General features: G+C 39.0%; 54 protein-coding genes, 3 pseudogenes and 2 riboswitches (1 of these 59 cut by a window edge). Of the genes and pseudogenes, 41 read left to right on the forward strand and 16 right to left on the reverse strand.

What is annotated here, in order from left to right; all coding sequences use genetic code 11:
- Window positions 1–280: 280 nt before the first annotated feature.
- Window positions 281–1,469: pseudogene (locus tag JN080_RS09290) on the forward strand (amino acid permease); the annotation flags it as partial.
- Window positions 1,470–1,638: 169 nt separating this feature from the next.
- On the opposite strand, the gene JN080_RS09295 reads toward JN080_RS09290, so the two are convergent.
- On the reverse strand, window positions 1,639–1,794 hold the full coding sequence (locus tag JN080_RS09295; RefSeq protein ID WP_256235681.1) for a hypothetical protein: 156 nt from the start codon (window positions 1,792–1,794) through the stop codon (window positions 1,639–1,641).
- A gap of 625 nt (window positions 1,795–2,419) precedes the next feature.
- On the opposite strand from JN080_RS09295, the gene JN080_RS09300 reads away from it, so the two are divergent.
- The 5 genes from JN080_RS09300 to JN080_RS09320 all read left to right on the forward strand — a co-directional run bounded on the left by JN080_RS09300 (window position 2,420) and on the right by JN080_RS09320 (window position 9,550).
- The gene (locus JN080_RS09300) at window positions 2,420–3,826 is read left to right on the forward strand and encodes a cytochrome ubiquinol oxidase subunit I (RefSeq protein ID WP_256235682.1); all 1,407 of its coding nucleotides are present in this window, start codon (window positions 2,420–2,422) and stop codon (window positions 3,824–3,826) included.
- A gap of 1 nt (window position 3,827) precedes the next feature.
- Window positions 3,828–4,841, forward strand: coding sequence for a cytochrome d ubiquinol oxidase subunit II (gene cydB, locus JN080_RS09305; RefSeq protein WP_256235683.1), 1,014 nt, complete (start codon window positions 3,828–3,830; stop codon window positions 4,839–4,841).
- Window positions 4,841–6,553 (forward strand): thiol reductant ABC exporter subunit CydD, encoded by a 1,713-nt coding sequence (cydD, locus tag JN080_RS09310; protein ID WP_256235684.1) that lies wholly within the window; start codon window positions 4,841–4,843, stop codon window positions 6,551–6,553. The genes cydB and cydD overlap by 1 nt, the downstream gene beginning before the upstream one ends.
- A complete protein-coding gene (cydC, locus tag JN080_RS09315; RefSeq protein ID WP_256235685.1) occupies window positions 6,553–8,295 on the forward strand; it encodes a thiol reductant ABC exporter subunit CydC in 1,743 nt (580 codons plus the stop codon). Before cydD ends, cydC begins: the two co-directional genes overlap by 1 nt.
- 397 nt (window positions 8,296–8,692) lie before the next feature.
- The gene (locus tag JN080_RS09320) at window positions 8,693–9,550 is read left to right on the forward strand and encodes an SDR family oxidoreductase (RefSeq protein WP_256235746.1); all 858 of its coding nucleotides are present in this window, start codon (window positions 8,693–8,695) and stop codon (window positions 9,548–9,550) included.
- A gap of 348 nt (window positions 9,551–9,898) precedes the next feature.
- Here JN080_RS09320 and JN080_RS09325 read toward each other — a convergent pair whose 3' ends face one another.
- The gene (locus JN080_RS09325; RefSeq protein WP_256235686.1) at window positions 9,899–10,192 is read right to left on the reverse strand and encodes a hypothetical protein; all 294 of its coding nucleotides are present in this window, start codon (window positions 10,190–10,192) and stop codon (window positions 9,899–9,901) included.
- Between the two features lie 467 nt (window positions 10,193–10,659).
- Here JN080_RS09325 and JN080_RS09330 point away from each other — a divergent pair, with 467 nt between their 5' ends.
- From JN080_RS09330 to JN080_RS09340, 3 genes are all read left to right on the forward strand, one after another.
- On the forward strand, window positions 10,660–12,054 hold the full coding sequence (locus JN080_RS09330) for an MATE family efflux transporter (protein WP_256235687.1): 1,395 nt from the start codon (window positions 10,660–10,662) through the stop codon (window positions 12,052–12,054).
- Between the two features lie 169 nt (window positions 12,055–12,223).
- On the forward strand, window positions 12,224–13,618 hold the full coding sequence (locus tag JN080_RS09335; RefSeq protein ID WP_256235688.1) for an MATE family efflux transporter: 1,395 nt from the start codon (window positions 12,224–12,226) through the stop codon (window positions 13,616–13,618).
- A gap of 113 nt (window positions 13,619–13,731) precedes the next feature.
- Window positions 13,732–14,265: a YehS family protein gene (locus tag JN080_RS09340; protein WP_256235748.1), complete on the forward strand. Its 534-nt coding sequence runs from the start codon at window positions 13,732–13,734 to the stop codon at window positions 14,263–14,265.
- An 87-nt stretch (window positions 14,266–14,352) separates the two neighbouring features.
- Here the strand turns inward: JN080_RS09340 and purF are convergent, their stop codons facing one another.
- Window positions 14,353–15,732, reverse strand: a complete 1,380-nt coding sequence (purF, locus tag JN080_RS09345; RefSeq protein ID WP_256235689.1) for an amidophosphoribosyltransferase — start codon at window positions 15,730–15,732, stop codon at window positions 14,353–14,355.
- Window positions 15,733–15,855: 123 nt separating this feature from the next.
- Window positions 15,856–16,749, reverse strand: coding sequence for a LysR family transcriptional regulator (locus JN080_RS09350; protein ID WP_256235690.1), 894 nt, complete (start codon window positions 16,747–16,749; stop codon window positions 15,856–15,858).
- Window positions 16,750–16,980: 231 nt separating this feature from the next.
- On the opposite strand from JN080_RS09350, the gene JN080_RS09355 reads away from it, so the two are divergent.
- The 20 genes from JN080_RS09355 to JN080_RS09450 all read left to right on the forward strand — a co-directional run bounded on the left by JN080_RS09355 (window position 16,981) and on the right by JN080_RS09450 (window position 37,022).
- Window positions 16,981–18,210: an MFS transporter gene (locus tag JN080_RS09355; protein WP_256235691.1), complete on the forward strand. Its 1,230-nt coding sequence runs from the start codon at window positions 16,981–16,983 to the stop codon at window positions 18,208–18,210.
- 203 nt (window positions 18,211–18,413) lie between these two features.
- A riboswitch (cobalamin riboswitch) is annotated at window positions 18,414–18,612 on the forward strand.
- 201 nt (window positions 18,613–18,813) lie between these two features.
- Window positions 18,814–19,002: riboswitch (cobalamin riboswitch) on the forward strand.
- A 135-nt stretch (window positions 19,003–19,137) separates the two neighbouring features.
- The gene (locus JN080_RS09360) at window positions 19,138–19,527 is read left to right on the forward strand and encodes a (2Fe-2S) ferredoxin domain-containing protein (protein ID WP_256235692.1); all 390 of its coding nucleotides are present in this window, start codon (window positions 19,138–19,140) and stop codon (window positions 19,525–19,527) included.
- Between the two features lie 59 nt (window positions 19,528–19,586).
- Window positions 19,587–21,230: a precorrin-3B C(17)-methyltransferase gene (cobJ, locus tag JN080_RS09365; protein ID WP_256235693.1), complete on the forward strand. Its 1,644-nt coding sequence runs from the start codon at window positions 19,587–19,589 to the stop codon at window positions 21,228–21,230.
- A gap of 77 nt (window positions 21,231–21,307) precedes the next feature.
- Entirely contained in the window at window positions 21,308–22,213 is a 906-nt protein-coding gene (locus JN080_RS09370) for a sirohydrochlorin chelatase (protein WP_256235694.1), read from the forward strand.
- A complete protein-coding gene (cobK, locus tag JN080_RS09375) occupies window positions 22,210–23,001 on the forward strand; it encodes a precorrin-6A reductase (RefSeq protein WP_256235695.1) in 792 nt (263 codons plus the stop codon). Before JN080_RS09370 ends, cobK begins: the two co-directional genes overlap by 4 nt.
- 12 nt (window positions 23,002–23,013) lie before the next feature.
- A complete protein-coding gene (locus tag JN080_RS09380) occupies window positions 23,014–23,661 on the forward strand; it encodes a precorrin-8X methylmutase (protein WP_256235696.1) in 648 nt (215 codons plus the stop codon).
- A gap of 3 nt (window positions 23,662–23,664) precedes the next feature.
- A complete protein-coding gene (locus JN080_RS09385) occupies window positions 23,665–24,768 on the forward strand; it encodes a cobalt-precorrin-5B (C(1))-methyltransferase (RefSeq protein ID WP_256235697.1) in 1,104 nt (367 codons plus the stop codon).
- Window position 24,769: 1 nt separating this feature from the next.
- Window positions 24,770–25,960 (forward strand): precorrin-6y C5,15-methyltransferase (decarboxylating) subunit CbiE, encoded by a 1,191-nt coding sequence (cbiE, locus tag JN080_RS09390; protein ID WP_305473898.1) that lies wholly within the window; start codon window positions 24,770–24,772, stop codon window positions 25,958–25,960.
- A gap of 2 nt (window positions 25,961–25,962) precedes the next feature.
- Entirely contained in the window at window positions 25,963–26,664 is a 702-nt protein-coding gene (cobI, locus tag JN080_RS09395; RefSeq protein ID WP_256235700.1) for a precorrin-2 C(20)-methyltransferase, read from the forward strand.
- Window positions 26,661–27,437: a precorrin-4 C(11)-methyltransferase gene (gene cobM, locus JN080_RS09400; protein WP_256235701.1), complete on the forward strand. Its 777-nt coding sequence runs from the start codon at window positions 26,661–26,663 to the stop codon at window positions 27,435–27,437. Before cobI ends, cobM begins: the two co-directional genes overlap by 4 nt.
- Window positions 27,434–28,555, forward strand: a complete 1,122-nt coding sequence (locus JN080_RS09405; protein WP_256235702.1) for a cobalt-precorrin 5A hydrolase — start codon at window positions 27,434–27,436, stop codon at window positions 28,553–28,555. Before cobM ends, JN080_RS09405 begins: the two co-directional genes overlap by 4 nt.
- Window positions 28,556–28,567: 12 nt before the next feature.
- Window positions 28,568–29,938, forward strand: a complete 1,371-nt coding sequence (locus JN080_RS09410; protein ID WP_256235703.1) for a cobyrinic acid a,c-diamide synthase CobB — start codon at window positions 28,568–28,570, stop codon at window positions 29,936–29,938.
- A complete protein-coding gene (locus JN080_RS09415) occupies window positions 29,931–31,448 on the forward strand; it encodes a cobyric acid synthase (protein WP_256235704.1) in 1,518 nt (505 codons plus the stop codon). The genes JN080_RS09410 and JN080_RS09415 overlap by 8 nt, the downstream gene beginning before the upstream one ends.
- Window positions 31,445–32,488: a nicotinate-nucleotide--dimethylbenzimidazole phosphoribosyltransferase gene (gene cobT, locus JN080_RS09420; protein WP_256235705.1), complete on the forward strand. Its 1,044-nt coding sequence runs from the start codon at window positions 31,445–31,447 to the stop codon at window positions 32,486–32,488. Before JN080_RS09415 ends, cobT begins: the two co-directional genes overlap by 4 nt.
- 14 nt (window positions 32,489–32,502) lie before the next feature.
- A complete protein-coding gene (gene cobA / locus JN080_RS09425) occupies window positions 32,503–33,279 on the forward strand; it encodes a uroporphyrinogen-III C-methyltransferase (RefSeq protein ID WP_256235706.1) in 777 nt (258 codons plus the stop codon).
- Between the two features lies 1 nt (window position 33,280).
- A complete protein-coding gene (locus tag JN080_RS09430; protein WP_256235708.1) occupies window positions 33,281–33,850 on the forward strand; it encodes a nitroreductase family protein in 570 nt (189 codons plus the stop codon).
- A 15-nt stretch (window positions 33,851–33,865) separates the two neighbouring features.
- Complete coding sequence (gene cobO, locus JN080_RS09435; protein ID WP_256235709.1) at window positions 33,866–34,423, forward strand: cob(I)yrinic acid a,c-diamide adenosyltransferase; 558 nt, start codon at window positions 33,866–33,868, stop codon at window positions 34,421–34,423.
- Window positions 34,424–34,486: 63 nt separating this feature from the next.
- Window positions 34,487–35,383 carry a GHMP family kinase ATP-binding protein gene (locus JN080_RS09440; protein WP_256235710.1) on the forward strand — a complete coding sequence of 299 codons (897 nt, stop codon included), beginning with the start codon at window positions 34,487–34,489 and terminating at the stop codon, window positions 35,381–35,383.
- A gap of 68 nt (window positions 35,384–35,451) precedes the next feature.
- On the forward strand, window positions 35,452–36,093 hold the full coding sequence (gene bluB, locus JN080_RS09445) for a 5,6-dimethylbenzimidazole synthase (protein WP_256235711.1): 642 nt from the start codon (window positions 35,452–35,454) through the stop codon (window positions 36,091–36,093).
- Between the two features lie 110 nt (window positions 36,094–36,203).
- Window positions 36,204–37,022, forward strand: coding sequence for a HoxN/HupN/NixA family nickel/cobalt transporter (locus JN080_RS09450; RefSeq protein ID WP_256235712.1), 819 nt, complete (start codon window positions 36,204–36,206; stop codon window positions 37,020–37,022).
- A gap of 154 nt (window positions 37,023–37,176) precedes the next feature.
- Here JN080_RS09450 and JN080_RS29630 read toward each other — a convergent pair.
- A pseudogene (locus JN080_RS29630) lies at window positions 37,177–37,443 on the reverse strand (DoxX family membrane protein); the annotation flags it as partial.
- A 140-nt stretch (window positions 37,444–37,583) separates the two neighbouring features.
- Here JN080_RS29630 and JN080_RS09460 point away from each other — a divergent pair.
- A complete protein-coding gene (locus JN080_RS09460) occupies window positions 37,584–38,153 on the forward strand; it encodes a YkoP family protein (protein ID WP_256235713.1) in 570 nt (189 codons plus the stop codon).
- A 63-nt stretch (window positions 38,154–38,216) separates the two neighbouring features.
- Here the strand turns inward: JN080_RS09460 and JN080_RS09465 are convergent, their stop codons facing one another.
- Window positions 38,217–39,068, reverse strand: a complete 852-nt coding sequence (locus JN080_RS09465; RefSeq protein WP_256235714.1) for a metallophosphoesterase — start codon at window positions 39,066–39,068, stop codon at window positions 38,217–38,219.
- Window positions 39,069–39,296: 228 nt separating this feature from the next.
- Here JN080_RS09465 and cls point away from each other — a divergent pair, with 228 nt between their 5' ends.
- From cls to JN080_RS09480, 3 genes are all read left to right on the forward strand, one after another.
- Window positions 39,297–40,481 carry a cardiolipin synthase gene (cls, locus tag JN080_RS09470; protein ID WP_256235715.1) on the forward strand — a complete coding sequence of 395 codons (1,185 nt, stop codon included), beginning with the start codon at window positions 39,297–39,299 and terminating at the stop codon, window positions 40,479–40,481.
- Between the two features lie 217 nt (window positions 40,482–40,698).
- Complete coding sequence (locus JN080_RS09475; RefSeq protein WP_256235750.1) at window positions 40,699–41,736, forward strand: LLM class flavin-dependent oxidoreductase; 1,038 nt, start codon at window positions 40,699–40,701, stop codon at window positions 41,734–41,736.
- A gap of 117 nt (window positions 41,737–41,853) precedes the next feature.
- Window positions 41,854–42,009, forward strand: coding sequence for a hypothetical protein (locus JN080_RS09480; protein WP_256235716.1), 156 nt, complete (start codon window positions 41,854–41,856; stop codon window positions 42,007–42,009).
- A gap of 702 nt (window positions 42,010–42,711) precedes the next feature.
- On the opposite strand, the gene JN080_RS09485 is transcribed toward JN080_RS09480, so the two are convergent.
- On the reverse strand, window positions 42,712–42,882 hold the full coding sequence (locus JN080_RS09485) for an efflux RND transporter permease subunit (protein WP_256235717.1): 171 nt from the start codon (window positions 42,880–42,882) through the stop codon (window positions 42,712–42,714).
- A 38-nt stretch (window positions 42,883–42,920) separates the two neighbouring features.
- On the opposite strand from JN080_RS09485, the gene JN080_RS09490 reads away from it, so the two are divergent.
- The gene (locus JN080_RS09490) at window positions 42,921–43,097 is read left to right on the forward strand and encodes a hypothetical protein (protein ID WP_256235718.1); all 177 of its coding nucleotides are present in this window, start codon (window positions 42,921–42,923) and stop codon (window positions 43,095–43,097) included.
- A gap of 145 nt (window positions 43,098–43,242) precedes the next feature.
- On the opposite strand, the gene JN080_RS09495 is transcribed toward JN080_RS09490, so the two are convergent.
- The 5 genes from JN080_RS09495 to JN080_RS09515 all read right to left on the reverse strand — a co-directional run bounded on the left by JN080_RS09495 (window position 43,243) and on the right by JN080_RS09515 (window position 48,373).
- Complete coding sequence (locus JN080_RS09495) at window positions 43,243–43,890, reverse strand: TVP38/TMEM64 family protein (RefSeq protein WP_375141621.1); 648 nt, start codon at window positions 43,888–43,890, stop codon at window positions 43,243–43,245.
- A 141-nt stretch (window positions 43,891–44,031) separates the two neighbouring features.
- Window positions 44,032–45,099, reverse strand: coding sequence for a Ger(x)C family spore germination protein (locus JN080_RS09500; RefSeq protein WP_256235720.1), 1,068 nt, complete (start codon window positions 45,097–45,099; stop codon window positions 44,032–44,034).
- Window positions 45,096–46,184: a GerAB/ArcD/ProY family transporter gene (locus JN080_RS09505; protein ID WP_256235721.1), complete on the reverse strand. Its 1,089-nt coding sequence runs from the start codon at window positions 46,182–46,184 to the stop codon at window positions 45,096–45,098. Before JN080_RS09505 ends, JN080_RS09500 begins: the two co-directional genes overlap by 4 nt.
- Window positions 46,185–46,207: 23 nt before the next feature.
- Window positions 46,208–47,767 carry a spore germination protein gene (locus JN080_RS09510; protein WP_256235722.1) on the reverse strand — a complete coding sequence of 520 codons (1,560 nt, stop codon included), beginning with the start codon at window positions 47,765–47,767 and terminating at the stop codon, window positions 46,208–46,210.
- A 270-nt stretch (window positions 47,768–48,037) separates the two neighbouring features.
- Window positions 48,038–48,373: a hypothetical protein gene (locus JN080_RS09515; RefSeq protein ID WP_256235723.1), complete on the reverse strand. Its 336-nt coding sequence runs from the start codon at window positions 48,371–48,373 to the stop codon at window positions 48,038–48,040.
- Window positions 48,374–48,619: 246 nt separating this feature from the next.
- Between JN080_RS09515 and JN080_RS09520 the strand changes: the two genes are divergently transcribed.
- The 7 genes and pseudogenes from JN080_RS09520 (at window position 48,620) to JN080_RS09550 (ending at window position 54,424) form a co-directional block, all read left to right on the forward strand.
- The gene (locus JN080_RS09520) at window positions 48,620–48,913 is read left to right on the forward strand and encodes a HesB/YadR/YfhF family protein (protein ID WP_256235724.1); all 294 of its coding nucleotides are present in this window, start codon (window positions 48,620–48,622) and stop codon (window positions 48,911–48,913) included.
- A gap of 279 nt (window positions 48,914–49,192) precedes the next feature.
- Window positions 49,193–49,840 carry a DUF7379 domain-containing protein gene (locus tag JN080_RS09525; protein ID WP_256235751.1) on the forward strand — a complete coding sequence of 216 codons (648 nt, stop codon included), beginning with the start codon at window positions 49,193–49,195 and terminating at the stop codon, window positions 49,838–49,840.
- A gap of 54 nt (window positions 49,841–49,894) precedes the next feature.
- The gene (pabB, locus tag JN080_RS09530) at window positions 49,895–51,655 is read left to right on the forward strand and encodes an aminodeoxychorismate synthase component I (protein ID WP_256235725.1); all 1,761 of its coding nucleotides are present in this window, start codon (window positions 49,895–49,897) and stop codon (window positions 51,653–51,655) included.
- Between the two features lie 237 nt (window positions 51,656–51,892).
- Window positions 51,893–52,363 (forward strand): annotated as a pseudogene (locus JN080_RS09535) (HAD-IC family P-type ATPase); the annotation flags it as partial.
- Between the two features lie 145 nt (window positions 52,364–52,508).
- On the forward strand, window positions 52,509–53,213 hold the full coding sequence (locus tag JN080_RS09540; RefSeq protein WP_256235726.1) for a Crp/Fnr family transcriptional regulator: 705 nt from the start codon (window positions 52,509–52,511) through the stop codon (window positions 53,211–53,213).
- A 184-nt stretch (window positions 53,214–53,397) separates the two neighbouring features.
- Window positions 53,398–53,790, forward strand: coding sequence for a globin domain-containing protein (locus JN080_RS09545; RefSeq protein WP_256235727.1), 393 nt, complete (start codon window positions 53,398–53,400; stop codon window positions 53,788–53,790).
- A 202-nt stretch (window positions 53,791–53,992) separates the two neighbouring features.
- Entirely contained in the window at window positions 53,993–54,424 is a 432-nt protein-coding gene (locus JN080_RS09550; RefSeq protein ID WP_256235728.1) for a CBS domain-containing protein, read from the forward strand.
- 139 nt (window positions 54,425–54,563) lie between these two features.
- Here the strand turns inward: JN080_RS09550 and JN080_RS09555 are convergent, their stop codons facing one another.
- The 4 genes from JN080_RS09555 to JN080_RS09570 all read right to left on the reverse strand — a co-directional run.
- The gene (locus JN080_RS09555; protein ID WP_256235729.1) at window positions 54,564–56,009 is read right to left on the reverse strand and encodes a DEAD/DEAH box helicase; all 1,446 of its coding nucleotides are present in this window, start codon (window positions 56,007–56,009) and stop codon (window positions 54,564–54,566) included.
- Window positions 56,010–56,293: 284 nt separating this feature from the next.
- Window positions 56,294–56,641 (reverse strand): spore coat protein, encoded by a 348-nt coding sequence (locus tag JN080_RS09560; protein WP_256235730.1) that lies wholly within the window; start codon window positions 56,639–56,641, stop codon window positions 56,294–56,296.
- Between the two features lie 19 nt (window positions 56,642–56,660).
- Window positions 56,661–56,954, reverse strand: coding sequence for a ferritin family protein (locus JN080_RS09565; RefSeq protein WP_256235732.1), 294 nt, complete (start codon window positions 56,952–56,954; stop codon window positions 56,661–56,663).
- 250 nt (window positions 56,955–57,204) lie between these two features.
- On the reverse strand, window positions 57,205–57,671 hold the 3' portion of the coding sequence (locus JN080_RS09570; protein ID WP_256235733.1) for an EAL domain-containing protein. The gene runs 397 nt beyond the window's last position; only the last 467 of its 864 coding nucleotides appear in the window; the start codon falls outside the window, past its right edge; the stop codon is at window positions 57,205–57,207.

The raw sequence follows: 57,671 nt of genomic DNA on the forward strand, positions 1-57,671 counted from the left end.
TATTCGGTAACGTAGACGCTCTCTAGGTTCCCCTGTCCCTTCTTTTCAACCATGTTCGGTAACATAGAAGCTTTCTAGAAACCCCTGTTCCTCCTTTACAAGCATGTTCAGTAACGTAGACGCTTAGTAAAGTAATGTTAAAGATATTATTACTCAAATTTAGTAAACGATTCTGCTTTGAAAAAATGCATTCTAGAGGAAAGTACTAAATGATCCCACAGTCGGATAAGCCACCGTCATCTTAGACAAAGCATAAAGAGCCCAACAATTAGGTGTAGGGGCTGGCTTCGTTACCGGGTGGATGTATTGGACAGGAATTGTTCTCTCCATGTCAAGTGAAGCGACAGCAATCTCCACTTTGCTCCGCGTATGGTTTCCCAATATATCAATAGCAATACTGGAAAGCTTGATCATTATTGGGGTTACGCTCCTGAATCTATTTGGTGCTGATAAGCTCGGGAAGCTAGAAAGCGGTCTATCGGGAATAAAATTTTTCACGATTGTTTTTTTATCATTACAGCATTGGTATTAATTTTTGGAGTATTTCCAGGAACCTCAGCTGTCGGTACAGGTGAGTTGGGCAATGAGCCTTTAATGCCAGGTGGGATAAAGGATATTGCAGGGATTATGCTGCTCGTTATTTTTGCCTATGCAGGTTTTGAAGTCATTAGTTTGGCCGCTTCGGAGGGAGAAAATCCTAGAAAAACCATTCCTAAAGCGATCCGTTATACAGTATATCGCTTGTCGGATTGTATATACTCTATGCTGCTGTCCTCCTTCCACTGATTCCGACAGCGAGTCTTAATGAAAATATAAGTCCGATGGTCGCCTCGTTGGATCGGTGGGGGATTGGCTGGGCTGGTACGGTGATAAATCTTGTATTGATTACGGCGATTCTTTCGGCAATGCGTGCAGCCATATTTGGACTAGGGAGAATGATAAGGTCGCTTACAAATGAAGGACATGCTCCGAGGTGGCTGAAAGATGAACGAGAGGTCCCTTATCGTGGTATATTATTTTCTGGCCTTGCCATGCTTGTCGGATTAGGACTTGGCCTGTTGTTTCCAAGAGTTTTTTTGGTTTTGATCACTTCTGGTGGATTTGCTTTGCTGTTTACTTATGCAATTATTATTGCAAGTCATATACGCTTTCGCAAAAGGAACGGCTGTCCTTCAGAAGGAAAGTGTCAAATGCCTGGGTATCCGTTTACTTCTTGGATTGCTTTAATAAGCATGATTATTATATTAATGAGTATGCCGTTTATTCCGGGACAGGGTACAGGTCTTATAACAGGAATCGTAATGGTTATTTTTTATACATTTATTTATGTAGCAATGAGGTTTCGCACCAACTCTAAAGCAACTATTACAACTAAAAAAAGATTACATACCCGGAATGTTAAACCAAGTTTAGTAACTGAATTTTCAGAAGAGCCTTTCGAAAAAGTTACTGAGAAGGAGAAAAATAATTAAACAAATAAATAGGTCAGTCCCCCGTTGTGTAAGAGCACAACACAGAGGACTGACATTCTTTCGTTTTCTCCGCTGCTGATAGAGGACGATTATGGAAAATGCAAAATTCTTCATTACCCTTGTTAATGGTATGTGAACATGATTTCCTGCCATCTAAGCCGTAATTTTACTCTTGTTGTGGTGAATAAACCCCTACTGTTCTTTGGGATGAGATTTGTTTTTGTGCTTTTACAACAGGATTACCTTGTTTTTCCTTAGCTTCGTGATTTTCCTTCGCTTTTTGTTCAATTTGGACAAGCTCCTCAGGCGTGTTTTCATTCATATCCCATTCACTTCCTTCTTAAAATAATAGCTATCTCGTCTTATTTTGCCCAATGGGACACAAAAGATTAGGAACTTTAATGCAAGGGGAATCTTATTGAAAACAGTGTTCAATAAGATTTTATTTTCTAATTGCAATATTTTTTTATAAAAATTGTTCTGCGTTTTCGAAAACGTTTAAATGTGACATTTACCCTTGATTTTTTTATTGAATCTAATAAGTTCTTTAAAAAAGTAAAGTAAAATGATAAGTAGTCTCAATAAAATCTTGTCTAGAACTGATTTTTTCAGAAAATGAAAACAATGGAGTTTGTACATTTAGATTTGCTGTTTATATCGATCATAAAAGTGTCATAAGTTCGACAAAAAGCAGCCGAATTAATTTATGAATATTTGATACTATAATTAGTGTATTTGTAATTAGTATCAAATTTAAATTAAAAATTGTTTTTGTTTAGTACTTGTTAAAAAGTCTGCGTTGCATGCGATTATTTATTATTGGATTTAACATTTACTCAACTTTTATTTGTGAATTGATGAACATATCCAAACGATTATACTTTGTGAATTAGTGAACATAACTTAATCACATAAAGCATTTAAAAATGTCTAGGGAGGAAATGATTTTGGATCAAGTATTGTTGGCAAGAACACAGTTTGCTGTAACTACGATTTACCACTTTTTCTTTGTGCCACTTTCAATCGGCCTTGTTTTTATGGTTGCTTTAATGGAAACGCTGTATGTTGCGAAGAAAAAAGAAATCTACAAAAAAATGGCTAAATTTTGGGGCCACTTGTTTTTAATCAACTTTGCGGTTGGAGTTGTAACTGGTATTATTCAAGAATTCCAATTTGGTATGAACTGGTCTGATTATTCAAGATTTGTTGGCGACGTTTTTGGCGCTCCACTTGCGATAGAGGCACTGCTTGCTTTCTTTATGGAGTCAACCTTTATCGGATTGTGGATTTTTGGCTGGGAGCGCTTATCTAAAAAAGTGCATTTAGCTTGCATTTGGCTTGTTTCCATCGGAACCATTCTTTCAGGGTTCTGGATCTTAACAGCCAATTCATTTATGCAGGTTCCAGTCGGATTTGCTATCAATAACGGCCGGGCAGAAATGAATGATTTTTTCGCTCTTATCAAAAACGGTCAACTGTGGGTTGAATTTCCTCATGTTATGACAGGGGCCTTATGTGCAGGAGCTTTCTTCACAGCGGGAATTAGCGGCTATAATTTGTTAAAGAAAAGACATATTGAATTTTATCAAAAATCACTGAAGTTAGCGTTAATCATTGGATTGATTGGCAGCATCGGTACAGCATTAAGCGGCCACGGCCAAGCTCAATATTTAGTAAAAACACAGCCGATGAAAATGGCTGCTGCTGAAGGCATCTGGCAGGATACAGCAGATCCGGCACCATGGTCAGCGTTTGCGGTCATTGATTCAGCCAAAAAAGAAAATAAGTTTGAACTGAACATCCCATATGCATTGAGCTTTTTATCGTATTCGAAATTTGGAGGAAGCTTAAAGGGAATGGAGACACTTCAAAAAGAGTATGCGGTGAAATATGATGGGAAAGTTGGAAAAGGGACGAACTACATTCCACCGGTTAAAACAACGTACTGGAGTTTCCGGTTAATGATCGGCTTTGGTGTGGGCATGATTTTATTATCGATCATCGGTTTATATCTATGGAAGAAAGGGAGACTTGAACAGAGCAAGCTATTCTTGAGATTTTTACCTCCGGCAATTTCCTTTCCGTTCCTAGCAAATACGTTTGGATGGGTTATGACAGAAGTGGGCCGTCAGCCGTGGACTGTTTTTGGCCTTATGACAACTGCAAATTCGGTTTCACCAAATGTTTCGGCAGGCAGCATTTTACTTTCAATCATCCTATATGTGCTAATTTTTACTGTTCTGGCCATTGTCATGGTTTATTTAATGATTCGTGAAATAAAAAGGGGTCCTATAGCACATCAAGCGATTGATTCAAATAAAACGATAGATCCATTTAATAAGGTAGGTGCTTAGGATGGAATTAAGTGAATTATGGTTTGTTTTAATTGCCATTGTCTTTATCGGTTTCTTCTTTCTTGAAGGCTTTGATTTTGGTGTAGGTATGTCAACTCGGTTTTTGGCACGCACTCAGACTGAACGTTCGGTCATGGTCAATGCAATTGGGCCTGTTTGGGATGCAAATGAAGTGTGGCTCTTAACTGGAGGCGGTGCTATTTTTGCTGCTTTCCCAAATTGGTATGCAACGATGTTCAGTGGATACTATTTGCCATTATTAGCAGTCTTACTTTGTTTAATTGCCCGCGGTGTTTCATTTGAATTCCGCAGCAAGGTTCCCAGTGCCCGCTGGACAAATATTTGGGATTGGGCTCTCTTTTTTGGGAGCTTGTTACCTCCGTTCTTACTAGGTGTTTTATTTACTAGTCTACTGAAGGGAATGCCCATTCACAAAGACATGAACATGACAGCTGGATTCACTGATTTTATTAACGTCTATTCCTTATGGGGAGGGGTAACGGTCACCTTGTTATGCTTTTTGCATGGTTTAAACTTCCTAACCTTGAAAACGGAAGGGGAGCTTCGAAAACGGTCAGCAGCCTTAGCAAAAAAAGTAGTTCTTGCAGTTTTGGGTGCACTCGTCGTCTTTGTTGGATTATCCTGGACAATGACTGATATTTTTGAAGTACGCCTCGTTCCTGAACTGATCCTTGTCGCTTTGATTGTACTGGTCTATGTAATGTCCTATACCTTTATTTCACAAAAAAAGGAGGGGCTAGCCTTTACGATGTCCGGCCTCGGCCTGGCATTCACAGTTTCAGCGATTTTTGTCGGCCTTTTCCCAAGGGTCATGGTTAGTTCGATTAATAAAGCATTTGATTTAACTGTGTATAACGCTGCAAGTGGGGCATACTCCTTAAAAGTTATGACAATTGTCGCTGTAACGATCTTACCATTTGTTTTGGGATATACAGTATGGAGCTATTATATCTTTAGAAAACGAGTAACAGATAAGGAGCATCTAACATACTAATGGATAAGTCATTGTTCTCTTACACGGGAATAAAACCGGTACTTGCAGGCCTGGCAGTATTAACAGTACTTCAAGGCTTTACGATTATTATTCAGGCCTATTTTTTGGCAGATTCAATCTCCTCCCTTTTTGGGGGAGATTTGTTTCGTACTGTCACGAAAGAATTGGCCTTTTTCTTTCTTGCCCTCGTGATTCGCCAAGTACTTACATTTTTGAAAAATAAGATTGCTTACAGGTTTGCAGTTACCACCAGTGTCAATTTAAGAGAATCTGTTTTGAAAAAGATCTTTCAACTGGGACCGCGATTTGTCACAGAGGAAGGATCCGGCCAGACGGTCACGCTCATTATGGAAGGCACAATGAAGTTTCGCCATTATTTGGAGCTGTTTTTACCAAAATTAATGAATACCGCCTTTATACCAGCAATGGTTTGCCTTTTCATTCTTTTTGAAAATATCCGTTCCGCCCTGATTTTAATCATTGCCTTTCCGATCTTGATTGTATTTATGATTCTGCTTGGGTTGGCAGCAAAAGAGAAAGCAAACCGACAGTACGAATCCTATCAAATGCTTTCTAATCATTTTGTTGACTCTTTAAGAGGCTTAGAGACGCTTACGTATTTAGGGCTTAGCCGTAAGCATATAGAAAAAATAAGTTTCGTAAGTGAACGATATCGAAAAGCTGTGATGGCTACACTGCGGATTGCTTTTTTATCAACGTTTGCGCTCGATTTCTTCACGATGCTCTCGATTGCAACTGTCGCTGTTTTTCTTGGCATCGGATTAATTAATGGGACAATGGACCTGAAACCTGCCTTAACGATTCTTATCCTGGCTCCAGAATATTTTTTGCCGATTCGCGAGGTTGGGGCTGATTATCATGCCACGCTTGATGGAAAAGAGGCGGGTAAAAAAATACAGGAGATCCTCCAAAAGGAGTTTATTGGACCAAGCAAAGAACCCATTCCAGCTTGGAAATCAACGAGTGTATTCTCTGTAAAGGATATGGATTTACGATTTGTTGATAACAACGATAATGGCTTGAAGCATATCGATTTTACCATTACAGGGACGAAGAAGGTCGGGATCATTGGCGCAAGTGGTGCCGGCAAATCTACCTTAGTTGATCTATTAAGTGGATTTTTAGTTCCTACGAAGGGCGAATTTCTGATTGATGGAAAATTTGAGTCCCTCCTGCAGGAGGATTGGCAAAAGCAAGTAACTTATATCCCTCAGCACCCTTACCTCTTTTCCAATACCATTTTTAACAATATCTGTTTTTATCACCCAAATGCAACGGAGCAGGACGTCAAAGCCGCTGCACAGGCTGCGGGCCTGACCGAGGTTATTAAAGCATTGCCAGATGGCTTGAATACGAAGGTTGGCGAAGGAGGGCGAACACTAAGCGGGGGACAGGAACAGCGGATGGCGATTGCCCGGGCGTTTTTAGGTAACCGGCCGATTCTTTTGTTAGATGAACCGACAGCCCATTTAGATATTGAAACCGAATACGATTTAAAAGAAACGATGCTGCAATTGTTTGCAGGAAAATTGGTTTTCTTTGCAACCCATCGGCTCCATTGGATGCTGGATATGGATCAAATTTTGGTTTTAGAGCACGGTGAACTAGTTGAAATTGGGACACATGACCAATTAATGGAAAAACACGGTTTCTATTATCAACTTGTCAAGACGCAATTGGAGGGGATTTAATGGACAAGGAAAAATGGATCATCCCCTATTTAAAGCAAAATCGCGGTTTGTTTATGCTGGCCATTTTTCTCGGCGGACTCACGATCCTTTTTGGTGGAGGATTAATGTTTACTTCCGGTTACTTAATTTCAAAAGCTTCGACGCGGCCGGAATCGATCTTAATGGTTTATGTGCCGATTGTTGGCGTTCGCACCTTTGGTATTGGCCGAGCGGTCTTAAGCTATATCGAAAGATTGACAGGTCATCAATTCGTTTTGACAATTTTATCCGATATGCGGGTCCGTTTATATAAAGTGCTTGAACCTCAAGCCATTTTATTAAGATCCCGTTTTTTAACGGGTGATCTCCTTGGTGTTCTTGCGGACGACATTGAACACTTACAGGACTTTTATTTAAAAACCCTATTCCCATCGATTGTTTCACTTGTTATTTATACTGTGATCATTATTTGGGCTGGTAGATTCTCAGTTCCATTTGGGATTCTTTTAGCGGTCTTAATTGGATTTCTGATCTTTGTAGGACCGATTCTTTCATTTATATATATGAAAGCGAAAAATGAAAAATTAAAGCGAAGAAGACACCAACTTTATCAGCAGTTTACCGATGCTGTCTTTGGAATTAGTGATTGGCTCTTTAGCGGGAGGTACTTGGATTTTATCCAGCGTTATGAAAATCAGCAGCAAAAATTGCTGCGCCTTGAAACAAAGATCCATTCTTTTGTAAATTGGAGGGCTGTTTTTAACCAACTGGTACTTGGAGCAATCGTCATTGTTGCAATCTATTGGGCTGATGGGATGGCACAGGGTGGGGAAATTGCTGCCACCTTCATTGCTGCAGTTGGGCTTGTCATGCTCTCGTTATTGGAATCATTTTTACCGATTGCAGAAGCGATCAGCGATGTATCAACCTATCAAGATTCGATTAAGCGTCTTGAAAGCATGGAATCTAAAGATTTACCAAAGTGGATAGACGAGAAAGAAAATGACCCAACAGATTTTTCTGAAGTTTCGATTGAATTAAAGAAAGTTTCCTTCCACTTTTCTTCGGAACCTTTATTGATAAACGAATTTAGTTTAAAAGTGGCTCAGGGTGAAAAAATTGCCATTCTTGGACCAAGTGGTGCCGGCAAATCAACGCTTTTAAAGTTGATCCAGGGAGCCCTAGAACCAACCAGCGGTGAAGTGCTTTTAAATGGAAGGAAGGCCAATGAGGTTCCTTTATCAATACCAAAAATGTTGGCGGTCTTAAATCAAAAAGCATACTTATTTCATACATCTGTATTAAATAACATCAGGCTAGGCAATCCGAATGCAACAGATGAAGAAGTATTTGCCGCAGCAGAGCAGGTTCAACTGCATCAGATGGTGAAAGAACTGCCGAACGGTTATGACACAAATATGAACGAAACAGGACAACGCTTTTCAGGTGGAGAGCGTCAAAGGATTGCACTGGCACGAATTCTGTTGCAAAAGACCCCAGTGGTCATTATGGATGAACCAACTGTTGGTCTTGATCCGATTACAGAAAATAAATTGATGGCAACGATCTTTGATACGTTAAAAGGGAAAACGATTATTTGGGTAACGCACCATTTGGCAGGAATGGAGAAGATGGATCGAATTCTATTCATGGATCAAGGAAAAATAACGATGGCCGGGAACCACCAACAATTACTTGAAAATGAAGAAAGATACCGACGACTCTATACCTTGGATCAGCCGCTTTACAAGAAGCTTACTTAAAGCATATTGACAACTTTTTATTAATGTGAAGTAAAAGCCGGGGGATGGTTATTACCTGGCTTTTACTAGTAAGAAACTCCCAATAAATAGAAAAATACTCAGACTGCTGCAAAATGGGTCACAACACATGCGCTATATGTAGCAAAAGAAAAAAGAAAATGGAATGTTTTTCATCATTGGAGGAATAATTTCATTATTGACAGAAGAAACATAAATGAATTATTATAATCTCGAATTAAAAATATATTATTTCGAGATTATAGTTTTGATTAACATTTCTCACGTACAGAAAGTTTTCTTTGTGGTATAAGTATTTTTATCCTTTCTATTTTTTTATTATACCTAAAATGATTAAGAGATAATGGCGGGAGACAACTTAGGAGGCAAATTCAAGATGATAAAACTACCGTTTCAAATTGATTTATCGGATAAAGTCATTGTTGTAACAGGGGGAACAGGGATACTTGCTGGGCAATTCGTCGATGCGCTGGCTGCATGTGGAGCAAAGGTAGCTATTTTGGCACGCAGACTTACCATTGCAGAGGCAAAAGCAGCGGAAGTTGCAAAAAATGGTGGTATTGCTATTGGTGTTGCAGGAGATGTCGTTAATAAAGAAAGCTTAAAAGCGGCGCATGATGTCATTCGTGAAAAACTAGGTCCTGTTGATATCTTAATCAATGCAGCAGGTGGCAATCATCCTGGAGGTACAACAACAAACGATTATTTATTTGCAGAAGATGTCCAGGAAAAGCATGATGACACGGTTACATTCTTTGATTTAGACCCTCAGGGCATTCAATTTGTTTTCAACTTGAATTTCTTAGGTACATTGCTGCCTTCACAAGAATTTGCTTCAGATATGATCAATCGCCCTGGGGCAACCATTATTAATATTTCATCCATGAATGCCTTTACTCCTTTAACGAAAATTCCGGCCTATAGCGCAGCAAAGGCTGCTGTGAGCAATTTCACTCAGTGGCTTGCTGTGCATATGTCAAAAGTAGGCATTCGAGTAAATGCTATTGCACCTGGTTTCTTCCTTACAGGACAAAATGAAAAATTATTAATAAATCAAGATGGATCATACACTGAACGCTCTGAAAAAATTCTTCGAAATACACCTATGGATCGTTTTGGAGAGGCACAAGATCTAATCGGTACGTTATTATATTTAGTTAGCAATGAAGCCTCTGGCTTCGTAAATGGGGTTGTGATTCCTGTTGATGGGGCATTCAGTGCCTATTCCGGTGTTTAATGTCTAGCCTAGTATTTTGGATCAAAATATAACTTCCATTTTTTATGCAAACAAACAAGTAGTCTTAAACCGATCTACCAATTACAAACGAAAAACCTGTTATTTGGGTAGGTACCATTTGGCAGGGATGGTTTCATCGTAAGACCAGAAAAAGTGCTGATCGAGAACAGGGAACGGGACCCTGCTTCTAAACGCGAAAGCGCTCCTCAATGTAGAGAAGCGCTTTTTTTTGCACCATGCGGCCGCATGATAGGGGGTAAAAGTATTTATTTATATGAAAATTTTTAATTTACTATTTAGTTTTTTGAAAATGGATTCGCTTATCACTCCTTTCTATATTAAAGTTATCTAGTGATCACCTGGACCTATGAACTGTAGAGCTTCAGGGGAACATTCTCTAACTTTTCTCTTGGTTTCCTCAATTTGTATTCGGATCAAGCTGGAAACTCTGCTTCCTTGCTTAGAAATTAATTCTCCATTGAGTGCCAGCTTTCTGGATTCACTCTTCACTTTTCCAGTTGTTTTAAACATCGTCATTACCTTAACCTGAGGGAGGATCTTCCGGACGGGCTCCTGAGTTTCATTTCCATTGGAAGTTTCGGCTTGAGCAGGAACCTTTGGATGCAGCTTAACTAGTGTCATACTATCACTACCTTCCCGAAAAGATGCCAGGGTTATTTCCCTGTTGGTTATTAATTCCATAGGAAATGTAATATTCCTTTTGATCATTACAACCTTTTAGTCGTCATTTTCCTTTGAAAAATGTCTTTTATCTATCTTTATTGAGAAAATATGAGGAATTCTATTATCTAAATTGGATGTTTGCTGGAACAAAGTGATGAAAAGAAGGGATTATCAAAAGAAGATTCTATTACGATTTGGAAAATAAAAGTGGTTACTACTAGAACATCTTGACGGATTCCCACTTTGGAATAAAAACCTTTATCAGTGTTACTTTTCCATCAAAAATTAAGTAATGTGCAAACATGGATGGAGATAATCAGAGTCATCAAAAAAGACTGGCTTCTCATAGTTATAGTGGTATAATAATGCGTGTCAATTTTATAGGTAGTGTTGAATATACAAAATCCAGCGAAGAAGTGTAGTGTATGAATAAATTAGAATTGAAAATGAAACATAAATCTGTTTTGTTGTTAGATAAATATTTTACGGGGGAATCGATTGACTTTAAGCAAATGATCACGATCATCATTCCAATATTTGTCGACCAAGCCTTCTTAATCTTAATGAGTTTTTTAAATACCGCAATGATTAGTTCAGCAGGGGTTGCTGCCGTCAGTGCGGTAAGTATGGTAGACTCGCTAAATATTTTCTTGGTCAATGTATTTATTGCAGTGGCAACAGGCGGGACAGTTATTGTGGCGCAATATAAAGGCAGCGGGAATATCAAGATGGTATCCAAAACCGCAACACAAGCGATAACTGCCGTTACACTATTTTCTGTACTGCTCAGTGTGATCGTGATTATTTTTAATACACCTGTCTTGAACGTTCTTTTTGGAAAAGCAGAAGCAAATGTGTTTCAAAATGCAAAACTCTATCTTATTGGCAGCTGCATTTCTTATCCGTTCATCGCAATCTTTCAAGCTGTGGGTGGAGCATTAAGAGGCGTCGGAGAGACAAAGCCGTACCTAAATTTATCATTATTAATGAATGTTACGAACACGATTCTAAATGTCGTGTTCATTACGGTTCTGAATATGAGTGTTAAAGGGCTCGTGATTTCCATTCTGCTTGCAAGAGTATTGGGAATGATAGCTTCATTAATCTATATAATGAAATACAATGAGACGATCCGCTTCCAAATAAAAAAGGCATTGCAATTTGATTTTTCAATTTTAAAGAAAGTAATGTTTATCGGTCTACCTTTTGCTGCAGAACAGATCTTTTTTAATGGAGGAAAGCTTTTAACCCAAACGTTTATTGTTCAATTAGGGACACTGGCGATGACAGCATATGCAATCGCTAATTCGATCGCCTTGTTATTTCAAATGGGACCAAATGCAATAAGTATTTCCATTGTAACGATTGTTGGACAGTCCATAGGGAGAAGAAACACTCACGATGCGAGAAAATTTATTAAATCGTTGATCGTACTTTCTTCAATTCTCTTTCTGGCAACATCGCTGCTTTTATTGCCATTTTTCCCGGTAATGATGAAATTGTTCAATCCTCCTGCTGAAATTGTTCCAACCATCTTTACGATGATTTTACTATCTGCTATTGCCCAACCATTTTTGTGGTCACCAAGCTTTGTATTGCCCTCAGCATTACGAGCAGCAGGAGATTCAAATTTCACTTCGATTGCCTCTCTACTGTCTATGTGGCTACTGCGGGTCATACTTGGTTATATTTTAGGAATTACTTTAGGATTTGGCATAATCGGTGTTTGGGTGGCCATGATTGTTGAATGGGGTGTCCGCAGTACAATCTTTGAATTGCGATTCAAAGGGAAGAAATGGTACACTCATAAGCTTGTTTAATAGCAGGGAAAGCTTATGGAGTAAGCAAACCTTAAAATAGATGCTCAGTCCACAGGACTGGGCTTTTTGTGTATGAAAAAAACCACTGGTTTCTCTCAGTAATAGTGGTATAATAATGCGTATTAATTTGATAAGAATTATGGAAAAATCCTTCGAAGAAGAGTGTGTAATGAATAAAATAGAATTAAATATGAAGCATAATACTGTTTATTGGTTAGATAAATATTTAACTGGAGAATCAATAGACTACAAGCAAATTATTGCTATCATTATTCCAATTTTAGTAGACCAAGCCTTTTTAATTTTAATGAGTTTTTTAAATACAGCGATGATTAGTTCAGCGGGGGTTGCTGCCGTCAGTGCAGTAAGTATGGTAGATTCGTTGAATATTTTCTTGGTTGGTGTATTTATTGCTGTGGCAACAGGTGGTGCCGTTATTGTGGCCCAATATAAAGGCAGTGGGAATGCAGAGTTGGTGTCCAAAACAGCAACACAAGCCATATCAGCAGTTACGATATTTTCTGTTCTGGTTAGTGTGCTGGTTATCATTTTTCATACGCCTACCTTAAACATGTTATTTGGTAAGGCGGACGCCGATGTATTTCAAAACGCAAAGATCTATCTTGTTGGCAGTTGTATCTCCTATACGTTCATAGCTATATTCCAGGCAGTGTGTGGTACATTAAGAGGTGTTGGACAGACTAGACCATGTTTGAGGTTATCATTATTTATGAATTTCACGAACACCTGCCTAAATGTATTATTCATTACGATTTTCAATATGGGTGTTAAGGGTCTAGTGATTTCCATTCTTCTAGCAAGAGTATTGGGAATGGCAGCTTCATTAATCTATATTATAAGATACAATGAGACAATTCGTTTCAAAATAAAAAATGCATTGAAGGTTGATATTCCAATTTTAAAAAAAGTAATGTTTATTGGAATTCCCTTTGCTGTAGAACAGTTATTTTTCAGTGGGGGAAAACTATTAACGCAAACTTTCATCGTACAATTAGGGACATATGCGATGTCAGCTTATGCAATCGCAAATTCTATTGTATTGTTATTTCAAATAGGACCTAATGCACTGGGCATTGGCATTGTAACAGTTGTTGGACAGTGTATCGGACAAAGGAACATAGAGGACGCAAGAAAGTTTATTAAATCGTTGACTGTACTTGCTTCGATCCTCTTTGTGGTTACTTCAGCTACATTATTGCCATTTTTTCCATTAATGATGAAAGTATTCAAGGCGCCTGATGAAATTATTTCAACCATATTTACGCTTATTTTAATGTCAGCCATAGCACAACCGTTTTTCTTTCCACTAAGTTTTACTATGCCATCAGCATTAAGAGCAGCGGGAGATTCGAACTTTACTTCGATTGCATCCCTATTGTCTATGTGGTTGATACGGGTAGTACTCGGTTATATTTTAGGAATTACCTTAGGATTTGGTATTATTGGTGTTTGGGCGGCAATGATTTTCGAATGGGTTGTTCGAGGTACCATCTTTGTAAAGAGATTTAACGGTAAGAAATGGTATGCACATAGGCTCGTATAATTTTTGGGAAAGCTTACAAATATATAAAAATATATAAGGGCTGAAATTTAGCTTTTTTTGGAGAATACGCATTGACTGCTGTGCAATCAGTCAATAATTTAGGAGGGTTACAATTGAGTTTGAATAATAATGATATCTTAATACGATTAAGATATGCGCTAGATATAAAAAATACAGATATGGTAGAGATATTTAAACTTGGTGGCATTGAAGTAACAAAAGATGAAGTGCTAAAGATGCTTACAAAACCAAAGGACAGTTACCAAAATGAAGTGGGCAATGATGATAATATAGAAGAAGATGAAGAGAATATAAAATGCAATAATTTTATGTTCGAGTCATTTTTAAATGGCTTGATTATATTTAAAAGAGGAAAACAAGAATCAAAACCCGGGCAACCTGAAAGACCAGCAATGTCTATAAAGGATCATGGAAGTGTTAATAATGTTTTGCTAAAGAAGTTGAAAATTGCACTAGCATTAACAAGTGAGGATATGCTCGAAATAGTAGAAAAAGCAGGCGTCAGTATAACAAAAGGAGAATTAAGCGCATTATTAAGGAAAGAAGGACAAAAGAATTATAAAGAGTGCGGTGATCGGTACGCTAGAAATTTCTTAAAAGGATTAGCTATTAAATATAGGAAATAGCCAAACTGTCTTAAAAAGGGGAAAAGCGAGAAAACAGCGCTTTTTCCCTTTTTTACCTGTTGGCTTGGAGTTGGGTAATTAAACCTGCTATTTCAAATACAATTTCGTTGGGTAAGCACCGCTGAAACAAGCAATACAGCGGCTGCTAGTCTCCGCAAGATCTACATCAACTGCTTCCAATAGTCCTTCTGTACTTAAAAAGGCTAATGAATCTGCCCCAATAACCTGTCCCATTGCTTGTTCCTGTTCATGCTTGTTGGCAAAGAGTTCTTCCTTTGACGGCATATCGATACCATAAAAACAAGGATTCCTTACCATTGGCGAACTAATTCGGACATGCACTTCTTTCGCACCAGCTTGACGAATCAACTGGACAATTCGTTTGCTAGTCGTGCCACGAACAATCGAATCATCCACAAGCACAACTCTCTTCCCTTCAAGAATTTCCTGAACAGTGCTTAATTTGAGTCGAACCGCTAAATCCCGTAATTCTTGTGTTGGTTCAATAAAGGAGCGACCTGCGTATGGGTTTTTGATAATCCCCATTTCATAAGGGATTCCTGATTGTTGAGAAAAACCAATTGCGGCTGGGACGCTTGATTCGGGAACGGCCACGACAACATCTGCCTCAGTTGGATGTTCTCTAGCAAGAATTTGTCCTAATTCTTTGCGGATCGCTAAAACACTTCTTCCTTGAATCACACTATCTGGGCGGGCAAAATAAACAAACTCAAATGAACAAAGGGATATTTCGCCTTTGGCGGCAAACCTTCCCGTTTGAACTCCATTTTCATCAACGAGAAGCCATTCACCAGGTTCAACGTCCCTCCAGAACTTAGCATCGACCGCGTTTAAAGCACATGTTTCTGAAGCAGCAATGATCGAGTCACCAATTTTTCCAAGACTTAGCGGACGTAATCCATGACGGTCTAAGCCAATTAACATTTGATTTTGGGTCATCATTAGCAGGGCAAATGATCCATCAATCCGTTTCAAAACATCTGGACCAGCTTCAGAAAAATGTTTTTTGCTTGAGCGTGCTAGTAAGTGAGCAATTATTTCTGTATCTGTTGTCGTTTGAAAGATGGCACCCTGCTGCTGCAGCACTTTTTGCTCAATCTTTGCATTAACAAGGTTACCATTATGGGCAACAGCCAAGTCTCCCTCGCTATATTTAAAAACAAGTGGCTGTGCGTTTTGCAGAAGACTTGCACCGGAAGTAGAATAGCGGACATGGCCAATTGCCATATCACCCCTTAGTTCATCAAGGATCTTTCGCGAAAATACTTGGGTAACTAAACCCATCCCCCGGTGATGCCGAAAAGATTCCCCGTCACTGGCGACAATTCCTGCGCTTTCCTGACCACGATGCTGCAGTGCATGAAGTCCGTAATAAGTTAAATCTGCTGCTTTAGGGTGATTAAACACCCCAAACACCCCGCATTTTTCCTTCATTTCAGAATCCATTATTCCGCCTCCTGTTTATTTCACTTTATTTATTTTTGGCAATATGGGAAATTCTATCCATTTTAAATTCCAATTAAAATTAAAAACAGATATATGCTGAAGGAAAAGGGGTTCTACAATTACTCAGTATGGTAAAGTCCATGAAAAGTATTCTAAAAAATGTTCTGCAGCTTTTGTAAGATGATGCTCTTTTGAAAATAAAATAGCTGGTTCAATATAAAGGGATAAATCCTCAATTTCAATGGTTGAGATACCTTGATTAAAGGTCACATAAATTTCTGACCTGGGGATAATCGAAATTCCGATACCTGAGGCAACAAAAGTCAGCAAAGTAGCAATGTCGGTACACTCCATCACGATATTTGGAGAGAACTGATGCTTGTTGAAATGACTTAGAATATTTTCGTACATTGAATATCCTTTCATTGGACCTAACATAAGAAAGGGAAACGAACTTAATTCCCTTAAACTGACTTTAGGATGAACAAAATGACTTTTCCAGCTTGAGGGGATTGCTACAACAAACGGCTCCTGAGACAAGCTTATTACTCGATAATCCTGAAATGCCATTGGTAGAAGCATGAAAGAAAGTTCAATCTCTCGTTCTATTAGTAATTGCTGAAGATAGGAAGAGTCTCCTTTCAATATTTTTATAAATACATTTGGATAGCTTTCTCTAAACTTACCAATGTTCTTAGGAAGGAAATTCACACAACTGGAAGAAACCCCAATTGCTAAGTTTCCACGCATTCCTTCTTCAATTTCTTTGATTTCTTGTTTTATTCCTTTCATGTTTTGGAGCATATGAATAGCATGTCTATATAAGGTTTTCCCAGTTTCAGTTAACTCCCATTGGTGGGTGTAACGTTTGATTAAAATCGTTCCAAGTTCATTTTCTAACCGCTTAAGTTGTTGACTTAGGGGGGGTTGTGCCATATGTAAAACTTCTGCTGCCTTCGAGATATTGCCTTCATCTACGATTGTTTTAAAGTACTTCAGTTGTTTAATATCCACCATAACTACCTCTTAATCATATATTTTATATATATTATTATAACAATAAATATATTTTTTATATGATGGGAAATTTGTTAAAGTGAATTTATGAATATTTTGTGTCTTTTTCTACTTTTTATTTTCTTTTTACATCGAACCATTTAAAGACAGTCAAAATAAAATGTGAAATTAGTAGAGTAGAGAAAAAATCAAGGACATGATTTAATCGAAATCAGAGGAGGAAGATTGTATATGAAGAAAGAGAAATTGTGGACAAAAGACTTTATTAGTGTTGCAGCAGCTAATTTCTTTCTAATGTTAACCTTTTATTTATTAATGGTAACTATTTCGGTATTTTCAGTAAACGAATTTCATTCAAATGAAAGCCAAGCAGGTTTAGCTTCTAGTATTTTTGTTATTGGTGCACTAGTGGGGCGTCTGTTTGGCGGTAGATACATGGAAAGAATCGGTCGTAAAAATCTGCTTGTAATAGGCATCATAATCATGATTGTTTCGTCTGTTCTTTATTTTGGTGTTAACAGCTTTGCGCTTTTAATATCCAACCGTTTATTGCATGGTTTTGCATTTGGAATAGCTGGTACTGCAACAGGAACAATAATTACTCAAGTCATACCCAAGTCCAGAGGCGGGGAAGGAATCGGCTATTTTGCTTTGAGTATGACATTGGCGGCTGCCATTGGCCCATTTATCGGTATGTATATCCTCCAACAATTTAACTTTATGATCATGTTTATCTTTTGCTTAGTTTGTGTAGCTATTAGTCTAGGAATATCACTTTTCTTAAAAGTTCCGAAAGTTACATTGACAAAAGAACAGTCGTCAGAAATGAAAGGGTTCAAACTCGCAAACTTTATAGAACTAAAGGCTGTTCCGATTACAATTGTTGCTACCATAACAGCCTTCTGTTATTCAGGTATTCTATCCTTTCTTACGTTCTTTGCAAAGGAAAACCATATAACAGAAGCAGCAAGTTTCTTCTTTATCGTATATGCGATTGCTCTGCTGCTAACAAGACCATTTTCTGGCCGCTGGTTTGATACAGCAGGTCCAAGCTCTACAATGTATCCGGCCATTATTTGCTTTTTCATCGGAATGATTGTTCTGAGCCAATCACATATAGGTATGGTTCTACTGATAGCTGCTGCTTTCATCGGGATTGGATATGGAACATATATGTCAGGTGCGCAAACGATTGCCGTCCAAGCGGCGCCTGCACATCGTATCGGGTTAGCAACATCTACATTTTTTATTCTTACGGATATTGGTTTAGGGATAGGACCTTTCCTCCAAGGACTTTTTGTCCCAATAATAGGATACAATGGATTATTTGTCACTCTTGGTATACTTTTAGTGATTTGCTTACCGTTACATTATCTCTTAATAGGGAAAAAAGGAAAAACAGCTTCCTCTAAAAACCAGGAAGAAAAAAGGGCTCTTTCTATAGAAGAAATCAATTTATAGTAAAGAAAAACATCAATGCTAAAAAAGACAAAATTGTCTTGGTCAAGTGAAAATTTGTCCGTAAGAGTGGCGTAACTCAATAGTCTCTTTACCTAGTTTGGGTTTGCTTCAGAAATAAAAGAGAACAATTCCTCTTGATAAATGATCATTGTTAGCGTAGTATTTAATTTGTTATTAAACAGTTAATTGAAAATTAATATTTTTATAAACATAAAGGTTAAGATGCCAATCGGCTTAATAGGGAATCTGGTGAAAGACCAGAGCTGTCCCCGCAACTGTAAGTGTGGACGAAATAGACAAACCACTGTATAAGTATATTGCTAATAAATGTGCTAAATACCGGAAGGGTCTAGAGTAGGAAGATACACAAGTCAGGAGACCTGTCTTAGCTTTTAAAGTTTCTATTTCTTCGGGGGTTGAGAAGATGGGACGTTTGCGATAAAAAGTATGTCTACTTTTACTTCTCACCCGCTGACGTTTTATCCGTTCAACTCCTGTTGAACGGATTTTTTGCGTTTGTTCCAACAAATAAATGGATTTAAATGATTCTAACTTACTCTGTATTAACATAGCATGAATAAAGAAACAAGCTTATCATCCAATTGAATATGATTAGGAAAAGGCGCGCATAAAAGGAAGTAAATGCGCTTAAAAGGGAAGAACGGTGAAAATCCGTCACGGTACCCGCCACTGTATTGAGGAGTTCCATTGCAAATGTCACTGAATTTTTTGGGAAGACGCAATGGAACGATGATCCTAAGTCAGGAGACCTGCCTTGACCTAATACTTCATTTTAACCTACGGGCGTATAGGTGGAAGTGCTGAATAAATGCAATTATTAATTTGTAATTATGTATTTATATCTACACTGCACCCCTACTTTTGTAGGGGTGCTTTTTTTCATAAATAAGAGGGGGAGAGGTTTTTATGACTACTTGGAATTTAATAGGCACGAAGCACCACGTTTTCATTTGCAACGGAAGCAGCTGCATGCGAAAGGGAGGAGAAGAGGCAACACAGGCAATTCGCAATGAAATTACTCATTTGGATTTAGACACAATGATCCATACAACAAGAACTCGCTGCAATGGAAGATGTAAGGATGCTCCTGTTGTTATAGTCTATCCGGAAGGAACTTGGTACAAGGAAGTGACTCAGGAAGTTGGCAGCAAAATTGTACAGCAGCATTTAGCGAGTGGCAGCATCCTAGAAGACAACGTCATTTATCAATATGAAAAAGAGGGCTTTATGCCGCCCGAAAAAACAGACTGTGTAGAAGGAGTAACGAAACCGTTAAGTGGGAGTGTATCATCGTAATTACTGTATAGGGCTGTGGATCTCGATACTCTTTGAATTTTGGAAAGGTAGGGTTTGACATGAAAGGAAAGCTGCTTGTTATTGGTTTTGGTCCAGGAGGACACAAACATATTACTGAACGTGCAAGAGAAGCAATCCAAGAGAGTGACATGATCATTGGTTATAAAACGTATGTAGAGTTGATTGAGGAATTAATAAACGGGCAGCAAATTGTTAGCACAGGGATGACGGAAGAAGTGAGCCGTGCCCAGGAGGCAGTAAAACAGGCGGAACAAGGAAAAAACGTAGCAGTGATTTCTAGTGGTGATGCCGGTGTGTATGGAATGGCCGGTCTCGTGTATGAAGTATTGATTGAAAAAGGGTGGGAACAAGCTTCAGGGGTAGAAGTCGAGATCATCCCTGGAATTTCCGCGATCAACTCCTGTGCAGCTTTATTGGGCGCGCCCGTCATGCATGACTCATGTACGATTAGTTTAAGTGACCATTTAACACCATGGGAATTAATCGAAACAAGAATAGAAGCTGCTGCTCAGGCTGATTTTGTCATTGCTCTCTACAATCCAAAAAGCGGGAGAAGAACAAGACAAATTGAAGAAGCACAAAGAATTCTCTTAAAATATCGTTCTCCGGAAACGCCGGTAGGGTTAGTGAAGAGTGCGTATCGCGATAGCCAAAAAGTGGTTATCACCAATTTAAAGGAGATGCTTGATCAAGAAATTGGGATGTTAACGACTGTTTTAATTGGAAACTCTTCAACCTTTTTATACGATGGTTTAATGATTACACCGCGCGGATACCAACGGAAATATACATTAAATCAAGCAGTACAGTCATTAAAACCGCATCAGCGTTTACAGAAGGAAGCAGAACCATGGGCGCTGGAACAAGCTCACGATTTGGTACCGATGGAGATTCAAACAGCCGCCTTTAAGGTGAATGCAACCGCAGAAACAGGAAAAGAATCTCCGAGAGAGCTGGCAGAAGCAGCATTGCAAATGATTCTTGGAACAAGCAAAGGATACTCTAAGAATTTAATCGTGAAACAGCCGATTCAATCGATTTTTGAACTTTCGGTTAGTCCTGGTGTTGCGAATAAAAAGTTTACACCGAAACAGATGATCACTCTTGCGGAAGTAGCCGGAGAAGAGGGCGTGATGGAATACACCCAAGACCATGCTATAAAGCTTCAAATTTTAACCTCAAAGCCTGATGAAATAGTGAAAAAATTAGCAGAAGCAAACTTTTTGATTTCTCCGATTGGAGATGTTTTAACCGTGAAAGCCTGCGATTTTTGCGACGGTGACAAGAAAGATGCAATTCCGTATGCCGAAAAGCTGCAGGAAAGGCTTGGAGGGATGGAACTTCCTAAGGAATTAAAACTTGGTGTTAACGGCTGTGGCATGGCATGCTATGGAGCTGTAAAAGAAGATATTGGTATTGTGTACCGTAAAGGAGCGTTTGATTTATTTTTAGGAGCAAAGACAGCCGGGAGAAATGCACATCCAGGTCAAATCGTTGCGGAAGGAATTGCACCTGACCATATTGTCGGGGTTGTCGAGCGGATTGTCCAAGAATACAAGGAGAAAGCCTATCCTAATGAACGCTTTTATAAATTCTTTAAGCGTGTAAAGCAGGTTCAAGGTTTTACGTATCAAGATATCACACCAAAAATAAAAATTGAAGAAGCGGTATGCGGGGATTAATTTATTTTGGGAATGAGAGATTAAACGAGGCTACTCTTTAAACAAGATTTGTAGTTTAACAAAGGGGAGGAAACAGATTGAAAGCAATTCTATTTGTTGGCCATGGGAGTAAAGATCGTGAAGGAAATGATCAAGTTCGTCAATTTATTGAAGCAATGAGAGGGAATTGGGACGAAACTATACTCGTTCAGACGTGTTTTTTAGAATTTGAAAGACCAACCGTTAATCAGGGGATTGATGTATGTGTCGAGAAAGGGGCCGACCATATTATCCTTATTCCCATTATGCTCCTGCAAGCTGGGCATTCCAAAATTCATATTCCAGCTGCCATCGATGAGGCAAAAAAACAATATCCATTAGTAAAGTTTACCTATGGTCGGCCAATTGGCGTTCATGAGGAAACATTAGAAATCCTAAAAACAAGATTAACAGAAATCGCGGAAAACTTGGATCATCCAGATCCTGATACAGCTGTCCTTCTGTTAGGGCGTGGCGGAAGCGATCCGGATGCTAATAGTGATTTATACAAGATTGCTAGATTACTTTGGGAAAAAACAAACTTTAAAATAGTAGAACCTGCGTTTATGGGGGTCACTGATCCCCTTGTGAATGAAGGAATCGAGCGATGCTTGAAGCTCGGAGCAAAGAAAGTCATTATTTTGCCTTACTTTTTGTTCACTGGCATTTTAATAAAACGGTTAGAGGCGATGATGGATTCATTCCAAAATCAATATTCCAGCATTGAATTTAAATTGGCAGGCTATTTTGGCTATCATCCTAGATTGCAAACGATTTTAAAAGAACGTGTGGAAGAAGCATTGCGTGATGAGGTAAAGATGAATTGTGATACATGCCAATATCGTCTGAACGCAATGGAACATGTCCATCATCACCACCATGATCACGAGCACGACCATGATCATGATCATGATCATCACCAACATCATGAACACGCAGGGCAGAATGCAGGTGATGAAAGATGATTTTAGTATTAGCCGGTACAAGTGATGCACGGGCACTAGCATCAGAAATCAAGAAAGCCGGTTTCAGACTCTTGGCAACCGTTGTAACTGAAAATGCTGCGGATGAGTTGAAACAGGAGGGTATTCCTGTACTGGCCGGCCGATTGACGGATGAAGAAATGGTAAATTTGATCAAAGTAAAAGGAATTCAGGTCATTGTCGATGCAAGTCATCCATTTGCGGAAGAAGCATCTAAAAATGCCATAAGGGCTGCAAAAACAGCGAAGGTTCATTATATCCGATACGAACGTGAGTCCCAAAGCTTTCAATATGAAAAACTGAAGGTGGTTGAAAGCTACGCGGAAGCAGCAGAGATCGCAGCCACAAAAAGCGGGGTTGTAATGCTGACGACGGGAAGCAAGACCTTGCAGGTTTTTACGGAGAGGTTATTAGAGAACCCAAACATTCGCCTGATTGCTCGGATGCTGCCTCGCGTTGATAATATGGAAAAATGCGAACAGCTTGGCTTTCCGCAGAAAAATATTGTTGCCATTCAAGGTCCGTTTACCAAGGGGTTTGATCAAGCCCTTTACAATCAATATGGCGTGACTTTAATGATTACAAAGGAGAGCGGCAAGGTTGGCTCTGTTGATCAAAAGGTTGAAGCAGCAATGGATCTTGGGATAGAAATCATTCTGATTGGCCGCCCAAAAATCAATTATGGAACCGTATATTCAAATTTTTCGGATGTGATTCAGGACTTAAATAAAAATGTGCCATCCGTATTTAACCAACATTCAATGAAATAAGGAGTGAGAATAATGGATTTTCATACTGAATTTAAACCGGTAACCGTTCAGCCCGAACAAATAGAAGGAAGAAGTTTTGAAATGATTAATGAAGAAATTGGTGAGCATTCCTTTACGGATGAGCAATATCCCATTGTGCAGCGTATCATTCATGCCTCTGCAGACTTTGAATTGGGAAAAAGTGTCCTCTTTCATCCTGAGGCGGTACAAGCAGGAATTCAGGCCATTCGCAGCGGAAAAAAAGTAGTCGCAGATGTGCAAATGGTTCAGGTTGGCGCAAACAAAGCACGAATTGAAAAGCATGGTGGAGAAATCAAAGTGTATATTTCAGATCCGGATGTTATGCAAGAAGCAAAACGATTAAATACTACCCGGGCGATCATTTCGATGAGAAAGGCGGTAAAGGATGCGGATGGCGGAATATTTGCGATCGGGAATGCACCAACAGCGTTACTTGAGCTAATCCGTCTTATTAAAGAAGGAGAAGCCAAACCGGGTCTTGTTATTGGCCTGCCGGTTGGTTTCGTTTCAGCGGCTGAATCAAAAGCAGAATTAGCCAAGCTTGACATTCCGTTTATCACAAATATTGGAAGAAAAGGCGGCAGTACCATTACTGTTGCCGCATTAAATGCGATATCTATTCTTGCAGACCGGGTGTAGGACATGCAGGAAGTACCAAAAGGAAAGCTGAGAGAAGGATATACGACAGGGGCCTGTGCAACAGCTGCGACAAAGGCTGCACTGACAGCTTTAATTACAGGGGAATCCCAAACAGAAGCAACCATTTATTTACCGGCAAAGCGGTTTGCCAGTTTTCAAATTGTAAGTTGTGAGATTACTGAAGTAGTGGCAATAGCAGGAATCATAAAGGACGCGGGTGATGACCCGGATGCCACCCATGGGGCACTAATCGTGTCAACTGTTTCCTGGTCGGATCAGCCAGGGATCGTCCTTGATGGAGGAGTAGGTGTTGGCCGGGTGACGAAGAAAGGTCTGCCGGTTCCTGTTGGGGAGGCGGCAATTAATCCAGTACCCCGTAAAATGATACATGAGACAGCCGAAGAAGTTTTACAGGAACACGGAATCAAAAAAGGGATAAAAATCGTGATTTCGGTACCGGATGGTGAAGAAATTGCGAAAAAAACGCTAAATGGCCGTCTGGGGATTATTGGCGGAATTTCGATCCTGGGCACCCGCGGCATTGTCACTCCTTTTTCCACAGCAGCCTATAAAGCCAGTATTATTGAAGCGATTAGTGTAGCCAGGGCAAGCGGCTGTGACCAAATTGTCATTACAACCGGCGGGCGAAGTGAAAAATGCGCCATGAAGCAATTTTCAGAGCTCCCAGAAGAAGCATTTGTGGAAATGGGAGACTTCGTCGGCTTTACGTTGAAACAGTGCAAAAAACAAGGTGTGAAAAGAGTTTCAATGGTCGGCATGATGGGGAAATTTTCAAAGGTAGCTATGGGAACTATGATGGTGCACTCGAAAAGTGCTCCTGTTGATTTTGGGTTTTTAGCGGATATTGCAAGCAGTTCAGGAGCAAATTCTGTTCTTATCGAGGAAATAAAAACTGCGAATACAGCGTCACAGGTGGGTGACATGATGATGTCACAGGGGTATCACAATTTTTTTGAAAAGCTTAGCGCTGCCTGCTGTCTCGCTGCGGTAAAGGAAGTAGATGGTGGGATCATAGTCGACACCTCTTTATATACAATGAAGGGGGAATTTTTAGGAATGGCGGTGCGAGAGTGTGGCATCAATTAAAATGATTGGCATTGGGGCGGAAGGGAAATTAAGCCTGCTTCCCCTCTATGAAAAGTGGATTTATGAAAGTGAACTCTTAATAGGAGGAAAACGGCAGCTTTCTTTTTTCCCCGATTACCAGGGAGAAAAAATGGCTATTGAGGGCGGGCTTTCCCTGCTTGTTGAACGATTGCAGACCGAGACAAAAAACGTTGTCGTTTTGGCATCTGGTGACCCATTGTTTTTTGGAATCGGAAGCTACTTATCTTCTAAAATCGATGTGGAAATATATCCATATTTAAGCTCAGTCCAGCTTGCATTTGCCAAAATGGGCGAGCGATGGCAGGATGCTTACTTTACAAGCGTCCATGGCAGAAGTATGAAAGGGTTGGCACAGCGCATAGATGGAAAAGAGAAAGTTGCGTTGTTAACAGATACAGAAAATTCGCCGAACAAAATTGCCGAGTACTTGCTTTCGTTTGGTATGACCGAATACCAGGCATTTGTTGGCGAGAACCTAGGCGGTAACAACGAAAGTTGCCGCTGGCTGAGCCTCGAGGAAATGAAAGATGCCCATTTTTCACCGCTTAATGTTGTTATTTTGAAGAAAACAGGAGAAAGTCCGCGATGGTCAATCGGGATTGACGATCAGGAGTTTTTTCAGCGCAAGCCGGATAAAGGCTTAATTACAAAAAAAGAAATTCGAACATTGAGCATCAGTGCTCTTCGTTTAAAGGAAGACAGTATTGTTTGGGATATTGGCACTTGCACTGGTTCAGTCGCGATTGAAGCCGCGAAAATAGCCAGCGAAGGGCAGGTCTTTGCAATTGAGAAGAATGAGGGAGACCTGGAAAACTGCAAACAAAATTTAGCAAAATTCCGTGTCGATGCCTCGCTTATTCACGGGAAAGCACCAGAAGGATTAGACACGTTTCCAGACCCGGATGCTGTCTTTATTGGCGGGACTGCTGGCGGGATGGGAGAAATTTTGGATATTTGCTGCGGCCGCTTGAATGAAGGAGGACGGATTGTGTTAAATGCAGTGACGATAGAAAATCTTTCAGAGGCGATCTCCGCATTTAAGGAGCGGGGATTTAAAACGAATATTACACTTGCCCAAATTTCAAGAAGTAAGCCAATCTTAAATCTTACAAGATTTGATGCCTTAAATCCTATTTATATTATTGAAGCACAGTGTCTGAAAGGGGAATAAATATGTTTGGTACATTATACGGCTTGGGAGTTGGACCAGGGGACCCAGAGCTAATAACGGTGAAGGCATTTCGAAAATTAAAAGAATCACCTGTTATTGCTTATCCAAAGAAACAAAAAGGCAGCAAAAGCTATGCTCAGCGAATTATTGATGTCTATTTTCAGCCGAACGAAAAGGAAATGCTGGGTCTTGTGTTTCCGATGACAAAGGATCCGGCTGCATTGGACCGAAAATGGAATGAAACAGTCGAAAGTGTATGGGGAAAGCTGCAGGAAGGAAAGGATGTTGCCTTTGTAACAGAAGGAGATCCGCTTCTTTACAGTACCTTTATTCATATGATGCGCCTGATGCAGGAGGATCATCCGGAGGTGCCGATTGAAGTAGTCCCAGGAATTTCTTCCATTAATGGAGCCGCTGCAAGGCTTGGTATTCCTCTAGCAGATGGTGATGAGCATGTGGCCATTGTTCCGGCGCGGGATGACTATGAAACAATGAAAAAAGTAATTGAAGACAATGATTGTGTTATTTTTATTAAAGTAGCGAAAGTGATCGATTTAATGCTGGAGATTTTACGTGACTTGGATTTGCTGCATAAGGCTTCGGTCGTAACGAAGGTTACATCGGATGAGGAGATTATTTGGCGGGCTGACGAGCTTGAGGGAGCAGAGCTTGAATACTTAACGTTAATGGTGGTGAGAAAATGAAGCTGTATATTATTGGTGCTGGACCTGGAGATCCGGATTTAATCACGGTAAAAGGCCTTAAACATCTTCAGGAAGCAGATGTTGTTCTTTATGCCGATTCGCTTGTGAACGAAGAACTGATTGAAAAGGCGAAACCGGGAGCGGAAGTGATGAAGACAGCAGGCATGCACTTAGAGCAAATGGTTGACATTATGGTTGACCGAATCCGGCAAGGACAAAAGGTCGTTCGCATTCACACCGGAGACCCAGCTGTATATGGTGCAATCATGGAGCAAATCGTTCTTTTGAAAAAGCAAGAAATTGACGTGGAGATCGTTCCCGGAGTCAGCTCCGTGTTTGCAGCAGCTGCGGCGGCACAGGCCGAGCTGACGATTCCAGATTTAACCCAAACGGTGATTTTAACAAGAGCCGAGGGGAGAACGCCGGTACCGGAATTTGAAAAGTTGGCCGATTTAGCGAAACATCATTGTACGATTGCTCTTTTCCTAAGTGCGACTTTAACGAAAAAGCTTGTTAAGGAACTGACCGAGGCCGGCTGGAGCAAGGATACGCCAGTGGCTGTCGTCTATAAAGCCTCATGGCCGGATCAAAAAATTGTCCGGACCACATTGGAACATTTAGATGGAGATATGCGCGTAAATGGCATCCGGAAACAAGCGATGATTTTGGCCGGATGGGCACTCGATGAAAACATTGGTGACCAAAACTACCGATCCAAGCTATACGATAAAACATTTACCCACGGATTCCGTCGGGGGGTGGAAGCTGAATGATCGAGCTTCAAGAAAAGCAAAAGGCTGTCATCCAGCAGAACGGTGATTATGCCGTCGTGGCCATTACAAAGCATGGCGTAGAGCTTGCCCGAAAGCTGGGGCATTTTTTTCAAAATGCAGATGTGTATTATATGAGTAAATTTGAAAAAGGGGATGAAGGAGAGAAAGACATTCAATTGTTCACCGGAAGTGTCCGCCTCCTTCTGCCGGCTCTTTTTGAAGCCTACAAGGGGATTATCATTATTATTTCCCTCGGAGCCGTTGTTCGAATGATCGCTCCACTATTAAAGGATAAAAAAACAGATCCAGGTGTTGTTGTCGTTGATGATAAAGGAGAACATGTGATCAGCGTCCTGTCAGGCCATATTGGGGGAGCGAATGAATTAACGAAAGAAGTAGCTGCCGTTCTAAAGGCACGCCCTGTTATTACTACGGCTTCGGATGTACAAGAAACCATTACGGTTGATATATTTGGCAAGCGGTTTGGCTGGGTATGGGACTCAGCAGAAAAACTGACGCCTGTGAGCGCTGCTGTTGTAAATGAAGAAAAGATTGCGGTCATCCAGGAGTCAGGGGAAAAGGAATGGTGGCATTACGGCCGCCCGCTTCCGGAAAATATAAAGGTATATCCGTCTATTGCAGAAGCACTCTCGGAGAAGTCTACCGCTAGTCTTGTAATTACCCATCGAAATTTAGCGGAACAGGAAAAAATAATTTTACATAATGGGGTGTTATATCGGCCGAAGGTGATTGTCCTTGGAATGGGCTGCAACCGCGGTACATCTTCAGAGGAAATTGAGACAGTAATAAACGAAACCTTGGAGGAATTACACTTTTCTAGCAAAAGTGTCAAGGCACTTTGTACGATCGATCTAAAAAAAGATGAAGCAGGGTTAATTGAAGTCGTAAATAAACACGATTGGGAGTTTGTCTGCTATACACCTGAGGAACTGAATTCGGTAGCAATCGAAGCACCCTCGGAGACGGTTTTTAAATATACAGGCGCGTATGGTGTCAGTGAGCCGGCCGCGCTGTTGTACAGCGGAGCGGAAAAAATGGAGCTAGTCAAAAAAAAATCAGGAAATGTCACGATATCAGTCGCGGTCATTCCATATTGAGGGGGAAATAGCATGGCAGATCGCAGACTTGTGATTGCAGGTACAGGCAGCGGTGTTGGAAAAACAACCATCACGATCGGGCTGATGTCAGCTTTAAGGAAAAAGGGCTATACCGTTCAAGGCTTTAAATGCGGTCCGGATTATATTGACCCAACCTACCATACAGCTGTTACCGGCAGAGTTTCCAGAAACATTGACAGCTGGATGCTGAATCACGAAATGGTAAAAGAGATTGTTAGCCGTGGTAGTGAAGGTGCTGATATTTCCATTATTGAAGGGGTAATGGGATTCTTTGATGGAAAAGATCCAACGAATAATAATGGCTCAACAGCAGAAATCAGTATTATCACGGAAAGTCCAGTAGTTCTCGTTGTGAATTGTGCCAGCATGGCTCGGAGCGCAGCCGCGATTGTTAAGGGATTTCAAGTATTTTTAAAAGAAGCTAAGATTGTCGGTGTGATTGCCAATTCGGTTGGGAGCGAGGGACATTTTAAAATCGTCAAAACGGCGATTGAACAAGAGTGCGGCATTCCGGTTATTGGATATTTGAAAAAAGATCGACAGCTTACCATTCCTGAACGGCATTTAGGATTGATTCCATCTATAGAAAGGGGCGAGCTTGATCCGTTTTTTGATCAGCTTGGTGATTTAATCCTTGAAACAATAGATGTTGATACCATTTTTGATCTTGCAAAGGCTTCTCCTCTTGAGATTCAAGAATCCCAGTTTACGAGAAGAGAAAAGAAAGCGGTACGAATTGCAGTTGCAAGAGATGCTGCCTTTAACTTTTATTATCAGGAAAATTTTGAAATGTTAGAAGCTTTTGGTGCAGAGCTCGTTGAGTTTTCCCCGTTAAAGGGTGAAGCTTTACCGGATCATGTTGATGGTTTATATATCGGTGGGGGATTTCCTGAGGAATTTGCAGAAGAGCTTGCTGAGCAAAGCGGGGTAAAGGACTCTATTCGGACAGCGATTGAAAAAGGCCTGCCAACATTGGCTGAATGCGGCGGTTTTATGTTTTTAACCGAATCGATTGAAACCACAGATGAAAAGAGATATGAAATGGTTGGCATCATTCCTGGCAGGGTGAAAATGCAAACAAAGCTTGCTGCTTTAGGCTATCGCGAAATAACAGCAGAAGAAGGAAATTTCCTATTAAATGGGGATCTGAAAGCTAGAGGTCATGAATTCCACTATTCTACCTTTCATCCAAAAACAGAGATTCAACCTGCTTATCAAACAAAGGGCATGCGCGGGTTTAAACAAGAAGGTTTTATGAAAGGAAATTTAATCGCCGGTTATACTCACTTTCATTTTGGCTCGTGCCCGGGAATGGTTGAAAATTGGATCAAGAAATGTAAGGAGTGGCAGGCAAATGGCTAAAGCGCTCCCCATCATGTTTCAAGGAACGAATTCTGATGTCGGCAAAAGTGTTTTGGTAACGGCTTTTTGTCGTATTTTCGTACAGGATGGACACAAAACGGCTCCATTCAAATCACAAAATATGGCGTTGAATTCTTATATTACTGTTAATGGAAAAGAAATAGGAAGAGCCCAAGGAGTACAGGCGGAAGCGGCCGGCATTCAAGCAACAACCGATATGAATCCGATTTTAATCAAGCCGAACAGCTTGAACGAATCTCAAATTGTTGTCCATGGAAAACCGTATAAAAACATGGAAGCCGGTATTTATAGGAAGGAATTTTTTCTAACAGGTTTAGAGCTCATTCAAGAATCCCTTGCTATTCTCTCAGAAAACTACGAACGAATTGTCATTGAAGGGGCTGGCAGTCCTGCCGAAATAAATCTGAATGACCGCGAATTAGTCAATATGCGCGTCGCAAGAATGGCCAATGCACCCGTCATTTTGATTGGTGATATTGAAAAAGGCGGGGTTTTTGCAAGTTTAGTAGGTACGCTGCAGCTAATGGAACCAGAGGACCGTGACCGGGTGATTGGTGTGATCATCAACAAGTTCCGGGGAGATGTTCGACTTTTAGAATCCGGATTAACGTGGCTTGAGGAGTATACCGGAAAACCGGTTCTCGGTGTGATCCCCTATATGAAGAATTTAAATATAGATGCTGAGGATTCTGTGATTTTAAATCAATATACAGCTATTCCTAATCCAGAAAAAGAATTGGATATTGCGGTCATCCAGTATCCGAGAATCTCCAATTTTACCGATGTTGATCCATTTTTTGCCGAGTCTGATTGTCATGTCCGATTTATCACAAAAGCAGAACAATTACAGAATCCAGATTTAGTTATTTTGCCTGGAAGCAAAAATACAAGCGAAGATATGCTATTTTTACGGAAAAGCGGATTAGCGCCAAAAATAGTGGAATTACGACAAAAGAAACAGTCAGTGATCGTTGGAATATGTGGTGGGTATCAAATGCTCGGTGAAGAAATCCAAGACCCGTTTGCGATGGAGTCCCAACACCAAGCAATGGAAGGACTTCACTTGCTGCCAATCCAGACGACCATAACAAAGGAAAAGACGACTGTACTATCAGATGGGATGCTTGAGCTTTACGGAAAAAGCTTTAGCGTGACAGGTTATGAAATTCATATGGGGGAAACGGAGGTGGATGGAGGCTGTAAGGGACTGATTGAAACAAAGGGCCGGACAGACGGCTGCAAAACGGCAGATGAAAAAATAATCGGTACATATTTTCATGGGATTTTTCATAATGATGAATTTCGCGGGGAACTGCTCAATCAGATTCGTCATACAAAGGGACTGGCTCCGATTCAGCAACGGGTTTCGTTTAACCAATTACGCGAAGAGTCATTTGATCGGTTAGCGGACCATGTAAGAGGACATGTAAAGCTTGATTTGATTGAACAAAAAATGAAGGAATTTCAAAAAAGGAGGATTATGCAATGAATAAGGCACTAGCTGAGATTCAGCCGTTAGATAAAGAAAAGGGAAAAAAGGTCCGGGAGTACATTGAGACATTAACGAAACCACCAGGGAGTTTAGGAAGGTTAGAGGAGATGGCGATTAGGTTGGCTGAAATAACATCAGAAGCTTTTCCTGTCGTGTCACCGCCCGGGGTTATGGTATTTGCTGCTGACCATGGTGTGGTCGAAGAAGGTGTATCAGCTTTTCCTCAAGAAGTTACCGTGCAAATGGTGCTGAACTTTTTAGACAATGGTGCTGGCATTAATGTCTTTAGCAGGCAAATTGGTGCAGCTTTTGAGGTTGTCGATATCGGCGTTGCAGCTGATATTGAGGCTGACGGTGTGGTAAACCGAAAAGTTCGTTACGGCACGGCTAATTTTTGTAAACAAGATGCAATGACTAGAGAAGAAGCCGAAAACGCGATTGCGGTTGGCTATGAGCGGGCTGAAAGAATGATCCGGCAGGGAAGCAGGTGTCTCATTCTTGGCGAAATGGGGATCGGCAATACCACTCCAAGCAGTGCCATCCTTGCTGTTTTAAGCGGACAAGATATCAGTGCACTTGTAGGTGTGGGGACAGGAATCGCTTCCGAAAAAATCATTCATAAGCAAAAAGTAATTTCCCGTGCGTTAAAGGAGAGGAAACCTGACCGGAACGATCCAATTGACATTTTGGCAAAAGTGGGCGGTTTGGAAATTGCAGGAATGACAGGTGCCATGTTAGCGGGAGCTGCAAATCGGGTTCCGATTCTTTTAGATGGCTTTATTTGTACAGTATCAGCACTATTGGCCAAGGAGATTTGCACACTCGCAGGGGATTATATGATCGCCGGGCATCGGTCCGTTGAACCGGGACACGAAATAGCTCTTCAGTTATTAGGAAAGAAACCTATCCTTGATTTAGGTATGCGTTTAGGGGAAGGGAGCGGGGCGGCAGTTGCCTTTCCGATTCTACAGTCAGCCACTTTAATGCTAAAAGAAATGGCAACTTTTACGTCGGCAGGCATTTCAAAGGAGAAATGAAAAGGAGATAGATGATGACAAAAGGAAAAGTGTACCTAGTCGGTGCAGGACCGGGAGATCCAAAGCTTATCACCATTTATGGGGTGGAGTGCATCCAAAAAGCGGATGTTATTTTATATGACCGCCTGATTAATGACGAACTTTTGAAATATGCAAAGGAGGGTGCAGAGCTGATTTTTTGCGGAAAGCTCCCAGGAAAGCATCAAATTATTCAAGAACAAATTCATGAGCTTTTAATCGAAAAAGCATCCAAGGGAAAGACCGTCACCAGATTAAAAGGTGGTGATCCTTGTGTATTCGGACGTGGTGGTGAAGAAGCGGAAGTATTAGCTGAGCATGGTATTCCATATGTAATTGTGCCAGGTATTACATCGGGAATTGCTGCACCTGCCTATGCGGGAATTCCTGTTACACATCGTGATTATGCTTCTTCCTTTGCCATCGTTACTGGCCACAGCCGTGCTGATAAGGAAGAAGATCATTTGAGTTGGTCAGCGCTTGCCCAGGGAATTGATACGATTGCATTTTATATGGGTATTGGAAATTTAAACTATATTTGCACTAGGTTAATCGAGCATGGAAAAGACCCCAATACTCCAGCAGCGATTATTCAATGGGGGACAACAGAAAAGCAGAAGACCATTACAGGAAACTTAAAAACGATCGAAGACCAAGCCGCTAAAGCGGGTATATCCCATCCTGCCATTGTCCTTGTTGGCGATGTCGTAGGGATGAGGGGGAAAATAAGTTGGTTTCAAGAAAAAGAAGAAGTGAGCATAGGGAGAGAATAACATGTCGATTATAGCTGAGATAAAAAATCGGAGAGCGATTCGTGATTATGCTCAAAGAGATGTCGAAGATGAAAAAATCAAAAAATTATTAGAAGCCGCCACATGGGCGCCAAATGATCGGATGAGAGAACCATGGAGTTTTTATGTAATAAAAGGTGAAGCCAAAAAGCGCTACGTTATTCTGGCAACCCAATATTTGCAGGAGCGCTTTCCAACAAAACCCCATTTAATAGATAGCTCATTAAAGGTACTGAAAACCACACCAGTTCACATTGTCGTAACAGCAGACATGGTTCCTGGGGATGAAGATGCGTCTAGTGATAATGAATACGCCGTTTGTTGTGCCATCTATTCGATGTGGCTTGCGGCGAGAGAATTGGGCTTAGGGTTGGTTTGGCGGACAAGGGGCGTGGGTCTTGTTCATGATGAGCGAATGTATGAGTTTATCGGTTCACCAGAAAACAAAAAAATAATCGGAAATCTGTTTATCGGTTATCCAGATAATGAAGCATTAAAAAAAATTAAAGTGCCAGCTCGAACGTCATTTGAAGAAAAAACAGTCTGGCTGTAAGGGAGAGGTAATGGAATGGGAGATTTAATAGAAAGCAAAAAACAGCGCGGCCTAACATTAGTCTACACAGGCGATGGAAAAGGGAAAACAACCGCTGCCCTTGGTCTTGCCATTCGTGCCGCCGGCCGAGGGAAACGGGTATTAGTCATTCAATATATTAAATCTCCGCAAAGAACGTATGGAGAAAAAATTACCTTTGAAAAATTGGGGATTGAAATCTATCAAACAGGTATTGGTTTTACCTGGACTAAAACGCCTGAGGAGCACCGTGAGGCATTAAAAACAGCTTGGGCCTTAACTAAAGAAAAGGTGCTTTTGGGCGGATATGATGTGGTCATTTTAGATGAACTGAATAATGCCCTGGCAATCGAGAAGTTTCCCATTGATGATGTTCTTCCGCTGAAGGAGGTACTTGATTTGATCAAAAACCGCCCCGAGCAGATGCATCTAGTCATTACGGGCCGGTCTGCTAAGGAGGAGCTAATCACTTACGCGGATTTAGTAACAGAAATGAAACCGGTAAAGCATTATTATAATGAAGGAATTCCTGCAGTGAAGGGAATTGAATTTTAAGAGCATTCACTGAAAAATATGGAATGGTGGAGTGTATGAAATAGTCGAATGGGTGCTCTCACGATGAAAATAGGTAAGGGAAGTTGTAATGGAACATTTGGAGAACTTGTGCAGGGGATAATAGGCGAACGTCCTTTTTTAATCACGCTGCCAATACCCAGTTTGCGAAGTGAGGCAATTTTTATCCCAGACCCAACCGCTCTTGAAATTAAGGCTGTGGATTCGAAGGTAAAGGCTATTAAAGCTGGCAAATTACTATTTCAACAGTTTGGGTTGAAAGGTAGTGGCTTTCTAGACATTCGTTCAAATATTCCAATTGGCAAAGGGATGGCGAGCAGTTCAGCTGATATTGTAGCGGCATTGAGAGCAATTGCTTATAGTTACTCACTCCCGCTAACAAAAGAAATAATCTCTACAATAGCGGCTAAAATCGAACCAACAGATGGAGTAATGTATGAGGAGGTTGTTGCTTATGACTATATTCAGGGGGAACTTATTGAAAGCTTAGGTACCTTACCGCCGGTTATCTTAGTTGGAATTGATCTGGGTGGAGCGGTAGATACGATTGAATTTAATCAATATGAAAAAGCATATAATCGGCACGATCAAGATCATTTTTTAGAAGCATATGAATGGGTCAAAATAGGGTTTAGGAAAAAGAATTTATCTTTGATTTGTAAAGCAGCAACGATTAGCGCACGAATTAATCAAAAAATATTACCCAAACCTTTTTTTAAAGAATTTGAAAAATTAGCTCATGCGTGTCGGGGCGGCATTGTTGTCGCTCACAGTGGAACTATGGTGGGAATTTTACTGGATAAGAAAATACCTAATCGGAATGAGGTTGTTTTACATGTGTCAAGACAAATGTCTATGATTGTAAAGAATCTTGCCGTAAAACCTTTTGTTTACTGCAGCCATGAAAAAGTGAATGGTAATACGATGAGCTTGATCACATAAACAAACAAATCATGTTTCATTTTGTCAAAATCAAGGTTCCAAAGAAATGTCAGAGGGGCGAATATATAATGTTTAATAATGAAGAAAAAGAAGCGGTTTACAATGTGATTTATAAAAGGAGAGATGTTCGTAGTTTTCTTCCTACCCCTGTTTCTCCCGAGATCATTGATCGAGTTCTACAAGCGGCCCATCATGCCCCATCAGTAGGATTTATGCAGCCATGGAACTTTATCATCGTAAGCTCAACTGAATTGAAAGAACGACTTGCCTGGGCGGCAGAAAAAGAACGAAAAGCATTGTCTATTCACTATGAGGAAGAACGGTCAGCACATTTTTTAAGTTTGAAAATAGAGGGAATCTTACAAGCACCATTAACCATCTGTGTAACATGTGATCCTACACGTGGGGGATCGCATGTATTAGGAAGGAATTCAATTCCGGAAACAGATATTCTTTCTGTAGCTTGTGCGATCCAAAATATGTGGCTTGCCACATGTGCGGAAGGGTTAGCAATGGGATGGGTTAGTTTTTATAAGAAAAATGATGTAAGAGATATTTTACAAATCCCTCCACATATCGATCCTGTTGCCTTAATTTCGATCGGATATACGGATGAATACCCATCCTCGCCAATTCTAGAACAAGTCAATTGGGAAAAAAGGAGAACTCTTCAAAATTTAATATTTCACGAGACATGGGGAAATCAATGAAATAGGAATATGATTAGCAGAACTAATGGATAGGATTGATCCACATTTTTATATGTTGAACCATCCTCGGGAAGGAAGAATAACAGCTTTTTTGAGAAAGGATATCATTAATGGAAAATATTACGTTAATTCTTCTTGTATTTGTGTTAGGGCTAAGGCATGGTTTAGATGCTGACCATCTGGCATGTATTGATGGCTTAACTCGTTATAATTGGCGTCTGAATAGTCCAATTGCTCGATGGGTTGGAACTTTGTTTTCTTTTGGACATGGACTGGTTGTAGCTAGTGTTGCCATCATTCTTGGTGTTTTCATTAAGAATTTTAAATTTCCAGAATACTTTGATACGCTTGTAATTTGGATATCTATTATTTCACTTTTTTTGATTGGTACATTAAATATCTACAATCTTCTACGTATCAAATCAACATCTAACGGAGATTTCCAGATTAGTGGAATCAAAGGGAAGTTTCTACCACGGATTGTACAGGAGACAACCAATCCATTTTTAGTTATTCTGATTGGTGGACTATTCGCAATGGCTGCAGATACGGTTAGCCAAACGGCTATGTGGGCAATCGCAGCAGGAAATTCAGGCAGTTATATGCCGTTTATTTTGGGGATCGTATTCATGTTTGGGATGATGCTAACAGATACCATTGATTCTTTCGTAGCATATCGAATGATTAACCAATCAAGTCGATTAGGACAATCTGCATCTAGAGTAATGGGGTGGGTAATTGTCGCTTTAGCATATGGCGTTTCCTTTTATGAAGCATTTACGTTTTTCTTGCCATGGGCTGAACTAGATTTTGAAATTGTAGGAATTATCATTTTTACGTTATTAGTTTTATGTTTTGGAATTGTAAGCTTTCGGGCAAAAAGACAGCTTGGTATGTCCATATCCTTGGGGAAGCGGGAGAAAGTATAATAAATTCTGTGGAAAATAGTTTAGATTGAAGCATGTAAAAAGCACCTTAGCCTTGAAGTCTCTCAAGTTTGAGGTGCTTTTGCGTTTAAACACTTATTTTTGAAGTTGCTTAATGATCTTTTGTAATCATTTTGCGAATAAATGGAATCACCTAGCGGTCTAAACCAATTCGGCCTGCGTTCAAGCCTGCAACTAAAATGATGACACCAAGTAATATACAAAGCGGGTTGGTGGATACTGTACCGGCCATTATGTAAAAGAAGTTCATTACTAGCGCGAAGAAAGTTGCAGCTGTTGTCAAGCAGCCAAGAATTAAACCAAGTCCAACAAGGAATTCACCTAAAGGAACAATGGTATTAAAAAGGTGTGCATTCGGAAGAGCAAAGTGTTGTAAAAATCCAACATAAGTAGAATAGACGATACTGCCGTCTGGACCTTTATAGGATATCGCGTTATGATCCGGTTTTAATTCGAAATTACAAGCGAATTTTTCCACAAATAATATTTTAAATTTTAATAAAAAATAAAGTAAATATGGAAAAACAATAGGGAGTCGAAAAAATGAGAGGATATGTACTTTCGATTTGGAGTTTACTCGATCCCATTTACTATTTCTGTTCAAACCTTACATACCTTCCCTGTAAAGGAACTGAAGCCAATATTATTAGGATTAAACTGACAAAATATAAAGGAAGGAGTGTTTGCCTTTCTGATGGGACACAAATAAACAAACAGGATAAATTAATAAAGATTCACCTTCATAATGTAAGATTATTGAAAGAATTAAAGGACATCGAAAGTGAACTTAAAAAAGCGAAAATTATATACCGATACGTTCAAAAGTCTTTACCTGACTTAGAAAATTATATTAGAAATTATTTTCATTCACATGAGATAAAAGGAATCATAGGTATTTCCCTGTTAAATAAAGGCTGTGAACGGCTTGGTTTTGAGATTATTGACATATCCAATCCTATTTACAAATGGTTTAAATGGTTTGCTTTTATGCCAATCAGAATTCTTTCGAGTTCAAATAATACAATTTGGCAAATACTTAGGAACCAAAAACCTATTTATTTATTTATGTCAACAGATAAATTATCAAAAATGTATAGGAATTATAAAGAATAATAATTAAAAACCATATTTTCTTTAAAAAAATAAAAGCTGCTAAAAAGATAACAGCTTTTCATCTTATATTGCTGTAAGTGATTTGTTTTCTGCAGTTACTAACGATAATTCATGGAGAGTAATTTCAGGCCGGCTCCCAATACGTATATTTATACCTGTTTGGCCTAGACCTTCACTAATATAAAAAGGTTTTCCATCCTGCATATGGAATCCTTTTATAATATTCATTCTTGCAAGTCTACCCATTTTTAAAAGGTGATAAGCTTTTGGATAGCAGATTTGGCCCCCGTGGAAATGGCCTGCCAATAAATAATCAAAATGGTACCTCTTCATGTGAAGGACAATATTTGGATCATGGGTTAATACAAGGTTTGTTCCTGGTTTTATCCCCTCGTAAGAAACTTCCATGTCGCTCCGTTTTGTGCTAAAGTCATCGATGCCAATAATATTAACTCGATTTCCCGCTACAGTAATCATGTCATTTTCATTTTGCAAGACTTTGCAGTTATATCGTTCAAGTGTTTCTACTAATGTTAGTAAGTTACTATGGCGAAGCATATAGTCATGGTTACCTAGAACGGCATAGATACCCTGTTTTGCCTTTAACTTATTTAGTATTTTTAAATAGGGGACAAGCTTTGGAATGGTGCGTTTATGGTCGAGAAAATCTCCAGTCAGAGCAATTAAATCAATTGGCTCGTCTTTTAACTTCTCATAGAGTTCAATTGGAGAAATGGATATATTTTCAAGATGTAAATCGGACAGTTGAAGAATATTTAATTTCGGTCCAAATTGGTTTGTTAATCCTCCATTGATCTTTATTTTATTAACCACGATATCTTTCGTGTTTTTATAAGCCATTCTTATTAAATAAAAAAGGAAAACTGCTATGATTATTAATAATATTATTTTCAAATTCAAACACTCCCTCACTCAAATTATACATGAAAACGGCTGCCATCTTTACAAGCAATAGATGGCATTAGTCCCATGGAGCAATCTTCCATACTTTTATTGTTTTAGAAGAGAAACAAGTAGTAACTTGCTGTTATGAAAAATAGTGAATAGAAACACTTTGAACAGGAAAAATAACAGCAAGAAAGAAAGGGGAAAATTCTTCTTTCATACGATTGGTGACAAAAAATGAAAAAATTATTATTTGTATTCCTGGTAATATTCTCACTAATAGGATGGATTTGGCAAGATATAGAAGCAGGGAGAAAAGAGATACAAAAAGCGAAACAAAGCCGAATTCATAACGGGGACTTTCAGCTGTATACAGATGGACGTGATTTATATAAAGCTCTTTTTTCAGATATTCGGAAAGCCAAAAAAAATATATATATTCATTTTTATGTCATCGAAAAAGATGCAATTAGCCAGAAATTTCTTACACTGTTAAAGGATAAGGCAAAACAAGGAGTAGAAGTAAAACTGTCGGCCGATCGAATCGGTAGTCACAAAATTTCAAGATCTATGATAAAGAGCTTACAAAAGGCTGGAGTCCAGTTTGCCTTCAGTGGAAAAGCAAATTGGCCTTACTTTTTTTACACGCTGCAACATCGTAATCATCGTCGAATTGCTGATTTAGACGGTACTATCATTTACGTAGGCGGCTTTAACATGGGAAAAGAGTATTTAGGAAAAGATAAGAAGATTGGAAATTGGAGGGACTACCATGTTCGAATCAGCGGTGATGGGGCACAAGACATGGAAAGGCAATTTTTGCAGGATTGGAAAAAAGATACGGACCAAAGGGTCACTTTTCATACAAACTCTTTGAAAAAAGGAAGTACTCGTTATCAGTATATATTTTCAGATGGCAAAGGTTTGGCTGAGCAATATAAAGAAAAGATCGAGAAGGCAAAAAAGTCACTTGTCATTGCCACGCCGTATTTTATACCAGGTAAGGACATGACAGAAAAATTGCTGCAAGTGAGAAAACGGGGGGTATCTGTAAAGATTTTGGTACCGATTGAAAGTGATGTACTTTTCATGAAACAAGCCGCTTATCCATCCTTACGGGAACTGTTGAAGCATGGAGCGGAAATTTATTTGTATCAACACGGTTTTTTTCATGGGAAAGTTATGGTTATTGATGGAAAGTTCGCTGATCTTGGGACGGCTAATTTTGATTCTCGAAGTTTTTACCTTAATAATGAATCAAATTGTTTTATTTATGATGGGCCCATTCTCGCTGACATTCAAGAACAGCTGGATAAAGATTTCCGACGGTCAAAGCGTATTTCAGAGTCCTATTTTGAAAAATTGAATTTATGGGATCGATTTTTGGAGCATGCATTTTCGGTTATTTCTTATTACCTTTAATTCAAGAAGTTCAACATTTTATTATCCACACCACTAAGCCTTGTTATTTGTTTTTCAAAAGATAAACCTCTACAATATATTTATCTTTAATTAAAATATTCTTAAAATGAGGCAAATAACTATCTTCTGAAAAGAAATTGATTTTGAGAAATGCATCTATAATGGAATGTTGGAGGAGTACAAATTGAAGGATGTTCATATAGAAGAACATAAAGGTATGGAAATTGGACTTTATACATTAGCAGATTTAGGACCGGATCCTCATACAGGTAAAACGGTAACTGCCAAACAACGGATTGAAGAGATTATCGAAGCTGCAAAAATGGCTGATGACGCGGGGCTTGATGTATTTGGTGTGGGAGAACATCATCGGCTTGACTATGCAGTATCAGCACCGCCGATCGTTTTGTCGGCGATTTCCCAAGTCACAAAACGAATTAAGCTGACAAGTGCTACCACTGTTTTAAACACGATTGATCCAGTTCGCTTATTTGAGGATTTTGCCACGCTTGATCTTTTATCAAATGGACGAGCCGAGATTATTGCGGGGCGGGGGGCTTTTATAGAATCTTTCCCTTTGTTTGGGTATGATGTCAATCTTTACGACGAATTATATGAAGAAAATATCGAGCTTTTCCAGGAATTGAATGCTAATAAGGTAATTAGTTGGGAAGGGGAGTTTCGTTCATCATTGCAGGATGCTGAAATTTCCCCGCGTCCAGTACAAAAAAGTATTCCAATATGGGTAGGAGTTGGTGGTACCCCTTCAAGTGCAGCCCGAGCAGGCAGGTTAGGTTTGGGTTTAACCTTGGTTATATTGGGAGGAGATCCAATCCGCTTTAAACCACTTGCTGATGTATACCGCAAAGAGGCTGAACAAGCTGGTCATGATCCTGCAAATTTACAGATTGCTGTTACGGGACATGCTTATATTTCTGCAACGACTCAGCAGGCAAAAGACGAATTCTATCCTTATTATTCAAATTACTGGCGCTACCTTAATCGTCAACGTGGAATGAGTACCCAGATGTCGAGAGAAGATTTTGAACGTTTGTCAGCGCCCGAAACAGCATTATTTGTTGGAAGTTCGCAGCAAATCATTGAAAAAATACTTCATCAATATGAGCTTTTTGGTCATCAGCGCTTTATCGCCCAAATAGACATTGGCGGTATGCCATTTAAAAAGGTTGCCGAAAACATTGAACGATTAGCAACAGAAGTAGCACCAGTCATACGTCAGGAAACGAGTAAATAAACATCCTAATTGCTGCGAGCGCTTATTTTTTCAATAAGTAAAAGTGAACATAAAATATGCAGAATGCGGAAAACTAGAATTTGAAAACTGGTGCTTATATTTCTGAGGAGGTTTTAGATGGAAAATACAGAAAATCTAACTCAATTGCTGCGGGAGTATGGCTATCCGGAAGAATCAATCCGCCGCTTTTTGAAGGATACTGAACATATAAGCTATGAAATGGCAAAAAAAAGAATCATGCCATATCAAGATATTACGGCAGAAAGGGACTAGACAGGAAAATAATCACTTGCAGCTGGGTAAAAAACATAAAATAAGCAAAGCTCCAGGCAATGAGTCCACTGGAGCTTTTTTATCTTTACATCCAAATTGTCTTTGCCAGGCTCCTCATTTTTTTAAAAGCAAAACTTTCTTTAGGGCTTTGACTACTACTTTTGGATCCAATATAAAACAAATTTACAATGGTGAAATAGTAACTGCCGTTGGTTTTCAATGTGTAGATCTTCTAATACAAATGCATGACCATATCTTGGACAGAACTTCAGATCAGCTTTCAGATATTTCCACTCAAATGGAGAATATAGATCCTCATTCATTACGTATACCCCATTCCGTTATTTGTAACAAATCAAAGTCACAATAGGACTTCTCTTAATGTAATCTTAATAGTATGCAAAAGAAAATTAACATTTAAAACCCTTCGATCACGATATTATAAATGTATGAATTTATAAATATAGTAATAGTAGTAACTTTTTTTGAATATAAGAACTGCTGTTTCTTACTTCATCGTTATCAGTTAATAGTTTTTATGAAAAGGGGATGACTTTCATGTTGACATTATTATTTGGAATCGGTGGCTGTATTTTTATTATTATTTTTACATTATTTATACTAAGAAAACCAGAACAAAAATAGTAAATCTAAGTTTAATATTTAAAAAAGAAGCGGGCGACATTTCGCCCGCTTCTACTATTATGAGATTTTATTCAGTACTTGTTCATTTTTCCGTTGTTTGCGATAGATGATTTCGTACACAACAGGAACAACAATCAGTGTCAAGAAGGTTGATGTTGTCAGCCCGCCAATTACAACAATCGCTAATGATTGGGAAAGAAGGGCGCCTTCTGAAAGACCAAGTGACATTTATGGACAAATAGGTACTTTTGCCAATGAAGGAGATTATGAAGAATTTTATTAACGTTGATAAAGAAATAGCGGCTTTATACAGTATTGACGCAGTAAAAAAATGGACTGACGTCTTCTCCGGAAAGTGTTTATCCTCTCTAGATGCACTTCAAGCGGAGTTTGCAAGCGGTGAACCGCGTGAAACATGGCAGGAGCCTTACTGCTGTATTTAGACAAACAAAGCGATAATGATGAGTGGAAATTTTGCTGCGCAGGCCTACGTCCTATTTTTGGGCACTTTGAGAATATGGAGACCATGAACAGCTTAGTAGTTTTTTATACTGCAAGTAGCTCCTTCTACATTACTTCTTTTTAATGTTATTTCTTTTCTAGAATTGCTTTAGGCATTTTTTTAGAAATGATAAAGATGGTGATCATCGAGATAATAAGAATATAAATTCCATATAAGCTTATTGAGAACCATTTGTTGTGAATGAGGTTTGCACCAGCAAAGGAAATAATAAAAATGTTTGGAACTTTTCCAACTGCAGAAGCGAAAAAGAATATTTTCCAATCAACTTTACTTAACCCACAGGCTGAATTGAAGACGGGGGCAGGAAGGACTGGAATTAACCTTGCTATTAAAATCGTTATGAATGACTTTCGATTTAGAAGTTCCTCATATTCTTGTACTTTTGGATATTTCTGCAAGGTTTTCTGTGCCCAATCTTTGAATCCATATCTACAAATAAAAAAGAATAATATCGTTCCGATCATCGCTCCGGAATATGAAATAAATAACCCTTTGGTTGCTCCAAACAATGCCCCAATCATTCCTGCTAGAACCGTAAAAGGAACAATAGGAAAGAACACACAAATAGCAGCTAACAGCGTACTGATTAGAACCGCATTTGTACCATCTTGTTTAATTACTTGAATAAGGCCATCTTTTTGGGTAAATCCAATGAGGATGATTGAGAGGACGATAAGAATACTGACGATTTTTTTCAAAAGCTTGCACCTCATTAGTTTTTCATAGTTCTATTATAAATCTTTTTGAAAAATTTTTAGCCATAATATTATAATTTTTTCCCCGAGGGTAGTATATTTTTAAATGGCAGACAAAATGAGCAATGGCTGCATTGCTCTGTTTACGTGGTCATAATTTCACTCGACAACCCCAAACTCAATGATTTTGACATCTGCGGTAACCTTAAATTGAGCACTTTTATAGCTCTCCTGCCATTTGTTAAAATCAAAATTTCGTGTTCTGGTTTTGGCAATATGGCCAAAGCCGACCGGGTCAATTTCTTTTTTTTGAAAATCCTTAATCATTTTCGTACATTCTTGGGCAACTTGTTTTTCCAGTTGTTTCTCGATTTTATGGATCTCGCCCTTTTTAAGGGTCCTGTCTTGATGCTCGGTTAGAAACCCATTTATTTTAATTGTAACTGCAAATTCATAGGGATTCCTTTTTGTCAGTCTGATTTTATTCTTTGATTTAATGCTTTTTACAGTGGATTCTCCATGCTTATCCTTTACCTCTACTGAACCCATGGTGTGTTTGTCGACAAGGAGCTTGAAATAAAACATTTTGTTCTCGCTGAGAATGTCAACCACTTTTTCATCCTTGAAGAGGGCTATCCCAGTTATGGTAACTAAATGAGAATTAATCTTCTTGAGCAGAGGCAAATAAGGATCCTGCCCTTTTTGGTAAAAAGTAGCCAAAAAGCGATGAAGGTTGGTTAAAGGCAAATTTTCTCCTTTCATATTATGTTTAATTAACTGTGTAAGGTATGCGGCATTGCCACGGTCTCCATATTTACCTTCAAAAATATCATTTGCTTTTCCATCCACTACAGCTAATTGAACCCTTGAGCCAACACTTGGATCACGAAGGAAGACGTCAAGTATTTTAATGATTCCCTCACGTGCAACATCTTCTCCAAAAAAAGCAAGATCCAGACTTCCGCCGACAATCGGCTGGGAAGCTTTTTTCTGCATTTCGGATAGCAAATCTCTAATGACATTTCCTTTGGCGGTAAAGGTGAAATTTCCAAATGACTTGTCCGGTTTAAATACGGGGATCATGATACTTGCAAGCATTTGATCACCGCTTTTATCAACACCGACACCCGTTGCAATATTTACATCATCAATCACATTTTTTTGCACGCATCCAGCAAACAATATAGTGCAAATAAGTAAAGGCAGGATGAAGGGAACATTCTTCACTTTGATTTCACCTTCTTTTTAATGAGCAATGCTAAATAGAGAATGGGAGTATAAACATAACCTAAAGTAAAGCCAAATTTTGAGTCTAGGTTAAATAGAAGATTCATTCGTTCGCGCGTAGATATTTGTACCACGATAATCAGGCATAGCAATGCAATGAAAAGGACTGCTTTTTTTTGACTGACATGATAAACACGTTTGGCGACCCGACTGGCAACCCATAGTGAAATTGCGACATTGGGGAGAATGATGATGGTCCAATTCGCAATACCCAAATACTCGAACCTTTCAGCAATCGGAAGCCTGACAATTTTCCACATTTCCAATGTTGGCCAAATCGATCGATCAAGCAAACCGGCCGGGAAATAGGCAAAGCTAATAACGGCCAAGCCTGTATAAAAAAAGGTGGTTGACAAAAGCCCGATATGAACCCATTTTTTTGATTGCTCAGGTTTCTTAATAAAAGGATAAAAAAATAATAATGTGCCAAAGCCAAGATAACTAAATGACATATTGTACCCACTTTTTATCATTTCGATAAAGGTATGGTCGATTATAGGAAGCAAATTGGTAAAATCCGCATACCTTAATGCAAATCCGAAGGAAAACACTAAATAGGAGGGAATGATAATTCCAAAAAAGGAAATTCCCGCAACTGTCCTGAATCCTCCAAAGACAATATAAATCCCTAAAAGTAAATAGACGATCGCAAACCAAAACGGACTGAAATCAAGAAACATCCATGTACGAATAATTTCAATCAGACCGCTAAGCGCCGCTGAACCAGCCAGGATAAAATAGAATATAAACACGGTATTTATGCTGTTTCCAATTATTTTTCCAAACAGATAAACATTGGCGTACATCACATCTCCATCTACAGCTTTGCAGATTTTATACATCATCCAGACAAGGATGTTGGTTGTTAATCCTGCGCTAATAACCGAAATCCAGGCATCATATCCGGCATCTTTGGCAATGATTCGCTGAAAACCGAGGACACCAATTCCTATCTGCATGGAAACGATCACATACGCGGCCATAAATGGTGATACTTGGAATCTCTCCTGAACGGCTCCCTGCATTTTTACTTCCCTGCCTTCCGTGATTATTCATCAATGTCTTTCTTTTTCTGGGCCTTTTCCTTGCTAAACCGGCCGGGGTCATTGGTTCTGAGAAACTGTGGACGGTTGGCCTGACTTTTAAATGGGAGCCGAAAGAGGGCATCCTTAAAGTCTCGAACTCTTAGCGGGAAGATTGGTTCCATAAATGGAAAGCCCAGCGAGGTAAGCCGCAGCAGATGGGTTAGTAAAAAGCAAAAAGCGATGGTGATCCCAAGCAATCCCCATAATTCTGCCATGAAAAGAAACGGAAAACGCAAGATTCGGATCGTATTGCTCATTTGGTATACAGGTGTTGTGAAGGAGGCAAGAGCAGAAAGGGCAATAAAAATTAATAGAACATTGCTCGTAAGCCCCGCTTCAACTGAAGCGGTTCCTAAGACAATACCGCCCACAATACCGATTGTCTGGCCAACCTTAGTAGGAAGTCTTGCTCCTGCTTCCCTTAATAGTTCGATTGTTACTTCCAAAAACAATACTTCAAGAATAGGCGGGAAAGGGACAACACGCCTTGAGGTAACTAACGTAACTAATAAGTCCTTTGGTATTAGTTGATAGTGGTAACTCACCAACGCAACATAAAGAGGTGTGATCATAATCGAAAAAGTAACGGAAAATAAACGTATTAATCTGATAAAAGAAGCAAGAATCCAGTTAAGAAAATAATCTTCAAATGAGTTAAAAAACTCTGTCAAAGAGGTTGGTCCGATTAAGGCTTGGGGCGAGCCGTCCACTAAAATCACAACTTTTCCTTCAGAAAGGCTGGATGTCACCCGGTCTGGTCTTTCTGTATCAAGCAGCTGCGGAAAAGGAGAATTCCCGTTATCTGAGATCAACTGCGTAAAAAATGAACTGTCAGCGATTTCATCCTTTTCAATATCGCTAATCCGCTGCTTAACAGTATTGATAATTTCCTTGTTTGTGATTCCATCGATATAGAGGACCGCTACCTTTGTTTTTGATAGTTTTCCTACGCTGAATTCTTCCGCTATTAATTCCTTAACAGGTAAACGCTTGCGGATCATGTTCATGTTTTGCCAGATGGCTTCGACAAATGCTTCTTTTGGACCAACTACGCTGAATTCAATTTCCGGGGCCGATACCGCTCGGACAATTTCTTTGTGCGAGGAGATAAAGGCAAATTTACTTGGTTCTCCTTCAAGCGTTAGCAGGACATTTCCGCCCAGCAGCTTTTTAGGGATATCCTCTGGGTTGCTCGACAGCTCTACATCAGCTACCGGAAGCAGCTTTTTAACGTCGGTTATTTTATGAAACTCTCCCTCAAGTAAAGGGGGAAGGGCATTATTGTCCAGCACCTTTTCTTCAACCAGTGAGATAAAAAAAGAAAAATAGAATTTTTTGCCAGACATTTGATTTACATAGAAAGTTTTTTTAAAGTCTGTTGATTGTGAAAGTTCTTTTTCCCAGTCTTCAACATGATTGTTTTTTTGTTCACTTTTTTCCTGCTTGCTATGTTGATCTTTTTGTTGATTTTCCGGGTTAGTTTTCTTATGCTTACGTTCTTTTTGTTTGAAAAAATTATCCATTTTTCGCACCATTTCAAATGTTTTCGTTTATTTTTACCGGAATTGGCAGGATTATCCCTTATAAAAGGAGTGTGAAATTTTTATTTTATGAAAAAAGAAAAACCCGCACAAATGGCGGGGTTCATCGTATGTCATTTTCGGATACAAATGGGGTAGCATAGTTAGATGTTGAAGAGAAAAGATCATTGAGGCCATTGGATTGGAAAACCTTTTAGGGGAAAGGAGTATAAAAAAGAAGATTGGACTTAAGTGTTTGAATCTTAACATTTTTCATCGTTTATAGAGAATAAAGGTCGATTTCCGTTTTGTTGAATGTTTTTCCCAATATTGGTGGAATGCCTCCAATACTTCTTTCGCAAATAAATCTCCATCTCCTTCCTGCCTAATAACGCCATAATCCAGCTTACTTTGATTAGTTGTACCACTAAGGTGTATACAATTTTCTAAGTCCAACTCAATATAGAATTGCACTTCAATTCCTTCCGGATTTTTTATGGCTGCGAGATAATTTCCGAATTCTTCGACGAGGACCTCGACAATCCATCCCTTTTGCGCACTTTCATTTAAAAATTCTTGATATAATCTGATAAAAGTATTAAAATCCATTTTGTTCCCACACATCCTTTACTGATTGTTGAACATTTATTAATTCCATATAATAAATCAACATAAGGCTGCATTTAATTGTGGAATGAAATGGTGAAGGTTCACTCTGCTTTTAATTCTTTACTAACCACTATATGCAACTTCCTAAACGAAAAGAAGATTTACATGATTTTGGAAATCTATGTGGTATACTAAACTTGTTTTGTTTGAGCTATTATAAATATTGACAGCAGAGGAGCGACCATTATGAAGATAACAATAAGTATCCAAGCCTTAAAATGGTTTAAGGATGAAATGGGTGTGGGAAAAGGAGACAACGTTAAATTTTATACTCAATTTTATGGCTCTAGTCCAGTTCAACAAAGTTATTCCCTCGGATTTTCAAAGGAAGATCCAATAAATATAATTGCAAGTACTGAATTGGATGGGATACTATTCTTTGTTGAAGAAACTGATTTATGGTATTTTGATGGCCACGATTTATCAGTAGAATACAATGAACAAGCTGATGAATTAGAGTTTAACTATATCAAGCCTTGAACATTTTTCATTAGGAAGCATTCATTATCCTTTCGTTAGGTTAGTATGTTTTTAAGGCTTTAATACCTAACCAAGATTTTAAAATAAATTCTCTAATAATGGAATAGATCCAAGCATTAGAAAAGAGCCTTTTAATGGAGTGAAAGGCTTTTTTCTAATTTTACAAAAAGGTCTTCACATCTGTAATATTAAGGTCATATGCCTAAACCAATTAAATGATAAAATAAAGTATATAGGTGCAAGCAAGTATAGGAGTGAAATAAAATCAAGGTAATTTTAATCCATGGATTTAGTAAGAATCCAACAGATATGAAACCGTTGGAACGTAACTTGGAGGCATTAGGATATAAGTGTATCGCCCCAAAACTGCCGTTGACTTTTAAAGAGTTTGACTATTCCGCATTCATTTTGGATGGAATTTTAGAAGAACTAGTTAAAATGAAGTTAGCAAAAGACGAAAAGGTTCATTTTGTCGGTCATAGCACAGGGGGATTAGTCATAAGGAAGCTTATTACTGAGACGAGATATGCTTCTAAGATAGGAAGATGTGTACTTATAGCGACACCTAATCGGGGAAGTAAATTGGCAAAGATCGCTGTAAATCTAAAGCCAATTGGAAAAATTTATAAAACACTCAAATCGCTTAACTACGAATACATTGAACAGACGAATTTTGCATCTGATTCTAATATAGAAGTTGCAGCGATTGGTGGAAATAAAAAGAACTTGTTATTAGGAAATTTGATTGATGATGAAAACGACGGACGTGTCGAGCTGAAGTCTGTTTATTACCCAGAATTAAAAGATTTTATCACATTACCCTATGGACACAACGAAATCCATCATCAATCGGAAACAGCGAAATGGATAGATGTCTTTCTGAAAACAGGAGAATTCCATAGATTGAATAAAGTTGAGGAAAACTAAGCTTTCTAGAAAGTTACTGTAATCAAAATACATGATCGAAAAGGAATAGAAAAGATGGAAACAAAAAAAATAATTCAACAAGGCCCACTCTTATCATTTGAATTCGCTTCATTGAAAGGTGAGATTACCCCACTTATATTTAGAAATCCACTGAAGGTGATTGCTTGCAATGCATTAGAAGATGTGCTGCCAAGCCTAGAACTTGTTCAGAATGCCATCAACGACGGCAATTTTGCAGCAGGATTTCTCACATACGAATGCGCTCCTGCATTTGATTCTGCATACAGGGTCAAAACAGGAAACGTAATGCCGATTTTATGGTTTGGCATCTTTGAAGGACCAGAACACGGATCACTCTACAGCAATGGTGCTTATTCAATTGCGAAATGGAGTCCATCTGTTAGTATGGATGAGTACCAGGCATCTATTAAGTCTATTAAACAATCAATCGAAAATGGTATTACATATCAGACCAATTATACAGTTCAACTTCACTCTCAATTTCAAGGTGATGATATTACTTTTTTTGGAAGGCTTAGAAGAGCACAAGCGGCTAATTACTGTGCATATATCAATACAGGAGAACATAGTATTTTATCTGCGTCGCCTGAATTGTTCTTTCACTTAGAAAAAAACACGATTACGACCCGACCGATGAAAGGGACAACGGAAAGAGGAAAATCACTTGAGGAAGATATAGCTAAGTCTCAATGGCTTTATCATTCCGAAAAAAATCGTGCTGAAAATGTAATGATCGTCGATTTACTTCGAAATGACTTAGGCATGCTTGCTCAACCTGGAACAGTGAACGTTCCGAAGCTATTTGAAATTGAACATTATCCAACCGTTCATCAAATGACCTCGACGATTACAGCCCAGATTAAAGAAGATACACAGCTTATTGATATTTTTAAAGCCCTTTTTCCTTGTGGATCCATTACGGGTGCCCCAAAGATTAGCACGATGGACATCATTGCTGATTTAGAAACAACACCACGAGAAGTATATTGCGGGGCCATTGGTTATATAACTCCAAATAAAGAAGCCATCTTTAATGTGCCGATCAGAACGGTTGTCATTGAGCAGCAGTCTGGTAAAGCAATATATGGTGTTGGGGGAGGAATTACTTGGGATTCTACAACTGAAGGTGAATATCAAGAAATCCTTACCAAGACTAGTGTCCTTGAGGAGAATCGCCCAGAATTTCAATTATTGGAGAGCCTGCTTTTAACTGGGGGAGAATATTTCTTAATGGAGGAACACCTCAATCGTCTTGAAAGCTCAGCAAAATACTTTGGTTTCTCATTTGATTCAGAGTATGTCATCAAAACATTAAGCGATTTTGCGTTTCAAAATCACTTTGGTATGTTAAAGGTTCGTTTTCTTTTAGAAAAAAATGGAGAAATGATCATAGAAGGACAACCAATTACCCAACTAAACACACCCATAAAGGTTATACTTGCTGACGAACCACTTGAAAAGAACAATTTATTCCTATACCACAAAACAACAAATAGAGAAATATACAATCGATTCCAAAGAAAGTTTCCTGATGTATTTGATGTTTTGCTTTGGAACGAAGATGGAGAAGTAACTGAATTTACGAACGGAAACATCGTTGTGGAAATAGACGGTATCTTGTGGACACCGCCTGTACAAAGTGGATTGCTAGCAGGCACATTTCGTGAAGTGTTAATGAAACAAGAAAAAATTCATGAAAAAATAGTCACTGTTGCTGACTTAAAGAATAGCACGAAAATATGGTTTATCAATAGTGTACGAAAATGGATAGAAGTTCAATTTGGCGGGCAGTGATTCTGTTCGTTTTTTTCTGTCAAGAGATTCATTAGGGCCATTTTTCAAAAAGTTGATGGAGGTCAATTCTTCAGATTAATAAAGGCAGTAAGATAAAAGCATAAACAAAAGGAGGAAAACAATATGACAACAGCAATATTCCAATTAGAACCATTCACATGTCCATCATGTATTAAAAAAATCGAGACACTGAAGAAAAAAGCTGGCGTGGAAACGGTTAATTGCTGCTAAACTTGTATAGAGGAATATCACGCCGAATTGTTACCGGAAAATAAAGTAGAATATGTGAAAAAGTTGAAAGAGGAAGGCCATGTAGTAGCAATGGCCGGTGATGGAATTAATGATGCACCTGCTATTGCGGCAGCAGATATTGGTTTAGCAATGGGAGAAGGCGGCACCGATATTTCCATCGAAACGGCTGAAATTGTCTTAATGAATGATAAGCTATTGCAACTGTCTCATGCTTTTCTACTATCTAAAAAAACGATTCATAATATGAAACAAAATATTTACTTTGCGGTGTCAGTTGTATTTGTCCTATTAATTGGGGTACTATTTGGATCCATTCATTTAGCATCTGGTATGTTTATCCACAAAGCAAGCGTGTTGCTTGTTATATTGAATGGGATGCGATTAATTAGCTTTAAGCAAAAGCGTAGAAATACCCAAGCTTTAAATAAGGAAGGGCCTAACATTATCTCAGAATAATATTTAAAACAGTGAACCTTTCCAAGCTATAGGCAGTTTCCATTATAGCTTGGAAATGATACATATACACAAGTTAACGATACAAACAGTAGATAATAAGGAAATCCAAATCTGACAAAATAGAAAGGAGAGGGGGAAAGTGGAAATGAAACATGCTTGTAATCATCATAATCATGCCCATACTCATGAGCCGAATCATTCATGTGTATCGCTGGTCCCAATTTTTAATCATCTAGAATATGACCAAATGGACGAGATCATGGCAACAGCGCAATCCGTAACCTACAAAAAGGGAGAAATCATTTACCATGCAGGCGACCAGGCTGACTCACTGTATATTGTAAGTAAGGGAAAAATAAGGATTTATCGACTATCTGAATCGGGTAAGGAGCAATTGGTTCGAATTTTAAATCCAGGTGATTTTACAGGTGAACTTGCTTTATTTAGGAAGGATCTTCATGAGTCATATGCGGAGGCAATGGGGGAAACCCAGGTTTGCATGATCAAGCAGTCAGAACTGCAAGAATTACTTTTGAAATATCCGTCTATATCATTAAAAATTCTTTCTGAATTTTCGAATCGACTAGAACAGTCTGAAAAACAAACAACGCGATTTGCAACTGAGAAAGCGGAAACACGGATCGCGCTTTTCTTAGCTGAATGTTTAAGTGATGATCAGTCAAAAGAGTTTGTATTGCCGATGAGTAGAAAAGATTTAGCTTCCTATTTGGGAACATCTCCTGAAACTATTAGCCGCAAGTTGTCAGACCTTGAAATCCAAGGTTATATCAAACAGAAGGCCCATAAAAAAATTGAGATTTTAGATTTAGATGGGTTACTAATGGTTTGAAAACAAACGTATATTTGGCTAGGGAGAATGATTAAAGCGTATCGAATTTGAAGAGCGGTTTCTCCACAAGAAAAAAATTTATAATTTATAAAAAGAAAAACCTGGTGTGATCTATATCACAATAAGCCATCCGACATATCTTTATAATTAATAGCAACAAAGGAAAAGGATGAGGGTGAAGAATGTGGATTACAATTTTAAATCACTTTATGATGAAATAGGTGGGCAAGAAACGATCGATGAACTCGTCAATGCATTTTATCCTCGTGTCTATGCAGATAAAGAATTACGGCCGTTGTTTCAAGGGGACATGGAAGAAATTAAGAGAAAACAACGAATGTTTTTACCGCAATTTCTAGGCGGACCTGCTCTTTACAGTCAGGAATTTGGACCTCCGGCAATGAGAGCGCGTCATCTTCCTTTTAAGGTAACTCCTAAAAGAGCGCAGTGCTGGCTTCGGTGCATGAAAGAAGCGTTTCATGAAATCGGACTTGATGAAAACCCTGCAGGCTTGGCATTTTATGACCGCTTGACTCAAGTTGCAGGAATTATGGTGAATAGTCCTGATATTAATTAATAAATTATTAAAAAAAAGATTCTCATCACCCTATTTTTGGAGTGGATGCGGATCTTTTTAAGTTAATTTCAACTGAATATCTAGTTATAGCTACTAATTCCATTTTAGGTGAAAGAGAGGTTGGTTCCCTCTAAGTTCGCATAATTTTAAACCTAACGGGGAAAATATCAAGGGTTAAAATTTAAAATGGAGGATGGTAAAAATGACTACAGTAACAGAAATTATGACTAAAAATGTAAAGGTTTGTGCACCACATGATTCTTTAAAAGTTGCAGCAGGAATTATGCGTGATATTAATTGTGGTTCGGTCCCAGTTTGTGAGGGGAAGAAAGTCATTGGGATGATTACCGACCGTGACATCGTAATAAATGCTGTGGCAGATGGTAAAGATATAAATAGCGTTCATTGTCATGATTGTATGACAAAGGATGTTATCACGTGTTCGCCTGACACTGACGTACATGAATGTGCCCGCATGATGGCTGATAATCAAATCCGACGTATTCCGGTTGTGCAAAATGGCGAAATGGTTGGTATTTGTGCGATTGGTGATCTTTCAACAGTTAATATTTATGTTAATGAAGCTGGAGAAGCTTTAAGTCAAATTTCTGAATCTACTCGGATGCAACATTAAATCTATTATATAAACGATTTGAAATTAGGTAATAGGTAATAATACCAAAAAGCCTTTCACATTTTTTTGTGAGTGGCTTTTTTGGTGTACATAACAAGGACGATTATGGCTGGCATAATCGTCCTTGTAGACGTTTTAATTACTTTATTGCCTTACTTACTTTTAGCTTTTTCCCTTTGATTGGTGTATTCTCCATGGCTTGAAGGACCAGTGAGCCTTTTCCATTTAGAATATCGACATAAGACAAATTTTCCTGAATGGTAATAATTCCAATATCCTCTGCGGTTACGCCAGGAATTTTTGCAATTGTTCCAACGAAATCGACGGCGCGAAGCTTTTTCTTCTTTCCGCCGCTGAAGTGGAGTTTCATGATATCTTTATTTATTCGAGCCGTTTTATTATTTCTCACGACACGACGGCCGCTGATCTTTTCTTCAAATGCCGCTTTTCCTCTAGCAACTTCAGCAGGACTAGGAGCTTCAACTTTAGGAATTTCAAAGCCGATGTATCTTTCAATGGCTTTAACGAATTTTTCTTCATAAGGTGTCGCAAATGTGATAGCTTTACCTTTATTGCCAACTCTTCCTGTTCTTCCTGTTCGATGAACATAGCTCTCTTTTTCCATTGGAACATCATAATTGATGACAAGTGACACATTATCAATATCGATTCCTCTCGCAGCTACATCGGTGGCTATTAGATAACGGAAATTTCCCATTTTGAAACCATCCATAACGGCAAACCGATCTTCCTGTTCTAATCCTCCATGGATTCTTTCACAAGAATAATTGGATGCTTCCAATTCTGAAAACACTGTATCTACATGTTCCTTGGTTCTGCAAAAAATGATACAGCTCTCTGGGTTTTCAACAACTGTAACGTCTTTAAGCAGAGAAATCTTTTCATCTTCTTTCACATTAATTAAACGGTGTTCAATTGTATCCGTCGTGATTCCGGTAGAAGCAATCTCGATATTAATAGGATCTTTCATATATTTATAACAGAGATTTTCAACATCCTTAGGTAATGTAGCAGAAAATACCATCGTTACTCTGTTTAATGGGAGTTCCTTTATAATTGCTTCTACTTCGTCGACAAAACCCATATTTAGCATTTCATCCGCTTCATCGATAATAAGGTACTTTGTTTTATCTAAAACGAGGGTTCCTCTTTCAATATGGTCCATCACCCGTCCGGGTGTTCCGACGACTACATGGGTTTTTTGTTGCAGTTCTTCTTTTTGTTTCGAAAAAGGTTCTTTACCATATACGGCCATCGCTTTAATTCGTTTCAGCCTGCCAATATTCGTAATATCTTCTCGGACTTGGACAGCAAGCTCCCGAGTCGGGGTAAGAATTAATGCCTGTGGCTTTCTTTCCTCCCATTCAATCATTTCGCAAATTGGTATACCGTAGGATGCAGTCTTGCCGCTCCCTGTTTGTGACTTTACAACAAGGTCGTGATTTTCTAGTGCTAAAGGTAAGACTTCACTCTGAACCTCAGTAGGAGTTTCGTATTTTAACACGGCAAGTGCTCTTTTTATTTCATTGCTTAAATTATAATCCTCGAAACCTTTTTTACTCATTTGTTAACCTCGTTTTTTTATATTTTCCGACTTATATAGGATTCTCCACAAAGAAATACCATATGCAAAATCTGACTATGGTTCATTATACTTGAAATGCAAGTAAAATACGCTTTTATTTCGGAAATAAAAAAAGCGAACATATAGTAGTAAATGTATCTCCATGGATAAAAGCAAATAAATAAGAAAGAAGTAATATCCCTAGGTAATTAAGTAAAACATAAAAAAATATATGAGAAAAGAGGCATGCAGGTAAAAACTGCATGCCTCTTTCTACTTTATCGTTATGAGTAAGGAAATTGGCTTGAATAGTTGCTAAATTGCTGGTATGCCTGATCAAGTTTTTGTTGTTCCTCTGCTTCAAGCTTATACCAGCCATTTTGAAACATTAGCGTATAAATCTCACGGCTGCTTTGATGTGTTTCATTAAGAATTTGCATCAGGTCAGCATGAAGTTGGTCGTGACTCGCTTCGCGAACAGCGGTGTTTAAGCTGTCCGTTAAATACTTACAAGTACTGAGACCATCATTAATAAAGTCGCGGTCGTTCATTTCCGGGCCTTTAACTTTTGGTAACTGCCCTGATTGTTGGTTTGCAATTTGATTGCTATTTTGATTTTGCTGAGTTTGCATTTACGCTACCTCCTTTTTTTTACTGCAAAGGCGTTTGTTGATTTGGTAGATTGGCTAATGCCGCATTGTTATTAACCTGCAGGTGTGGAAGTAATCTTTGATAGTGACTTTGGTGCATTTGCCCCGTTTTTTCAAGTGCTTGCTTTATTTGTGGATTGGTAACTTGCTGGGCCATATGATGGAATTTCTTACATGCTAGAAGCTCCCATGACAATACATCCTTAATGTAGAGCAAATCCTTTGTTGTGATCGCTCTGGGTGGAGTAGGAATCTGCGGCTGATTCATTTGCGATTGTTGTGTCTGCATTTGCATTGAAGGATCTCCTTTCATCTTTTATCGTTTATAGAATGAGCTAATCGGTGATTGAATATACCAGCTTTATATTTAAAAAGGTTTGCTAGCCGCATAATCCAAATAATGTAAAGAAAGCATAAGCTTATGCCGCTGTAGCAAAAGCTGAAGGTGTACACTTTTCTTACTTTAGCTGAAACAACTAAACGGAAAGAGTTAAAATAAAACCAATATACGAGAAATAAAAGGTATGCTGTGATTGTATCGGTGTTTACATCAAACTAAGCTTTCGTATTGAGGGATTTTTCAAAGGTAATTTTCCATTCATCAAATTTGGTTTTGGTTTTCCCAATGCAAAGCCTTGCCCTAGGTGAATACCAAGCTTCTGTAAAAATCTTAGCTCTGAAATCGTTTCAATTCCCTCTGCGATTACTACGGTACCGGATTGTTCAGCAAAATCCAATAATATTTCGACTAAATGCTGTTGAGTCGCATTTTCGTCAATGTTTCGAATCAGTGATTTATCAATCTTAATAAACTCCGGTTTTAAGTAAACAATTGTTTTTAAACTGTTGTATCCAGTCCCGGCATCATCCACCGCCATTCGAAAACCCTGCTGGCGATAATGATCAATTATTTTTTCAAACTGTTGATAGTCGATAACCGCCTCTTTTTCAGTAAGTTCTAAAACAACTCTATCAGGAGAGATATTATATTTAGCCAATAATTCTAATGTTT

The organism is Bacillus sp. EB600, assembly GCF_024494385.1.
GTDB lineage: Bacteria > Bacillota > Bacilli > Bacillales > Cytobacillaceae > JAEVLT01.

Excerpts from the sequence above, each read along its gene's own strand:
- JN080_RS09295 (WP_256235681.1), bottom strand. The coding sequence starts at position 1,794 with ATGAATGAAAACACGCCTGAGGAGCTTGTCCAAATTGAACAAAAAGCG.
- cydB (WP_256235683.1), top strand. The coding sequence starts at position 3,828 with ATGGAATTAAGTGAATTATGGTTTGTTTTAATTGCCATTGTCTTTATC.
- cydD (WP_256235684.1), top strand. The coding sequence starts at position 4,841 with ATGGATAAGTCATTGTTCTCTTACACGGGAATAAAACCGGTACTTGCA.
- cydC (WP_256235685.1), top strand. The coding sequence starts at position 6,553 with ATGGACAAGGAAAAATGGATCATCCCCTATTTAAAGCAAAATCGCGGT.
- JN080_RS09325 (WP_256235686.1), bottom strand. The coding sequence starts at position 10,192 with ATGACACTAGTTAAGCTGCATCCAAAGGTTCCTGCTCAAGCCGAAACT.
- JN080_RS09330 (WP_256235687.1), top strand. The coding sequence starts at position 10,660 with ATGAATAAATTAGAATTGAAAATGAAACATAAATCTGTTTTGTTGTTA.
- JN080_RS09335 (WP_256235688.1), top strand. The coding sequence starts at position 12,224 with ATGAATAAAATAGAATTAAATATGAAGCATAATACTGTTTATTGGTTA.
- purF (WP_256235689.1), bottom strand. The coding sequence starts at position 15,732 with ATGGATTCTGAAATGAAGGAAAAATGCGGGGTGTTTGGGGTGTTTAAT.
- JN080_RS09350 (WP_256235690.1), bottom strand. The coding sequence starts at position 16,749 with ATGGTGGATATTAAACAACTGAAGTACTTTAAAACAATCGTAGATGAA.
- JN080_RS09355 (WP_256235691.1), top strand. The coding sequence starts at position 16,981 with ATGAAGAAAGAGAAATTGTGGACAAAAGACTTTATTAGTGTTGCAGCA.
- JN080_RS09360 (WP_256235692.1), top strand. The coding sequence starts at position 19,138 with ATGACTACTTGGAATTTAATAGGCACGAAGCACCACGTTTTCATTTGC.
- cobJ (WP_256235693.1), top strand. The coding sequence starts at position 19,587 with ATGAAAGGAAAGCTGCTTGTTATTGGTTTTGGTCCAGGAGGACACAAA.
- cobK (WP_256235695.1), top strand. The coding sequence starts at position 22,210 with ATGATTTTAGTATTAGCCGGTACAAGTGATGCACGGGCACTAGCATCA.
- JN080_RS09380 (WP_256235696.1), top strand. The coding sequence starts at position 23,014 with ATGGATTTTCATACTGAATTTAAACCGGTAACCGTTCAGCCCGAACAA.
- JN080_RS09385 (WP_256235697.1), top strand. The coding sequence starts at position 23,665 with ATGCAGGAAGTACCAAAAGGAAAGCTGAGAGAAGGATATACGACAGGG.
- cbiE (WP_305473898.1), top strand. The coding sequence starts at position 24,770 with ATGATTGGCATTGGGGCGGAAGGGAAATTAAGCCTGCTTCCCCTCTAT.
- cobI (WP_256235700.1), top strand. The coding sequence starts at position 25,963 with ATGTTTGGTACATTATACGGCTTGGGAGTTGGACCAGGGGACCCAGAG.
- cobM (WP_256235701.1), top strand. The coding sequence starts at position 26,661 with ATGAAGCTGTATATTATTGGTGCTGGACCTGGAGATCCGGATTTAATC.
- JN080_RS09405 (WP_256235702.1), top strand. The coding sequence starts at position 27,434 with ATGATCGAGCTTCAAGAAAAGCAAAAGGCTGTCATCCAGCAGAACGGT.
- JN080_RS09410 (WP_256235703.1), top strand. The coding sequence starts at position 28,568 with ATGGCAGATCGCAGACTTGTGATTGCAGGTACAGGCAGCGGTGTTGGA.
- JN080_RS09415 (WP_256235704.1), top strand. The coding sequence starts at position 29,931 with ATGGCTAAAGCGCTCCCCATCATGTTTCAAGGAACGAATTCTGATGTC.
- cobT (WP_256235705.1), top strand. The coding sequence starts at position 31,445 with ATGAATAAGGCACTAGCTGAGATTCAGCCGTTAGATAAAGAAAAGGGA.
- cobA (WP_256235706.1), top strand. The coding sequence starts at position 32,503 with ATGACAAAAGGAAAAGTGTACCTAGTCGGTGCAGGACCGGGAGATCCA.
- JN080_RS09430 (WP_256235708.1), top strand. The coding sequence starts at position 33,281 with ATGTCGATTATAGCTGAGATAAAAAATCGGAGAGCGATTCGTGATTAT.
- cobO (WP_256235709.1), top strand. The coding sequence starts at position 33,866 with ATGGGAGATTTAATAGAAAGCAAAAAACAGCGCGGCCTAACATTAGTC.
- JN080_RS09440 (WP_256235710.1), top strand. The coding sequence starts at position 34,487 with ATGAAAATAGGTAAGGGAAGTTGTAATGGAACATTTGGAGAACTTGTG.
- bluB (WP_256235711.1), top strand. The coding sequence starts at position 35,452 with ATGTTTAATAATGAAGAAAAAGAAGCGGTTTACAATGTGATTTATAAA.
- JN080_RS09450 (WP_256235712.1), top strand. The coding sequence starts at position 36,204 with ATGGAAAATATTACGTTAATTCTTCTTGTATTTGTGTTAGGGCTAAGG.
- JN080_RS09460 (WP_256235713.1), top strand. The coding sequence starts at position 37,584 with ATGAGAGGATATGTACTTTCGATTTGGAGTTTACTCGATCCCATTTAC.
- cls (WP_256235715.1), top strand. The coding sequence starts at position 39,297 with ATGAAAAAATTATTATTTGTATTCCTGGTAATATTCTCACTAATAGGA.
- JN080_RS09475 (WP_256235750.1), top strand. The coding sequence starts at position 40,699 with ATGGAAATTGGACTTTATACATTAGCAGATTTAGGACCGGATCCTCAT.
- JN080_RS09480 (WP_256235716.1), top strand. The coding sequence starts at position 41,854 with ATGGAAAATACAGAAAATCTAACTCAATTGCTGCGGGAGTATGGCTAT.
- JN080_RS09485 (WP_256235717.1), bottom strand. The coding sequence starts at position 42,882 with ATGTCACTTGGTCTTTCAGAAGGCGCCCTTCTTTCCCAATCATTAGCG.
- JN080_RS09490 (WP_256235718.1), top strand. The coding sequence starts at position 42,921 with ATGAAGAATTTTATTAACGTTGATAAAGAAATAGCGGCTTTATACAGT.
- JN080_RS09495 (WP_375141621.1), bottom strand. The coding sequence starts at position 43,890 with ATGAGGTGCAAGCTTTTGAAAAAAATCGTCAGTATTCTTATCGTCCTC.
- JN080_RS09505 (WP_256235721.1), bottom strand. The coding sequence starts at position 46,184 with ATGCAGGGAGCCGTTCAGGAGAGATTCCAAGTATCACCATTTATGGCC.
- JN080_RS09510 (WP_256235722.1), bottom strand. The coding sequence starts at position 47,767 with ATGGATAATTTTTTCAAACAAAAAGAACGTAAGCATAAGAAAACTAAC.
- JN080_RS09515 (WP_256235723.1), bottom strand. The coding sequence starts at position 48,373 with ATGGATTTTAATACTTTTATCAGATTATATCAAGAATTTTTAAATGAA.
- JN080_RS09520 (WP_256235724.1), top strand. The coding sequence starts at position 48,620 with ATGAAGATAACAATAAGTATCCAAGCCTTAAAATGGTTTAAGGATGAA.
- pabB (WP_256235725.1), top strand. The coding sequence starts at position 49,895 with ATGGAAACAAAAAAAATAATTCAACAAGGCCCACTCTTATCATTTGAA.
- JN080_RS09540 (WP_256235726.1), top strand. The coding sequence starts at position 52,509 with ATGAAACATGCTTGTAATCATCATAATCATGCCCATACTCATGAGCCG.
- JN080_RS09550 (WP_256235728.1), top strand. The coding sequence starts at position 53,993 with ATGACTACAGTAACAGAAATTATGACTAAAAATGTAAAGGTTTGTGCA.
- JN080_RS09555 (WP_256235729.1), bottom strand. The coding sequence starts at position 56,009 with ATGAGTAAAAAAGGTTTCGAGGATTATAATTTAAGCAATGAAATAAAA.
- JN080_RS09560 (WP_256235730.1), bottom strand. The coding sequence starts at position 56,641 with ATGCAAACTCAGCAAAATCAAAATAGCAATCAAATTGCAAACCAACAA.
- JN080_RS09565 (WP_256235732.1), bottom strand. The coding sequence starts at position 56,954 with ATGCAAATGCAGACACAACAATCGCAAATGAATCAGCCGCAGATTCCT.